Here is a 57671-nt window from a genome sequence, read left to right on the forward strand (position 1 = left end):
TTGTCGGCGGAACCATCATCGCGGCCTGCCTTGCGGCGGCAATGTCGTCGCAGTCCAGCTCGATCAACGCGATTTCGACGATCTGCACGGTGGACTTCGTGAAGCGGTTCGGCCGGGTGCGTTCCGACCGCGATTGTCTGGTGATCGCCAAACTGATCGCCGGAGCGGCAAGCGTGCTGATGATCGGCGGGGCGATCGCGATCTGTTATATCCCCAAGGAGAGCATGAATGACTTCGGGCTGATCATCGGCTCGCTGTTCGGTGGCGGCGTGCTGAGCATCTTCCTGCTCGGCTTCTTCACCACCCGCGTCGGAAACTGCGCCGTGATCACCGGGACCGCTGTCGCGCTCGCATGCAACTTCTATCTGATGCTGAACACGTTCGGCTGGCTGCCGCCGGTTCTGGCGCTGCCGGTGCACTCCTACTGGACCACGATCATCGTGAACGCGGTATCGTTTCCGGTCGCCTATGGCGTCGCCCTTTTCCGGCCGAACCGCCGGAATCTGGAACGGCTGACGGTGTGGACGCTGCCGCCCGGCAGCTTCGGCGGCAACCCGAAGCCCGGCCTTCCGGCAATGACGGAATAGAGGAAAATCGGGGAAAACGCTCCCGGGGCGCCTTGAAAATGGCGGTACGGCGGATATATTGCAGAAGTTCCTTGATTCATTCAACTTAAAACAGGGAGAAGCGATGAAGGTGTTTCGATGGATGATGACGGCGGCGCTTCTGGGAGGCGTCGCGGCGCAGGCGGAGGTTCCCGAACTTACGGCGCTGGTGCCGGAGGCGAAGGAGTATGAGTTGATCGGCAAACTCAATCCGAAGGAATGGGGAGCGAGGGGATATGCCGTCGACCGTTCCGAAGCACTCTCCGGCGACCTGAAGCGGATCGGCTATCTGCTTAAATTGACCGACAAGGCCGACAAGGTGAGCTGGGTGTTCACTTCGATGGACGCTTTCACGCAGGTTCCCGGGCTGGCCGGAGTTCCCTCTCCTGAATCCGAGGTTTTCCAGACCTATGTGAGCAACCTTGAGGTGTTCAGCAACGTCGACGGCGTCAAAACCGGCAAATTCGAGAAGGGCAATATTGAAATCTGGGGCCGCAACTACGGCGGTAAAAATATAAAGGGCATTCCCGGCGCGACCGACAAGTTCGATTTCGGCGACCAGGTGATGCCCGGCGGCAACTACGGCTCCTTCCAGGTCCATAACTATCTGGAAAAACAGACCGTGTTTGCCTTCAACAAATTCACCGCCAACGACTCCTGCGACCTCGGCATCGGCAACAGTCCCGCCGGAAACCCGGACTGGACCTTCACCAGTTCTGCCCGGAATTACAAAAACGCCGAGCTTTTCATCGTCGGGAAGTTCGACAACCTGAAGGTCAGCGAAGTGGTCGCGCTGAACCCGGCCAATGTGCTGCTGACCGGCGTGACCGACAAGGACCCGCTCGCCTACAGGCTCGGCGAAACCATGACCTTCACGCTGACGGCCGATCTCAAGGGGCAAAAGCCGACCGGAGACTACTTCATCAAGTGGACCCGGACCGGCGACGACGGCAGGAAAGAGAGCGGGCAGGGGAAGGTTTCCGATCAGCCCGTGGTGGTCAGGACCAGCCTCGACCGTCCCGGTTTCGTGCGCATCTACGCGACGCTGGCGGATAAGTCCGGGCGCACCGTCCGCAAGCTGAATGCGCGCAAGCAGATGGAGCCGGTCTTTTTCGACGGCGGCGCGGCGGTCGAGCCGGAAAAGCTGACCGGAACCCCGGAGCCGGAGGATTTCGACGCCTTCTGGGACAAGCAGAAGGTGAAGCTCGCCGCGATGCCGCTCAAATTCACGATGGACAAAAAGTCCGCTCCCGATGCGAAGGTCGAAGTCTATGCGGTCACGATCGACTGCCCCGGACCGCGCCCGGTGACCGGCTATCTGACCATTCCGGCCGGAGCCGGGGATAAATCGCTGCCGGCGACGGTCCGTTTCGACGGCTACGGAATGCGCAGCGGCAGAGATTTCGCGCCGAAGGGCGGGCCGGGCAACCGGATCGATTTCCATATCAACGCCCATGGCTATGAACTCGGCCGGGATGCCGACTATTACAGGGAATTCGGCGAGTCCATCAAATCCAACGGGCAGGGCTATGCGTTCGATCCCAAGCAGAACGCCGACCCGGAAACCGCCTACTTCAACGGCATGGCGCTGCGCGTGATGCGGGCCTTGCAGTTCGTGAAGCAGCTGCCGCAGTGGAACGGCAAAGAGCTGGTGGCCGCCGGCGGCAGCCAGGGCGGGCTCCAGACCATCTGGGCGGCGGGACTCGACCCGGACGTCACCCGCGCGTTGCCGGGCATTCCGTGGTGCTGCGACCTCGGCGGCGCGAAGAACTTCCAGCGGCTCTCCGCCGGCTGGCGGATCGGCTATCAGAAGTCGATGGATTATTACGACCCGATCAACTTCGCGAAGCGGATCAGGTGCATGGTTGAAGTGCCGCGTGCCGGTCTGGGCGACTACACCTGCCCGCCCTCCGGCGTGGCCGTCTTCTACAACAACCTGAAGTGTCCGAAAAAGATCACCTGGTATCAGGGTTCCACCCACGGCTACGTGCCGCCGAACCCGCAGAAGATCGTGCGCGAGAGCAAGTAGCCGCAAAAGGATCTTTGTAATAAGCGCGCAGGGCCGCCGGAGACTTTACCTTCGGCGGCCTTGTGCGTTTCATTTCAAGTCCGGTGCGGAAATTTTCATCAATGCTCCAACTCGCACCATTCCCTGAAGAAGCGGAAAGGAGCGGCATAATTGGCGAAGCGCCCCGCTTGCCGCGATCAGCAGCGAAATCCCCGTTATGACCGGTTTTATACCCTCAAAATTTATTTTTTTACGAAAATAAATAAAAACAGACTTGCTTTTTGATGCCGTTTGTGTCATAATTAATTTACGAAAATAAATCAAAGGGCATTGGGAATGGCACGACATAAAAAAGACATCAATATCCGGCTGGTGGCGGAACAGGCGGGTGTTTCGGTTGCGACGGTTTCGCGGGTGGTGAACAACCGCACCGACGTCAGCGAAACGGTGCGGCGCAAGGTTTCGGAGGTGATCGAGCGGTTCAACTTCGCTCCGACCAAGAGCGTCGAACGGCGGGTGAACATCGGCATCGTGGTCGCGCTGGACGGGCCTTTGATCAACGACTACATCACCCAGATCCTCGACGGGGTCGCCGGCTACAGCGACGGCGGCAACCTCGATGTGACCGTGGTGCTGTACCGGGTCTGCCCGGAAGCCAAGACACTGCTGCAGACCATCCGGGAGCGCCGCTGCGATGCGGTGGTGATCGTGCCGGCCGAACCGGTCGCGGACCAGCTGGACGACCTGCGCGACGCCGAAATCCCGACCATGCTGATCAACAGCGACCTGACCGGCCCGAAGATGGGCTATATCGGCAACGAATCCTATTCCGGTGCGGTCAAGGCGATGGAATACCTGATCGCCTGCGGCCACCGCCGGATCGGCTTCCTGTGCAACTCGCTTGTCAACAGCAACAATCACACCCAGCGGCTTCAAGCCTACAAGGACGTACTCGCCCGGAACGGCATCGCCGGCGATCCGGCGTGGATCGTGCCGCACCATCCGACCGAACAGACGGCGGACGCGGGGTTCGATCAGTGCCGTTCGCTGCTGAAACACGCGCCCGGCGTGACCGCGGTTTTCTGCACCAACGACGAGATGGCGATGGGGGCGATCAAGGCGTGCTGGGAGGCGGGGCTGCGGGTGCCGGACGATATTTCGGTGATCGGCTTCGACGGCCTGCCCTACGGCAAGTACCTGCATCCGGCTCTGACCACGGTGCGCCAGCCGCTGACCGAACTCGGGGCCGGAGCGGTCCGCTATCTCGATGAGTTCCTGAAGGGGCAGCGTACCGTGCTGCCGGAAGAGACGCTCGGGACCGAGCTGGTGATCCGCGACTCTGTAACCACCGTCAAATAGGGGGAATCTTCATGTCGAACATTTATGGTTGTATCGCCGCGGTGCTGCTGACCGCAACCGTTGCCGGAGCTGACGATCTTCTGCTCTCGGACAATCCGGCCGGAAACGCATTCGATTCCGGCGTGAAACGGATCGCGACCGGCGCGGCGCTGACGTGGATCACCGACGGCGAATTCGCGACCGGATCCGCCGAACTGCTGAAAACCGGCAGCCGCCCGGACGGAACGAACCGGGTGCTGCTCGACGGGCGGCGCGGTTCCGACGGCAACTGTCAGGCGTTCGGCAACTGGGGCGGCCAGTATTACGGCACATTCGTGATCGACCTCAAGGCCGACTACCTGGTCACCCGCGCCTCGGTCTGGTCGCAGCAGACCAGAACGCAGGGAATCGAATCGCTGGAACTCCTGCTCAGCTCCGACGGCAAGAAATTCGTCGCGGTCGGCAGCGTGAAACCGGCGGACGACCTGCTGAACCGGACCGAGAAGCTGGGCGAGCGGATCGATCTCGTGCTGGAGAAACCGGCAATGGCCCGTTATGTGCAGTTCCGGGTCAAAAAGCATCCGGCCCGGATGCAGATGATTCTGGCCGAAGCGGCGGTCTGGGGCGCCCGGCTGCCGCAGGGGGCCGACCGGACCGTCTGGCTGCCGGAAAACCAGCGTCCCGAAGTCGCCGTGACCGGGCGCGGCATCGGCTCCGGCGCGCTGGCGCTCGACTGGAGCGGTTTCGGTTCGGCTTCACAGGTGAAAAACTACCGGCTCTACCGTTCGGCCAAGCCGTTTTCAAATGCGGCTTCCGGCCAAGCCGAGCGGATCGGTGAGTTTCCGGCCCGCATCACGAAAACGACCGTCTATCCGCTGACGCCCGGCGACACCCTCCACTACGGCGTCACGGCGGTTTACGAGGACGGCGAATCCCCGGCGGTGAAGCCTTTCACCTACACCGTGCCGCAACCGCTGGAGTTGAAGACCTTCGGCGATATGCTTGCGATCAACCATTTCTGGGGCGGCGGAGGAGCGCGCCATACGCCGCGTACCCGTGAATGGGAGACCGTCGCGCTGGACCTGCTGGCCGAATCGCCGTTCAGGACGATCCGCTGGTGGGAGAGCTATCCCGAAATCGTCGGGAAATTCTACGACCGGGGCATCGCCGTGACGACCTTTTCCGGGGAGCGCAACTACAGAAACGGCAAACAGCTCGGCATCCACCTTTTCGGCTCCGGCAACGAACCGCACCTGCACGGCATCCGGGGCGGCGAACACGCCAAACGGGTGGCGCAAATCAACCGCGACCTGAAAAAGGAGATTCCGCAGGCGCTGCTTTATGCTCCGACCGTCTGCCTCGACGGCCGCTCGCTGGAGTTTCTCGAAGCGTTCTACGCTGCCGGAGCGAAAGAACACTTTGACGTACTGGATGTTCACAACTACCTCGGCAATACCGCCGACTTCAGCTATCCGCCGGGCTATCCCTCCGGCAGCCCGGAGGGACTGTTCGAGCGGATCGCGAAGGTCAAGGCGATCATGGCGAAATACGGCGATGCGGACAAGCCGATGATCACCACCGAATTCGGCTACACCGACTGCAACGTCGCCAATCCGGTCGGGGAGATGACGCCGGAGCGCAAGGCCGCGTTTCTGGTGCGCGGGCTGGTGATCCAGCACGTGCTCGGCTTTCGGCGGGTGTTCGTGTACAGCTTCTGGGACGAGGGGGAGGACCCCAATTATACCGAGCACGCATTCGGCCTCGTCGATTACAAACTCCAGAAAAAGCCCGTTTATTTCGCCAGCCAGGTGCTGGGCCGCGAACTTGGCGACTGCGTGTACGATTCCAAAATGAAGGGAGCCGACGAAGTGAACTACGGCTACGTCTACCGCAAAGCGGCGGGAAAACGGTACGTGACCGTCGTCTGGAACGGCGCTTCCGGGATGGCCGGAACTTTCCGCACCCAACCGGGAACCGTCATCGTCACCGCGATGACAGGCGGTAAAAAGGAGGTCAAAACCGCTCCGGACGGCAGCTTCCGGGCCCTCTACGGCCCCGCCCCGGTCTATCTTGAAAGCGCCGCCCCGGCCGAGCTGGTCAAAACCGCCAAGGTGGAGAAACAGCTTGCCGCCGACCGGGTCATCCTGAAGCCGGACGCTTCAGTCGTGGTCACCGGAGCCGGGCATCGTGCCGGGATCGGCGCAACGCTCTCCAATCCGACCTCCGAAACACTCGACGTGCAATTGTCGCTCGAATCGCCGGAAGGCAAAACGCTTGCGGCGCGGACGGTCAGGCTCGCGCCGGGCAAGAGCGAACACGCAGTTCTCGCGGCGCCGTCCGGAACCGGGCTGATCCTCGACCGGTACGAGCTGGCGATCCATTATGAGGGACGCTACGAGAGCCGTTCCGACAGGACTACGGTTTTCGTGCGCCGCCTTGCGGAAAAGCCGGGCGTTTCGACCGCGAAGCTGTACGGCTACGGCAGCGAAGTCTATGTGCTGGCCGACGATGCGCTGGAGGTCACCGTTGATCCCCTCCGGGGCGGGCGCATCCTTGAAATCTACGACCGCCGCACCGGGTGCAACCAGATCACCGTCCCGTATGACCGGCTGGGCGGACTGCACAACATCGCCTTTGCCTACTGCATCTGGGACGAGGTCAAAGCGCCGCACGGCTTCGGCATCGGGCGCAACGCGCCGTATCAGGTCAAAGTGCTGCCGGACGGCCTCACGCTTTCCGCCGGCGCTCCGGGCAAGCTCGCCGTGACCAAGACCCTGACCCTCGGCGGCGGCGGCGTGCTGAATTTGAATGTGAAACTTGACAATCGCGGCGACCGCGAGCTTGCCTGTTCGTGGTATATGCACCCGGAGTACACGGTCGGCGGCGAGGCGGTCAGCCACTCTGATCTGCTGACGCTGCCGATCGGCGGCAAGAATCTGGACATCCCGTACTGGACCGGGCTGGGCGACCGCTCCACGCCGGAATTTTCAGACGGCTTCTGGATGCTGACCAGCCCGTCGAAGCAATACCGCATCCGTCAGGACTTCCCGCCGGAGAAGTTCCGCAAGCCCCGGCTCTGGTTCGGTATCGGCTGCTGCAACCTCGAAATGGAGAGCAGCCGCGGCCTGAAGCTCCGTCCCGGCGAAAGCTGGACCGGCGATCTGAAATGGACATTTTCACAGATCCGATAAACAGGAGGGAACACCATGAAACGAATTTTTACCTTGATTGAGCTGCTCGTTGTGATAGCGATCATCGCCATACTTTCTTTTCCCGGTGAAAAGAAAGTAGGCAAAGAAAAGCCGTATAACGGCATGTGCGTCACTTCGTTCCTACTTATGCCGCTGGTGGGCTTCGCCCCCCCGGCCCCCCGGAAAAAATCGGGAAGTGCTCCGCGCGCCCCCCGCAGGGGCATTGGCGTGCGTTATCTGGCGGCGGCACCTTGCCGCACGCTGGTGGGCTTCGCCCCCCCGGCCCCCCGGAAAAAATCGGGAAGTGCTCCGCGCGCCCCCCGCAGGGGCATTGGCGTGCGTTATCTGGCGGCGGCACCTTGCCGCACGCTGGTGGGCTTCGCCCCCCCGGCCCCCCGGAAAAAATCGGGAAGTGCTCCGCGCGCCCCCCGCAGGGGCATTGGCGTGCGTTATCTGGCGGCGGTACCTTGCCGCACGCTGGTGGGCTTCGCCTCCCCCGCCCTCCGGAAAAAAACGCCATTTACCCTCATTGAGCTGCTCGTTGTGATAGCGATCATCGCGATTCTGGCGTCCATGCTGCTTCCGGCGCTGAACCAGGCGCGGGAGCGGGCCAAGAACATCAGCTGCGCCAGCCAGCTGAAACAACTCGGACAGTTTACGGTCCAATACACCAACGATTTCAAAGACTATTTTCCGCCGTCCCGCTGCGGCAACTGGTCCCGGAATTTCGGCTACGCCCTGATCGACCGGGCGCAGTACAATATCGACCGCAAATTGTTCCGCTGTCCTTCGATGAATTATACCGCCAATCTCGGTGAGGATCCGCTGTGGCTGCGTGGCAGTTACGGTTTCAACGCCTGTAACCAGACGGCGGTAAACGGCGAAACATTCGCCGGGCTGATGGTTAACCTGACCATGCTGCCGGATAAAACATATCCCTCCCGGAAAACCACGCAGGTGAAAAGCGCTTCTTCCGTATTGATGATTCTGGAACTTGCCCCTGATGCCATCGACTATAACTCCAGCGGCAATCTCAAAAAAATTCACACCGCCTCCGGGCAAAGCGGCATCCGGCACAATGAAACGGCCAATTACACCTTTGTGGACGGGCACGTCAAAAATTACACCCTGCCCGTCATTTACGCCAATATCGCATACGACGCCGGGAACTACGACGGACCGTTGTGGTACAAATACACCGGCAGCATGCAGGTTAACCGTTAAAAGGAACTTATTGCAATGTCTCTTATGATTCCGGGGGCGGCGCTGCCGAACATCCCGTGGCAGAAGCGGCCCGCCGGCTCCAGCGAACTTGTCTGGCGCTACAGCGGCAATCCGGTGATCGGGCGCGATGCGACGCCGACCTCCAACAGCGTATTCAACAGCGCGGTCGTACCGTTCCGGGACGGCTTCGCGGGCGTGTTCCGCATCGACGACCGCCGCCGCTTCATGCAGCTTCACACCGGCTTCAGCCCGGACGGCATCCGGTGGGAACTGACGCCGGAGCCGATCAGCTTCACCCCGGAGTGTCCGTCGGCAGGCAGTTTCACGCAGGGATACGACCCGCGCGTGCTGTGGCTTGAAGACCGCTGGTACGTGATCTGGTGCAACTGCGTGAACGGCCCGACCATCGGACTCGGCTACACCTTCGATTTCAGGGAATTCCACCAGCTTCCCTGTGCATTTCCGCCCTTCAACCGCAACGGCGTGCTGTTTCCGCGCAAGATCGGCGGCAAATACGCGATGCTGAACCGCCCGAGCGACAACGGCCATACTCCGTTCGGCGACATCTTCTACTGCGAAAGCCCCGATCTGCGACACTGGGGCTATCACCGTCATGTGATGGGAGCCTCCAACGGCTGGCAGGCGACCAAAATCGGCGCCGGCCCGATTCCGATCGAGACCTCCGAAGGGTGGCTGCTCTTCTATCACGGCGTGCTGACCAGCTGCAACGGCTTCGTATACAGCTTCGGCGCGGCGCTGCTCGACCTTGATGAACCGTGGAAGGTGATCGCCCGCTCCGGCAGCTACCTGATCGCGCCGCGCGAACTTTACGAATGTGTCGGCGACGTGCCGAATGTGACCTTCCCCTGCGCCGCGCTGTGCGACGCCCCCACCGGCCGCATCGCACTGTATTACGGCTGTGCGGATTCGGTGACCGGGCTGGCCTTCTGCAACGCTTCCGAAATCATCGGCGCCCTGAAACAGGGATATTGACGCCGGAGGATTGGCGGAAGTTGAAGACGGGGGTGCTCCACGCGTGACAATGACTGTTGATCATCGGGTCGCGATAGGGGGAGCGCAGGGGCTCGGAGGGGACGAAAACTTCCCAGAAGGTGTCCGCGCCGAATTCAACCATTTTTCCCCAATATCGACGGGTCAGGGCGCGGGCGGCTTCGTGCCGGCCGAATTGTTCCAGCGCCAACACCATCTGATTGTGCAGGAAGGGACCGCCGGGGCCTGTCGCCGCCGGTTCGGCGATCACCCGTAACAGCAGGTCGGCGGCCTGATCGCGGGGAACTGCTCCGGCCAGCGCCATCCAGAGCTGTGACGCCCAGGAGATCTGCCCGTCGGGACCGCAACGGAAAAAGCCGCTTTCCCGGTCCATCCAGAGCTCCACCGCCATCCGGCGGAGGCGTTCGGCGACTACCGGATATTCGAGGACTTCGGCTTCGATCCCCAGTTCGCGGGCCAGCTCGAAAGTGCGCTCCAGAGCGTAGATCATCACGCCGTGGGCGGCGCACTCCTTTTCCAGATTCTCCTGCCAGTCGATGAAGATCCAGCGGTCTTCCCGCTCGACCAGACGGTCGTCCTCGAACTCCTCGAAACCGAGTTCGCACTGCCGTTTGGCGACCGGCCACAGGTCGCGCACAAACTCCCGGTCGCCGGAGGCGCGCAGGTAATCCAGCAGCATATCGCCGTACAGCACCTGATAATCGTAGAGCAGATTCCCGGCCACCGGCAGCGGATGCTTCAAATAGAGGCAGCCGGGCACGCGCCCTTCGTCCCCGGTCGCCGCCGCGAACAGCAGCAGGCAACGCTTTACCAGGTCGAGGTTGCCGAAACTCGGATAGTTCGCGAGCGCCTGAAGCCGGAGGTCGCCCAGCCAGAGCCGTCGGTCCCGCTTGGGGCCGTCTTCGAAACACTCCTGCATGCAGGCGGCCAGCGTGGCCATGCCGATGCGGTCGATCTCACGGTCCAGCCCGTCGCAACTTGGGGCGGGCGGCGGCAGTTTGCTCCAGTCGGCGGAAGTGGTGGTGTCACAGCAGATATTCTTCAGGCGGAAGCGGTACGCGTCGGAACCGGCTTCCACCCGGAATTTCAGGTAGCGGAACGCATAGCGGCGCGGCAGGCGGATCACGCCGCTCGGATCGTCGTACACGAACTCCTGCTCCTGCAGCCAGCCGCGGCCGAGCGTGCCGTGGTACGACGCGAAATCGCTCGCCAGTTCGAACGGGGTTTCCGCGAATTTGGCCCGGAAGCAGAACGGCGCATCGACCGGGCGGGTGAATTCAAATTCCAGCTCCAGATGGCCGACGCAGTATTCACCGAAGTCGAAGGTGAATTCGCAACTGCACGGCAGCTCCGCGCCGACGGCCTCCGTGAGTTCGCCGGCCTGGACGGTTTTCCACCCCTGCCAGGCGGCGGAATCGGCTTCGGGACGGACCAGCGCGACGGGGGCGACCCGGCGATGCCGGAGTTCGGGCAGCAGCCGGTCCGCTTCGGCGGCCCAGCGGTGAACCTCTTTGAAGTACATGGAAGTTTCCTGTGCCGGATTATTTCTGGTCGTCGAATTTACCGGTCATGGCGACGCCGCGGTTGTAGGCCCATACGCCGGTGAGCATCGCGAAGAACGCCGCCAGCAAGTAGGCGTGGTGCAGCTCCATTCCGAAACCGACCGCGCCATTACCCCTCGCCGGTGAGATCCACAGGATGTAGGTGCACACGATGAAAGTCATGAACAATCCCGGCACCATCGGCACCCAGCCCGGCTTTTTCTGCGAAACCAGCCAGACCGTCGCACCGGTCAGCGTACAGGCGGAAAGCACCTGATTGCCCCACGCGAAGTAGTTCCAGAGCTGGTTGAAAGTTTTGGAACTCTGATTCGACCACAACAACAGGAGCGCAACCGCCGCGATCAGCGGCAGGCAGAGCAGGACCCGGTTGAGGATGTGTTTCTGGTCGATGTGGAACATTTCCGCCAGGCTGAGCCGCAGACTGCGCATCGCGGTATCCCCGGAGGTGATCGCGAGGATGATCACGCTGATCACGGTCACGGCGCCCACCCAGGAACCGAGGAAGTACTTGGTGATTTCGCTGAGCACGTTGGTCGGGTTGTCCGCCATCATTTGCGGGAAGAGGTTGTAGATCGCCAGCCCCGCCGCCGCCCAGACCATCGCGATGACCCCCTCAACCACCATCATGCCGTAGAAGCTGGAGCGCGCCTGTTTTTCATGGGCCATCGTGCGGGCGATGATCGGCGACTGGGTCGCGTGAAAGCCGGAGAGGATGCCGCACGCGATCGTCACGAACAGCATCGGCAGGATCGGGTTGTCGTTTTCCGGCGTGAACATGCCCGCCTTGAAACCGGCGGTTTCGGTCAGCAGTTCGGGCATGGAAACGCTCTTCCACATCAGCGCGCCGAAAATCGCGAACGTGCCGAGCAGCAGCAGCCCGCCGAACACCGGGTAGAGCGAACCGATGATCTTATCCACCGGAAACAGCGTCGCCGCGATATAGTAGAGGAAGATCGCCGCCACCGCCGTCCAGAACAGCGCGGTCGACGGCCAGAAACCGTCGATCAGCCGGGCCGGGACGTTGATGAACACCGCCACCACCAGCAGCAGCAGGAAAATCATGAAAACCGAAAAGATGCAGTAGAAGGTTTTGCCGGTGGTCATTTTTATCAGGGCGGGCAGGTTCGCGCCGTTGTTCCGCACCGACATCATTCCGGCGATGAAGTCGTGCACCGAGCCGCCGATGATATTGCCGATCGGGATGATCAGGAACGCGATCACGCCGAATTTGATGCCGAGAATCACGCCGATCACCGGACCGATTCCGGCGATGTTCAGCAGCTGGATCAGCATATTCTTCCAGTGCGGCAGTTCCAGATAGTCGACGCCGTCGTAGTTCTTTTGGGCGGGAGTCGGGCGGTCGTCCGGGGCGAGTATCCGCTCCACGAATTTCCCGTAAGTGAAGTAACCGATGACCAGAATCAGCAGACCGACCACAAAAAGCAACATGATTATTCGACCCCCCATGCAACATTCTGAACCGGCGGATATTAGCCGGTTGATTTTCTGAAACGGATTAATATAATTCGTTCACCTCCGATTTGCAACCGTCCGCGGTGAAAAATTCTACCGGAAACACTGGTGCAGCAGCGCGGCGAAACGCGCCGGAACCGTCAGGCGCCGCAGCCACTTCTGCGTGATTCCCAACCGGAAAAACGGCGAGCGGCCGAAGGTGAAATCGAGCAGGCGGACAGCCCGGTGCATGTGGGAGAATTCGATCCGATCCGCGTCCTCGGCGAATGCGAATCCCGCCGCAAACACCCGCGCCGCCGGAGCCGCCAGCAGCAAATGGCGCAGCCCGGTGTTGTAGGGCATCTGCTGGATCTGCGTGCCGCAGAACTCCATCGTGTCGAGTTTCGAGAACCAGAACTCCCCGAACATCGCGGCGGCTTCGGGGGACGGTTCAAACCGCCGGCCGACCGCCGGGCAGTTCAGCATCGAAATCCGGGGGGCCCGCGGGTTCAGCACCGTCAGCGGCGCGGCGCCGGTGTGCAGCCTGATATGGTCGAGCGAACGTTTCAGCCGCCTGGCGACGCTCATATCCTCCGGGCGGTCGTCGCGCAGGTAACCGGCCAGAATATTGCGGAATTCCGAACGGACCAGCGCGTCGCAGCGGATTGAGGAGGCCAGTTCCCGCTCCAGCTCCGGCCGGGCCTTGGCGACGAATGCGGTCAGTTCCGGCGCGAAAGAGTCGTCCGCCTGCCGGATTGCATCGGCCATGCTCTTCTGATCGTGGAAGTCGAGGATGCGGGCCGCCGTGTAAAGTCGCAGCGGCCACGGCAGCTCCGGATCGCGCAGCAATTGCCGGAACCCGGCGTGGACCTTGCGCACCGTCGCCAGCGGGGCGGGGTTGGATTTCGAGTAGACCGCGTCATTCGCCATCCGGCGGCTGCCGAGCTGGCGCGCCAGAATCGCGATTTCGTCGAGCCGGTCGCCGAGCCGCCTGCCGCCGGGATGGACTCCGGGGCAGATGTAACGCAGCTCCGCCGAGATTCCTCCGTCCGCCCAGTGCTGGATGTGCAGCGGGAAGATCCGGCAGCTCAGCGGTTTGGCCGCATAGCCGTGAAGCCGGTGAATCTTGCAGAGCTTCCCGTCGGAAAAGACGCACCGGCCGTCGGCGCGCTTGCGCAGCGCGAATTCATCCGGTCGCTCCGACGGAGCGAAACAGCCGTCGAAATCCGGCACGTCCGGGAGCCGCAGCGCCATCAGGTCCGCCGCCTCCTGCCGGGTGACCAGCACCTCAAAGAGATTGCAGCAGCCGACCTCGCAGCAGAGGCAGCGCCCCGCCTGATCCGGATTCAGTGCGCAGTGGAAATTTCCCATCGGCAACGGTCAGGGCTTGACCTGCCAGTCGCCGCCGGCGGTCTGAATCCAGACGCCGGAAGGGGCGCGCTCCGCCATCCGGGCCGCCCAGCGCTGGGCGACGAATTCCGGCGTGCTGTTCTGCTTCTGGGCGACGACCTCGAAAACCAGCTGGCGGTCGCTGTTTTCGGCTTCCATCACCTTGCGGACCTGATCGGTGACCTTGCCGTTTTCGGTACGGACCTCCAGCAGTCCCTTGTTGTTTTCGCCGAGCAGCTGGGCGCTCTTGAAGGCCTTGATCTGGTCGCGGCGGGCCCGGCGGCGTTCCCGCACGTCGGAGCTGTTCGGGTCCGCCTTGAGGTCGGGCTTGCTGTCGGGACTCAGGGCCTGCGTCAGCTCCTTGTCCACTTTCAGGTTCACATTCAGGTCGATCTGCACCGGCTTGATCGTGACTTCGCTTTCGGTTTTGATGGTCGGCGTGCAGCCGCAGACGGCGGCTCCGACCGCCGCCGCCAGAAACAGTGGAACATATCTCATTTTTTACCCTCCGTGAGTGTTTTTACCTTTTCATTGAGCTTCAACAGATAGTTGAGCGGAATCGTGGTGTTGATATTGAGCTGGATCCCCTGGAAACGGGCCCGGGCCGCCGGATCGCGCCGGAGCTGGCCCGACTCCTCGTCATAGGCGAACGGCAGCGCCTGATTCGGCTGGCCGTCGAACTGGAGCTTGACCGCCAGCGCGTCCTTCTGCATCTCCAGATGGATTTTCGCCCAGCTGTAGGTGAAATCCTTCAACGCCTCCAGCGCGAAGTCGAACTGCGACTGCTGTGCGACCGCTCCCGCCATGCCGTTGACCATTTTTTCCGGGTCGGAGAGCCGGATCGTGTTGGAAACGCCAGGCCGTGTGTACAAATAACTCTGCCCGATCTGAAGCCCGCCGCGGGTCAGCCGCAGCGGAATCTTGCCGTACAGCGCGCCGGTTCCGGCGGCGGAGGCCAGATTGAGCTGGCTGACCAGTTCGGCCAGCTCTAGCCCCTCGCAGTAGAGCGAAGTCTCCCAGAACTGCCGGTCGGTCCGCAGCTGCAGCGAGTTGAGCATCACGTTGCCGCCGCACCAGTCGGCGCGCAAACTTTCGACGATGGTCTGGTTGCGCGACTCGATATCGAACCGCAGTTCGATGTTGTCGAGCTTCAGGCTGCCCGCATTCAGCTTCCCGATCGAAATGCGCTGTCCGGCCGGAGTATCGCAATTGAGCAGGTCGGTGAAACGGACGTCCAGCTTGATCCCTTCGGCATGGAGGCCGCTCTCCGGCATATCGAATTGCCCGTCATACACATAGCAGTGCACGCCGGTGGTGAATTTGCCGTTTTCCAGCCGGGCCGCGCCGCCGAGCGACACGGTCCCGGTTGCGGTCGCATCGCCGAGCGCCGGCACGAACTCACCCAGCTTCAGCGGCTGCTTCGGCGTATAGGGCGGCACGGTCACTTCAAAGAGACAGTCCGGCAGTTCTCCGGCGCGCGGTGAAACCCGCCCGCGGAACTCCGCGTAAACGCCATCGACCAGTTTCGTGTCGAACCGGCCGGTCAGCGACAACCCGTGGTCCTTCACATACAGCGAAGCGGAGGTGTCGCCGATTTCCCTGCCGTCATACAGGATTTTGCCGACTTTCAACTCGGCGGGCAGTTTCGGGGTCGGGCGCAGCGGCATCGACAGCGAAATGCCGGAGACCGCCAGCTTCCGTTCCGGATTCACCACGCCGATCCCGCTGCCGGAGATCAGGAAAGAGCGATCCGCTCCGGTCAGCCGCAGCAGCGGTACGGTGGCGGTGAAACCGTGTGCGACGGCCTTTATGTTTCCGATCAGCAGCGAGGCGTCTTCGATCCGCCCACCGTCGGCGGTCTGTGAAAACAGGAATTTCCAACTGACCGGGTCGAAGGACTCCACCCGGACCGCCCCCTTGTCGAACGAAAACGGACTCAGCGGGCTGGAGCCTTCCAGCCGCAGATGCAGCTCCCGGTTCTCCATGCCGTACCGCACATTGAATTTCTGCTGAATCCGTACCGGCCGGGCGAAGTTGACCGGTAATGCCCCTGCCGGAAAGTTGAGCGTCGCCTCTACATCGCCTGCGGCCTGCATATCGCCGCCCGCCAGCGTCAGCGCGGTATCGAATTTCAGGTCGGCGCTCCCGGAAGCCCGGAAGCCCAGCAGATCGGAGACCGCCTCAAGCTGCAATCGCGAATTTCCTTTCACATTCACCAGTTTCCGGTCGAGGTCGATTGCGGCGGAAATCTGCATATCCTGTCCGCGCGGAATCAGGTGCAGCTCCGCGCTGATCCGCTTCCAAGCGTTGTTCTCGCTGGTCAGGGTCGCATCGACCGGCAGCAGGACCCGGCGGCCGCCGATCTCGGCCAGCACCCGCACCGATTTTAATGTGATCTTTTCCAACACGACCATCGGGCCGGTCGCGTTTCCTTTCAGCGGCAGTGAAATCATAGTCCCCTCGCCCGATTCCCGTTTGCCGAACGCGGCGGCTCCCTGCCGCAGCTGCTCCAGATCAAGGCCGTCAACCGTCAGCCCGCTCTTGTCATGCCGGATCGCGAGCTGGGCGCCGCTTATGATTATATTTCTGATGTCCAGCACCCTGGGATCGGTCCACGGGAAGTGGGGGACGTAATCGACCCGCACCGAATCCACCGACAGCTTCCGGCCCTTGGCGTCGGTCAGAATCAGGCCTTCAAGGTCCGTGCCGGTCACGCCGATCCGGCGGATCGTCATTTCGGTGCGCTCCAGGCCCAGCTGTTTGAGATAGGGCGGCAGATAGCGGGCGGTCAATTCACCGGGCAGATACCAGTTCCAATAGATCAGTGCCCAGACCGCCCCGGCGCCGGTCGCGACGACCAGCAGCACGAGCAACGCCGCCAGGATTTTGGCGGTCACTTTCAGGATTTTACCGACTGTTTTCCACTTCGACATTTTATTTTCCTATGCAGAACCGGCTGAAAATATTGTCCAGAATATCCGGCTCGACCGTTTTTCCGATGATTTCGCCGACCGTGTGCAGCGCGTCGCGCAGCATCAGCCCGGCCAGCTCGAATTCCCCGCATTCAAAATGGGCGGCCGCGTCCGGCAGCAGCCCGGCGGCCTCCTCCAGCAGCCGGGCATGGCGGGCGTTGACCGCGACCTCCGGCAGTTCCGGCCGGGGCGTATCCACTGCTTCGCGCGCAAAGGCGTCCAGCAGTTTCTCAATCCCTTCGCCGGTTTTCGCCGAAATGCGCACCGTCGGGCCGTCCAGTTCCGGCAGAGCGCGTTGCGGCGCGAGGTCAAGCTTGTTCCAGACCGCGATCCGGCCGGGCGCTGGATGACGCGCCATTTCCGCGAGTTCAAGGTCGAGCTCGTCACCGGAGGCGTCCAGCAGCCAGAAGGTTACCTGCGCGCCCTCGATCGAACGGCGGCTGCGTTCGACTCCGAGCTGTTCGATCGGGTCGCTGCTGGACCGGATGCCCGCCGTGTCGGTCAGGCGCACCGGCAGGCCGCGCAGCACCGTCGAAGCCTCGATGGTGTCGCGGGTGGTTCCCGGGATCGAGGTCACGATCGCGCGTTCCATGCCCAGCAGCCGGTTCAGCAAACTGGATTTGCCCGCGTTGGGCCGCCCGGCGATCACCAGATTCACCCCGTCGCGCAGCGTCGCGCCGATGCCGCGGGTGGCGAGCAGCCGCTTCAACTCGTTCGCCACGGCGCGGATCCGCTCCGGGACCCCTTCCTCCCACGCCAGCTCCTCATCCGGGAAATCGAGGTGGGATTCGGCTTCGGCGCGCAGATTGTTCAGCTCCTCGTAAAGCGTTTCCAGCCGGGAGCTCAAAGCGCCCGCCAGCTGTTTTTCCGCGAGCTTGAACGCCATGTCGCTTCCGGCGGAAATCACGTCGCCGACCGCTTCGGCCTGCACCAGGTCAAGTTTGCCGTTCACAAAGGCGCGGAAGGTGAATTCTCCCGGCTCCGCCATCCGGCAGCCGGAGGCCAGCACCAGCTTCAGCGCCTGTTCCGCCGCCGCCGCGCCGCCGTGGCAGTGCAGTTCGACCACATCGTCGCCGGTGTAGCTGGCCGGGGCCTTCATATAGACCGCCAGCGCCGGATCCGGCCCGACCTTGCCGAGCAGCATGGTTCGCGGCGGGGCCTCCGCGAGCGAAGTGCGGCTCCGCCAGACCCGGCCGCCGATCGCCAGCGCGTCGGGGCCGGAGAGCCGGAGAATCGTGATCGCTCCGCCGATTCCGGTCGCCGGAGCCGCGATGTTGTCAAAAGTATTCATATCAATAACATAGCACGGCAGTCAAGGCTTTGCCAGTCGTGGGGCCGCTTTTCAGCGTTCTCCGGGCACCAGCTGCGGCGTCGCGATCACCGCGACGTGGTCGGCCCGCCCCGGAGCGCCGGAGATGCGGCGCAGCAGTTCGTCCAGCGCCAGTTCCGCGAGCATCCGGTTGCCGAGGTCGATCGACGCGGGGCGCGGGTAGAGCCCCGCCAGATATTCCGGAGTATGGTTGCAGGAGACCACCGGAATCGTCACGCCGCCGCCGCGCCGGGTCAGCACCCGGTAGAACAGCGCGGTCAGCCGTTCCTCCGGCGAGAACAGCCCGTCGCAGCCGGAATAGTCGGCACCGTTGAGCGCCGCTTCGAGCACTTCCGCCGGAGCCGTCTCAAATCCGGCGGTTCCGCCGGGCAGGGTCACGGCGATCCGGCCGCATTCGCGTTCCTGTGCGAAAAATTCAAAGCGGAAACCGTCCACCCGGGCCGGAAAGCCCGGATTCACGCTGGCGACATCCAGCACCGCCGGCCGTCGGCAGCCGCGTTCGATCAGGTAGCGCGCCGCCAGCCGTCCGGCGAACTCGTTGCCCATCAGCACGGTCTGCCCCTCGTCGGCCAACCGGTGCGAATTGAGCCACACATGCGGAATCCGCGCGAACACCCGGCCCAGCTCCGGCGCACAGCCGCCGTGCCCGGCGATGATCAGCCCGGCCAGTTCGCCGCGCAGGTGGCGCGCCTCCAGCTCCAACGGCAGGATTTCGGAAGAGAGCAGTTGCAGACTCCATTTGCGCGGCAGTTTTTCCGTGATCGCGGAAAGTTTGTTCACGATCACGCGCGGATCGGATTCCGAACCGGGCAGCATCAGCACGCCGAGCGTTTTTCCCGCCGCGTTTGCGGAACGCCTGCGGCGCGGAGCGGCCTGCTGTTCGCCCAACACCGCCAGCACCTGTTCGCGCTTCTCCGGCGCGACCGCCCCGGTGCCGTTCACCACTCGCGAAACCGTTGCCGCCGACACTCCCGCCCGGGCGGCAATCTCCCTGATCGTCAGACCCATATCGAACTCTCCATATTGTTGTTTATCATTGAATATACTGGTTGTTTCTGAATGTTTCAATGATTTGTTTCGGCGGTTTTGATTGAAAATCATTGCGGAGTCGCCGATTGTGGATCATACTATACGGCAGACGGATACAATCAACCAGGATGGACCATGTCATGAAACGGAAACTTCAGGGAATTATCGTACCGCTGCTTACGGCGCTGGAAACGCCGGAAACTTTCGACCGCAAAGGCTGCGCCGGATTGATCGAACATGTGATTTCAGGAGGCGTCGACGGCATCTTCATTCTCGGCTCCACCGGGGAGGGGCCCGCCCTCTCCCGGAGTGTGCAGCGTGAGCTGATCGAACTTGCCGTGGAACAAGTGGCGGGACGGGTGCCGCTGCTGGCCGGGATTTCCGGCGCATCCGGTGCGGATTCGCTGGAGCTGGGGAAATTCGCCGCCAATTCCGGCGTTGATGCGCTGGTCGCGGCTCCTCCCTGCTACCTGCCGCCGGATCAGGAGGAGCAGGTCGAATACTTCAGGCGGCTGGCCGGAGAGTGCGGCTCGCCTCTTTTCCTGTACAACATGCCTGCCCTGACCAGAGTGATGCTTACGCCGGAAACGGTGATCCGGCTCGCTTCGGTGGAGAATATCGTCGGCTGCAAGGACAGTTCCGGCGACCTGACGTTTTTCGGAACGCTGGTCCGCGAACTGGGAAGCCGCGATGATTTCACACTGCTGACCGGCCCGGAGGAGCTGCTGGCGGAATCAGTCCGCATGGGCGGCGACGGCGGCGTGAACGGCGGAGCCAATCTGTGCCCGGAACTGTTCGCCTCTCTCTACCGCGCCCTCCGGGACAGCGATTCGGAACAGGTTCGGCGGCTTCAGGCGGAGGTGCTTGAACTCGGCAAACTGTACCGGAGCCGTCCCGGCGCGGCCGGAGTGATCCGCGGCCTGAAATACGAGCTTTCCCGGCGCGGCCTGCTTAAAAACGTCCTCGCCTTCCCCGCGCTTCCGCTGCGGGGCTAAATATGATGTGAAGAGTCTATGGGCGATTCACCGCACCGGCACGTTGCCGGTCGTGATCCAACGGCGAAAGCGTTGGCCGCCGGAGGCAACCTGTGCGCGTAGCGCACAAGGTCTGCTGCCCGAAAGGGCAAGCAGACCCGCCTGCCTTTAAAACGGCAGGCTTCCCCACGACGTGCCTGAATCGATAATTGACCATCCGTTTCGTACAGTTTTCATGCTTTCCGAGCGACAGGCTTCTCCCCCTGCGCCCGTCTTTACGCTTTGCGGGATCTCCGCATCACTCCAGAATGATCATTTTCCACATTAAATTGATGATTTTCCGCATTTTAAACCGCGCAAACCGTAATATATTTACTGTGCAATCGAATTTTATTGATCTGATCCGGTATAAAAGTGAGGTAAATCAAGATGAGCGACTCATTGTTGTCGAATGTCCGCTATCCGTCGGTTCCGTTGATCGTACATGATCCCTATTTCAGCATCTGGTCGGCCCATGACCATTTGAACGACGGCTGGGAAAGCCATTGGACCGGTTCCGGCGTGGGGCTTTGCGGGCTGCTGCGGGTGGACGGCTCCTGCTGCACGTTCGCGGGGGAGCCGGGGGTTGCCCCGGCGATTCCGCAGACCGGTGTGGAAGTACTGCCGACCCGCACGGTTTACCGGTTTGAAAACGAACTCGTAAAACTGGCCGTGACTTTCCTGACTCCGGCGCTGCCGCACCGGCCCGATATCCTGTCGCGCCCGGTCACCTACATCATCTTTGAGGTGGAATCCGCCGACGGCAGGCCGCACCGGGCGCAGGTGTATTTCGATATGGGCGGCGAATCCTGCGTCGACCAGCCGGGAGATTCAGTCGTCTGGAGCCGCTACCGTCATGGGGATTTCGAGCTGATGAGCTTTGCTTCGGCTGTCCAGAATCCTTTGAACCGCTCCGGCGACAATCTGAGGATCGACTGGGGGCGCAGCTATCTCGGTGTGCCGAAGAAATTCAACGCCTGTACCGCGATGCGTCCGAACCGGGAGCTGCGCGGCGCATTCGCCGCTTCGGGAACCATTCCGGAAGACGATCTGCTCGACATGCCCCGCGCGGTCAGGCAGGGATGGGTCAGCGCCGCCGTCGCCATTGAACTGGAGGTGGCGGCGCAGGGGGCCGCTTCCGCCTGGATCGTCGCCGGTTATGACGACGTGTGGGCGATCGAATACCTCCACCGCAAACTGGCCGCCTACTGGAAGAGCTTTTTCAGGGATTTCGGCGGACTGCTGACCGCCGTTTATGCCGAATACGAAACGCTGAAATCCGAATGCGAAGCCTACGATGCCGAGCTGACGGCCGATGCGGTCAAGGTTGGCGGCGAACGGTATGCGGTGCTGCTCGGCGGGGCATTCCGGCAGGCGATCGCGGCTCACAAGCTGGTCGCGGATCTGGACGGGACTTTGCTGTTCTTCTCAAAGGAGAATTTCTCCAACGGCTGTATTGCGACGGTCGACGTGACCTATCCCTCCGCGCCGCTTTTTCTGCTGACCCAGCCGGCGCTGCTGAAGGGGATGCTGATTCCGATCCTCGAATATGCCGGAACCTCCCGCTGGAAGTTTCCGTTCGCGCCGCACGACATCGGCACTTACCCGCTGGCCAACGGTCAGGTGTACGGCGGCGGCGAAGAGACCGAGGATGACCAGATGCCGGTCGAGGAGTGCGGCAATATGCTGATCCTCGCCGGGGCGCTGCTTAAGTTCTCCGGTGACAAAGCCTTTATCGACCGGTATCTCTCCACCTGGAAGAAGTGGGCGTATTATCTGCTCGACAAAGGGTACGATCCCGAAAACCAGCTCTGCACCGACGATTTCGCCGGACATCTCGCGCACAACACCAATTTGTCGCTGAAAGCGATTCTCGCGCTGGAATGCTACGCGCTGATCGCCCGCGAAAACGGCGAGGCCGCCGAAGCCGGCAAATTCCACAGCGCCGCGCAGGACGCCGCGAACCGCTGGTGCGTCGACGCGCTCGACGGCGACCACTACCGGCTGGCATTCGACCAGCCCGGCACCTGGAGCCAGAAGTACAACCTGATCTGGGACCGGCTGCTCGGCTTCGGCCTTTTCCCGGAGGAGGTCGCGAAGCGCGAGCTGGCGTTCTACCGCACGAAGCAGGAACGCTACGGCCTGCCGCTCGACAACCGCCGCACCTATACCAAGCTGGACTGGATCGTATGGAGTGCGACGCTGACCGGAGATGACGCCGATTTCCGCGCGTTGGTCGATCCGCTGTACGATTGGCTGAATGAAACTCCGAGCCGCGTGCCGATGAATGACTGGTATGAGGCCACCGACGGCAGGCAGGTCTGTTTTCAGGCCCGTTCCGTGGTAGGGGGGCTTTTCATCAAACTGCTGGCCGATCCTGGGGTGCGCGCGAAGTATCTCGCCAAACTCAAGATTCACTCCTGAAAAGCAAGGATCGGGGATTTTGCCGCTGTCCGCTGCGGTCAGCGGCGAAATCCCGGCGGGGGAAAGAGGGCGGTGAAGTCGAACTCCGGTTCCAGCCCGGCCAGCACTTCGCGTTCCCGGCGGCGCATCCGGCGGCGCGGAGCGGGCGAAAGGTCGTCCTCTCCCGCCGAATGCAGCAGCCCGTGCACGATGTAAAGCACGACTTCGCGCGAATAGCTGGAATCGGCGCGCTTCTCCCCTTCACGTCTGGCGGCGTCGAGACAGATCAGCAGTTCCACGGCGGCTTCGCCCGGAAACAGCGAGCCGGGATCGTCGAAGTAACTGAATGTGATCACATCGGTGGTGCCTTCGTGGCCGACGAATTCCGCGTTGGCCTGCGCCATCGTCCGGTCGCCGACGAACCGGATGTCCAGATCCCAGTCGAAATCGGCCGGCAGGCCGGCCAGCTCGGCGGCGCGGCGGGCGAGCCGAGCAAGTTCACTTCGTTTCGGCCGGGGGTACCGTCTGGTCTCCCACGAGCTGTTCAGATGCTTCATTGGCGGCGGGTTCTCCCTGGGCCGGCTCGCGCTGGTAGGCGATCCGGCCGTGTTTCATGCTGATCAAGGTATTGATGAAGCTCTGCCGGACTTTGTCCAGCTCGGCGAGCGTGATGTCGGCGCGGTTGAGCTGCCCGTCCTGATAACGTTTCAGGAAGATGTCGTCCACGACCTGTTCGATCTTGGCGGCGGAGGGCTTGTCCAGCGAGCGGCAGGCGGCTTCGCAGGCGTCGGCGAGGCTGATGATCGCCATCTCCTTGTCGCGCGGCGGCTGGCCTCCGTAGCGGAACTGGGACTCCAGCACCGGGGCGGTGCTGCTTTCGCGCCGCTTGTCCGCGAGCGCCTTCGCGTAGAAGTAGTGGACCAGATCGTTGCCGTGGTGCTGGCTGATCGCGTCGCGGACGGTGCGGCACATCCGGTACTGGCGGGCCAGCGCCAGCCCCTCCTTGACGTGGTCGCGGATGATGATGCTGCTCATCTGCGGATTCAAGTTCAGATGCTGGTTGGCGCTGTCGAGGTTGTTTTCGGTGAAATACTGCGGCATCGAGAGCTTGCCGATGTCGTGGAACAGCGCCCCCGCCTTCGCCTTGAGCGGATTCGCGCCGATTTCCCGGGCGGCGTCCTCGACCAGGGTTGCGACCATCAGGCTGTGGAAGAAGGTGCCGGGGGCCTCCCGCTTCAGCCGCTCCAGCAGCGGATGATTGTAGTCGCAGAGCACCATCAGCGCCATATTGGTGCTGACGTTGAAGACGATTTCAAACAGGAAAATCAGCAGCAGCGCCAGAATGCCGGTCACGAAAGCGTTGGTGAAAGCCAAAGACAGCGCGACGAGCACCTCCTGCAGATGCGGGATCGAACGCTCCCAGAAGAGCAGGTTCAAATTCAGCACGAAGGTCAGCGGGAATACGGAAACGACGATGCGGAAGAAGTAGGAGCGGTAGTTGGTGGAGCTGCGCACCGCCAGCGCCGCCAGCGACGAGATCACCATCCCCTTGAGCGCGAGGTCGAACGTGCGCTCCGGCGTGACCATCATCGCGGTGATCGAAGCCACGAAGAACCCGGCGCACAGCGCGACCCGGTAACCGAAGATCACCGACAGCAGCACCGCGACCAGCGCCGCCGGAACCGCGATCACGGCCAGCGAGTTGTTGATGAAATTATTCTCGCTGACCAGATAACTGAAAAGTCCGAGGCTGTAGTAGTTGATCAGCAGCGACAGGATCACCACCAGCGCTACCAGCGTGATGCGCTTGTTGACCCGGACCACATCGGGATGGAGATGGTGCAAATAAAAAGCCGCGAAAATCACCAGCACCAGACTCCAGACCATGTTCTGGAACAGCACCGGCAGTTCGGCGTCGATGTTCGCCGCGTCGTCCTCCGCGCGGCTGTAGTCCTGAAACATCTGCAGCATCTGCGGCGTGACCCGGTCGCCTTTGGTGACCAGCAGGTCGCCGCGCGATTTGGCGCGCAGACTTTCGGTGATCGCCGCCTGTGCGGCGCTGCGTCCGGCCTCGGTTCTGGCCGCGTCGAAGTCCAGATTGCCTTCGGGGCCGATCAGCTGCGTGAACAGCGCCGCCAGCTGCCGGCGCACCGGCGGCAGGTCCTCGTTGGTGCTGTGCGACACGCTGCGGGCCAGACGGCGCCCGGCGGCGTCCGGGGCGGGCAGCTCCAGGACGGTCCGCTCGACCAGGCTGATCCGGTTGTTCTGGTCGACGGTGCGGATTTTCCGGCCGACGTTGCGGCCGGACTTGTCGGACGCGCCGATCACCCCCTGGGCGAGCATGGTGGCGAGGGTGCGTTTGAAGTCGCCGCTTTCGCGTTCCAGCGCGTTGATTTTCTCCAACTGGTCCAAAAGTTCCGGAGAGGCTTCCGCCGCCAGTCTGGCCGGGAGATTATCCGCTTCCGGCGTGAATTTTCCGCCGTCACGCTCCATGCGGAGCCGTTGTTCGGCTGCCTGCAGCAGCTCCTGAATCCGGTTCAATATCTGTTTGCTGCGCTCCGTGTTGATCCGGAAAAATTCCGGCTGCTCCTCCGCCGCTTCGCGCCGTTTCGCCGCCAGTTCTTCGAGATCGTTGTACTGGAAGTCCCGGCTGGCGTGGATGGTGCGGGTCGCCTTCTGGCCGACCACCCAGTCGCCCGGGTCTTTCAACTGTTTCTGTGCCGCCATCGACAGCAGAACCGAGGAGACCGCCCAGACCATCACCAGCATCACCACGGCGGGGGCGCTGGAACGGTCGAGGGCGTTGCCGAACTGTTCCAGATCGAACCACGGCTTGGAGTTGATCACCCCTTTGCGCCGCAGTTCGCGGCGGGCGCGGTAACGGGTCAGAAATTGTTTCAGCGAGGAAAACACGGCGGTTACTGCTCCTTTTCAGGCTGGGACGCAGGTTTGTCCTGATAGGCGAGGATGATTTTTTCCAGCAGCGCATGGCGCACCACATCGCGGGTTTCAAAGAAGATGAAAGCGATCTCCTGAATGTTCCGCAGATGGGAGATCGCGTGGCGCAGCCCGGAGCCTTCCCGGCTGCCGAGGTCGGACTGGGACGGGTCGCCGGTGATCACGCACTTCGAGTTGAACCCCATCCGGGTCAGGAACATCAGCATCTGCTCGGTGGTGGTGTTCTGCGCCTCGTCGAGGATGATGAAAGCGTTGTTCAGCGTCCGTCCCCGCATGAAAGCCAGCGGTGCGACTTCGATCACGTTGCGCTCGATCAGCGCCGAAACCTCGTCGAAGCTCATCATATCGTAGAGCGCGTCGTAGAGGGGGCGCAAATAGGGCATGATCTTCTCTTCGAGGCTGCCGGGCAGGAAGCCGAGGTTTTCGCCGGACTCCCGGGCCGGGCGGGTCAGGATGATCCGGCTCACATTCCCTTTCAGGAATTCGGAGACCGCCATCGCCATCGCCAGATAGGTCTTGCCGGTCCCGGCCGGACCGATCCCGAACACCATATCCCTGCCGCGCATGGCCCGCACGTATTCCATCTGGCGGCGGGAACGGGGCATCACCTCGCGTTTTTTGGGGCTGACGGAGATTCGCTCGTTCCACAGATCGCGCAGGTCGTTTTCCCGGCGGTCGCGGAAGCTGCGGCACAGGAATTCGAAATCGCGGGTTTCAAGCTGATGTTTACGCAGTTCGTAGAAACGGGAAAGCTCTTCGAGAAACGCCTTGACGCGGGCGGTTTCCGCGTCGCCGCCCCTGATTTCGACCCAGTTGTCGCGCGCGACCAGTTTTACGTCGAAGACACTCTCCAGATAACGCAGGTTCTTCACCTCATCACCGGCACAGGCGGTGTGAATGGTCAAGCCTTTTTCAAAATAAAAACGGTTGTCAGCAGCCATGATTCATTACAGATTCTCCGGCCGCGGGCCGGAAGTTGAAAAAGGCGGCGGGAAAATAGTTTCGCGCCGCCCGCTGGTTTGCCGATCCGCCGGATCAGAGCTGCGGAATCTGCAGCTTCATGCCCGGCTTCAGGAAATTCGGATTCTTCAGGAGAACCGGATTCGCCTTGATGATCGCCTCATATTTGCGGCCGTCCTTGTAGACCTTCTGGGCGATGTACGACAGCGTGTCGCCGGGCTTCACGATATAGACCGTGGTTTTGCCGGCGGGAGCGGACGTTTCCGTTTTGGCGGCGTCCGGAGCCGGTTGTTCCGGCTTGGCCGGAGCGTCTTTCGGCTCCGCGCTCTTGTCGGCGGCAGCGTCGACATCGTCGGCCGGCGGGGTGTCGGTCACGACCTCCTCGACCACCTCGGTTTCAGTAACGACGGTTTCCTCTGCGGGAGGCGGCGTCACGGCTTCGCCGGCAAGCGGGGTCTCCGTCGCCTTGGGCGAAAACTTGTCCACGATCGCGGGGGGAGCGGTGCGCGGCGGTTTGAATCCGGAGTAGCTGCGGTCGACATACTGCTCCCACTGCTGCTCTTCTTCGCCGTATTTGACCCCCGCCAACTCCGGCTGGCAGCCGGCAGCCAGCACGACCAGACCCAATCCTCCGAGTCCCAAAGCCAACGCTTTCATTGTGTGCTCCCCTATGCTGTAATTTCTGGATTTTTACGAAAAAACATTCCATGCGGAAATGCCTGTAATAAAATATAATCCAAAACCGCTCAAAAACAACCGCTTAACTCAAGATTTTTTCATAGTTGGCATTTTCGCGCCGGCGGAAGGCTGAAAAACGGCTTGCAAAATATAAAAAAAGCCCGGCAAATGAATGCCGGGCCGGGGGAAAATGCCGGAATGTACACTGTACATCCCGGCGGGGTTGGGGGAATCCATGTCGTCAGAAAAGCAGCTTCACCTCGTAGACCGGGTTGCGGCCGATCGCGGCCCGCCAACTGCCGGAAAGGCCGGGCGCCGTCAGCGCATCGGAGCCTTCCGGCCTGAGGGCGGTTCCGTTGAGGGCGGCGGAGACCTTTCCGCCGGCGAAGCTCAGCTCCACATTCTGCCACAGATCGCGCGCCGGCGAACCGAGATGGAAGGTGACGCTCTCTTTGCCATTGGCGGCCACGAGGCGGCCGGCGCCTACCCGGATCGAGAAGGAGCCGTTGCGCAGCAAAGTTTCGGCGGCGTTCTTTTCCGTCAGGCGGAAGACGAGCTGTACGCCGCGCGGAGCCGCCGCCGGACGGGGCAGGTCGAGCGTGACGGTTTCAGCGTCGGACCAGACGCCCCAGCGCCCCGGCTTCGGCCCCGCGGTGCGGATCAGCGTGGGCTGGTAGAACACCTTGCGGGCGAACGGCGACAGCGTGTCCAGATCGACGGCGGTGCCGGGGCCGGCCACGACCTGAAATTCGGTCCCGGCCGGAACCGCGCCGAGATCGACGGAGGCGTCCGGCTCCTCGAAGTCGAGGATTCCCCTGCCGCGGGCGGCGCTGTCGGAGGCGAGCCGGAAGTCCGGCTGTACTCCGGCCTGTTTCAGCGAATCGGCCCGCAGGCCGCCTTCGCCGGAGATGATGCCGGAGTGCGGATTGGCCGGATCGTTGCCGACTTCCAGATTCGCGTAGAATTCAAAGAGGCTGCCTCTCCAGTCCGGGCGCTTGTGCATCCGGTCGACCGCGAAGATATTGTTGAAATACCGGAAGTTCACATAGTCGCGAGCCGCCCGTCCATAGACCGGCTGCGGCGTGGTGAAAAGGTTGCCGTATGGCCACACGATCGTGTTGTTGAACACGAGAAAACCCGGATCGGGGGGCATCACGAACCGCTTGGAAACCCGCGCCGCGAGCTGTTCCACTCCGATTGCTCCCATTGCGGCGTGTTCCCAGTTGCGTCCCGCCACGCCGAGCTTGAATACGCCCGGCCGGAACTCTCTGGGATTCAGGGCGTCGGCCAGTTTTTTGAATTCCGGCGTACAGGTCACGATGTTGCGGTAGACGTAGATCGGCCCAGGCCACGGCTTGCCGCCCAGCGGCTGCCAGGAGACCGGCTCGAAAACGTCTTCAAAGCGGTTGTTGAAAATCCGCATGTCGCTGGCGTGATTTTCGGTTTCGACCGCGTTGTCGACGATCCGGCGGAACGAGTTGCCGTACACCTGAAAGTGTTTGGCCCAGTCCACGCACCAGCAGGACATCCCTTCAAATGCGTCGTCGACCACATTGTTGCGCACGTGCCAGTTGCTTGCGACGCCGCCGATGATGCCGGTTTCGTAGTTTTTCATCTTGTCCCGGTCGACGTTGACCCCCTTGCGGGCCCAGAAATAGTAGAAATGCTTCTTCTGGATATCGGTCCTGCCCCACTTTTCAACCGTGTCGAGCACATCGTTGTAGGTATAGGCGTGGTCATAGAGGCAGTTTTCCACGAAAACGGCGTTGGCGCCGCCGAATCCCCAGACTCCGCCGCGGCAGCCCTTGAAAATGCTGTCGCGCACCGCGATGTTGCTGCCGCCGGTGACCACGCCCGCCGAAACGGGGGTTTCAAAGGTGAAGCCGGAAAGGATCACATGGGCCGGCTTCCGCAGCGAGATGAAGAAATTCGCATCTTTTTTCTGGTAGATGTGCGTGCCGTTGGAACCGGGAGCGAACGGCGGCGAAACCGCGATCACATGGTCGTTCGGATCGGTCGAACCGTAGCGCCCGGAGGGATGGAGCCGCACGTAAAGTTTCTTTGCGGTTTCGTCGTAATAGAAACCGTTTTCGGGAGCCGGATAGCCGTCTTTGACCAGAAAGGTTTTCAACCCCTCCATCGTGGTGTAGGGATAGAGGTCGACCCCGGAATAGAGCACCCGCGACGGCGCCCGGCCGCACGGGGCGCTGTAGATGCCGAGCGCCTTGTCTTCCGGCTGCCAGCGGACCTTCTTCTCGCGGATCGCCCGGTCGGCGGCGGTCAGGACCACGCTGCCGGGCTTGCCGTCGGCGCGGAACGTGACCGGCTGTTCGGCGTTGCCGCCGCGCGCCAGCTCGACGGTTTCAAAGTAGATGCCCGGGGCGATCCACACGGTGTCGCCGGGATTCACCAGGTCTGCGGCCCGCTGGATGGTGCGGAACGGCTTCTCTCTGGACAACCCGTCGTTCGCGTCGTCGCCGGTCGCGGCATTCACGTACCGGTTCACCGGCGCGGCGTTGCGCACCGTGCCGCGCCCTTCTCCGGTCAGGCCCAGCTCCTCGTCGGACAGGGCGTCCTTCCAGACGGTGACGCCGCCGATCAGGGTGCCGGCCGGGGCGAGCATGGTGCAGTTTTTGCTGTTGTTCCGGCGGCCTCCGATTCCGATGAGCCCATCTCCGGCCGCCGGGATCACGGCTGTGACATCGGGGCATTCGACCATGCCGCGATAGAGCAGCTTCCCGGTGGCGTGATCGGTCACGGCCAGCGTCAACGCGTCGCCGGGGGAGAAGCGCAGCACGCATTCATACCATTGATCCGGCTTGAGGTCGGGGGCGTTTTTGCCGAAGACTGCCCGGATCGAGTCGCGTTTCCCCGAGGAAATCTGGCCCGCCGGCTTGCCGCCGTCGAGTTCATAGGCGTTCTGTGAGCCGAATCCCATTTCGAAGCCGCGCATGCCGTCCTGCGGCCGGTGGCGGGAGATGACCGCACCTGCCGGTTCCCCCGGATACTTGACCAGCACCCGGACCGTCTGGGCGTCGTCATGGCGGAGGGGAACCGCCAGCATGGTGTTGCCGTCGAGCCGGATCACCTGTTTTTTAAGCTGTTCGTCCACCGTGGTCGGCAAAGGGCGCTTCACCATCGTGCCGTCCGCCAGAATCTGGCGCAGGCCGGAGTCGCTTCTGGAACCGGCTCCCTGCCAGTCGAACGCGGCGGGCGTCGCCGCTCCCGCTGCGAGGAGACCGGCGGTGAACATTGCAATCAGGAATTTCATTTTCATAGGGGCATTTCTCCTTACCAGCTGTCCGCATCGTGCCAGAAAGGAGTCGGCAGATTTTTGGCGCCGGTGCTTCCCGATTTGATTGCCAGCAGATCCGCATGGTTCCGCCACGCGATATGGCCGTCCACGAAGCCGACATTCGCGCCGTCGTTGTGGCGGCGGGCGATGAAATTGCCGTTGTAGAGGTTCAGCGGCCGGGAGATTTTATAATCCTTGGCTCCATCGACGCCGGTGCTGGAACTCTCGGTGATCAACATGCGTTCGCTCGGCTTTTTGACTCTGGCGATTTTGCCGTAGCGGGCGTTCGTGACAGTCGATGAATAATTCAAATAGGTGTTGAACGAATAACTGTTGTTGGGCAGTCCTTCGTCATTCGGTGAAGTCAGTCCCATGCCGTCCCGCCTCCCGGAGGGGCAGAGCGCCACCTTGATGATTTCGGAACTGGAAAGTGAAGCACTGTCTTTGGCCAGGCTGCCGCCGAGGTACGGCAGGATCGTATGTCGATCCCGGGGGGCGTAGATCGGTCCGAAGAAGTACCGAGTGTAATATTCGTCCTCGGTCGAACCGATGATTCTTCCCCAGCCGTCAAACTCATTGGAATAAAATACCATCGCCATATTCAGCTGCTTCAGGTTGGAAGTGCAGCTGATGGCCTGCGCCCGTTCGCGCGCTTTGTTCAGCGCCGGCAACAGCATACCCGCCAGAATGGCGATGATCGCTATCACGACGAGCAGCTCAATGAGAGTAAAATTTTTCCTTTTCATGATTCGTGCTCCTTTGCCTTAACTGTCACATAATCACTGATATGTGAAGTTTCTTCGGTTGGACTGTTTTCAATTTTCCATAACATTTTCGAGGCTTCCTTTTTTATTTTTGCTCACGTCGCCGTATTCTGTCTTAACATATCAGTGATTATACGTCCCTTCGCCGGAAAGAGCGGGCGGGCCGGGCGGCAGCAGGATGCGCCTCCGCCCGGTTTCGTGATAATCGGAGGCGGTGGATTCCCCGACCTGAAGCAGCGCTTCAGGAGGGAACTCCTCCAGTTCAAACCGGTAATGCAGCCGTTCCGGTGCGGGATTGATCCCGAGATAATGCTCGAAAATCCGGCTGATCAGCGGCATCAGGTCGGGAGTATTCACCACGGTGATCGAAGGAGTGTTGGACCGGGCAAGTTCGGGATTGCCGAAAGAGGTGACCGCGATGTCCTCCGGCACCCGGATGCCGTGGTCCGCGAGGCTGCGGATTACGCCGCGCGCGGCTTCCACCGAAGTGCAGAAAATCGCATCGGCGCCCTCGAGTTTTCCTTCGCGCACCAGCCGGTCGGTCAGGCTGAGCGCATGGGCGATGGAGGTTTCCGGGGGGACGGCGCGGTCGTCCCAGACTTCGCCGGTGCAGCCGTATTGCTTCAGGGCGCGTTCCCAGACCGCCTGCCGGGGATTGGGATAGCTGAATCCCGGCTCCACGCTCAGGAAATCGATCCGGCGGCAGCCGCGCCGGTGCAGGAAGTTCATCAGGTGGCTGATCGCTTCGATGTTGATGCCGTCGAAACAGCGGATGCCGAACCGGGTCAGGTCGGTGAAGAGTGAAACGACCTGTTCCTTGCGCCGCCGCAGCTTGTCCAGCAGCAGTTGGTTGAGGGCGCTGATCTGGAAGAAGATCACGTCGAATTCCTTGTCCAGCGTTTCGTAGACCACGGCATCGTCACAGTAGCAGAAAGGGACATCCTGATAGCTGCAGCCGTATTTGCGGGCGGCTGCGGCGATGGCGCTGCGCCATTTGTCATTCAGCGCGATGGCGGAATGATGAATATAAGCAACCTGCAGCCTCGGAGTCCCTCCGGGGACGCCGGGAACCCCGAGGCGGCCATTGGCGGCCCGAACCACATCACCGTCATCGATCAACTTCTGCATGGCCTGGCGGATGGTCATATAGCTGATTCCGAATTCCTGCATCAGTTTCGGGGCCCCGGGGAGAGCGCCTGCGAAATAATCGCCGTGCTCAATCCGGCGCCGGAGCACCTCTGCGATCTGAACGTACTTGGGTATGGCCACGGTTTTACCTTTTTTGAAATCCAGTTTTCTATCTAGATATATTTCTGTCTATATTATGGCAAATTCCAATGAAATTGTCAAGAGTGGAATGTTGAAAAAAGTGATTTTTTTCCAGACAGCTGGTCGGGCCGGGCGGTATCGGCTGTTTTTATTTATTTTTTATTCGGACTCTTCTTGAAATCCCTGAAATGGGATGTATATTCTGTATCACATTCAACGGCAGGTTGAATTGCGTGCACCCATAGCTCAATTGGATAGAGCGTCTGGCTACGGACCAGAAGGTTAGGGGTTCAAATCCCTTTGGGTGTACCATTTTTTTGTAAAAAAAGGGACGCCGAAAGGATTTGAAGGAGCGTGAAACGCTCCGGGGAGCGAAGCATCCCCTCCCGTTCGGCGGGGTTCACGGCGAAGCCGAGCCGAGCAATTGCGAGGCCAATCCCTTTGGGTGTACCATTTTTTTTGTAAAAAAAGGGACGCCGAAAGGATTTGAAGGAGCGTGAAACGCTCCGGGGAGCGAAGCATCCCCTCCCGTTCGGCGGGGTTCACGGCGAAGCCGAGCCGGGCAATTGCGAGGCCAATCCCTTTGGGTGTACCATTTTTTATCTTTTTTGAGGAACTTGTCCTGAAGTCGCTGTCATATCCGTTGTATTAATGAGTATGACACGGGATGTAACACATCCTCACGAAAGACAACATCATGCAAATCATCGAAATAGAAAATAGAAACGCTCCCCTGCTCGGCAAGCTGCTGAACATCTGGGAGCAGTCGGTCCGGGCTACTCACCAATTTCTCTCCGGGCCGGAAATCCGGCGGATTGCGGAGTATGTTCCCGCCGCTCTCCGCGAAGTTCCGGTTCTGGCAGCTGCGGAAAACGCCGAAGGCGAACCCGTCGCCTTCATGGGAATCGCCGGAAACAAACTTGAGATGCTTTTCGTCTCGCCGGAGAGCAGGGGCAAAGGCGTCGGGAAGCGGCTGATTCTCCACGCCATCAACCGCTGCGGCATCCGCGAAGTCGACGTGAACGAGCAGAATCCACAGGCCCGGGGCTTCTACGAACATATCGGCTTTCGGATTTGTGGACGGAGCGAAACGGACGATCAGGGCAATCCATACCCGATCCTCCATATGCGTCTGCCCGATGCTTCCTGTCTTGCTTCCGCCGGAGCCGGCGAGGAGGCGCGCCCGGACAATCCGGAATTGTGACGAAATTCCGGCAAGCGGGAAGAACGGCGGATTTACCGGTGTTCAGATCAGCAGCATGCAGTCGCCGTAGCTGAAAAAGCGCATTCGCTCCCGAATCGCGACCTGATAGGCGGCCAGCACCTTCTCCCGGTCGCAGAAGCAGGAGACCAGCATCAGCAGTGTGCTTTTCGGCAGGTGGAAGTTGGTCAGCAGCATATCTTCGGCCAGCACCGGTTTGGGCGGGTAGAGGAAAATCCGCGTCTTGCCGTGCCCGGCGTGAACCGTGCCGTCGGGAGTGACGCAGCTCTCCAGCACCCGGACCGTGGTGGTGCCGACCGCCAGCACCTTATGCCCGGTGCGACGGGTGGAGTTGACCAGCTCCGCGGTTTCCGGCGTCAGGAAGTACTCCTCGGAATGCATCTGATGCTCCTCTGCGTTTTCGACGGATACCGGCTTGAAAGTGCCGGGACCGACGTGCAACGTCACCGCGGCTTCGCCCACTCCTCTGGCTTTCAGTTCGGCCAGGATTTCCGGCGTGAAGTGCAGCCCCGCGGTCGGAGCGGCCACCGCGCCCTCCTTTTGGGCATAGACGGTCTGGTAACGCTCGGCGTCGGCGTTTTCATCGCCCCGAGAAATATACGGGGGCAGCGGAATATGTCCGTAACGCTGCTGGAGCCGGTCGGAGTCCGTTGTGGAAAATTCGATTTCAAAGGTGCCGTCCCCGTTGCGCCCGATCACGCAGAAACTGTCCCCGTCGGAGTTGATCGAGCCGTCATTGTCCAGCAATCCGGCCGTCACACCCGGAAGCGCGCGCTTGCCCGGCTTGAGCATCGCATTCCAGCGTCGGCGTTCGGAGTCGAGCGCTTCCACCAGCAGCAGCTCGAATTTCGCACCGGCCGGATCGGAATTTTTACGCGCGTACATGCGTCCCCGCAATACACGCGTGTCGTTGTAAATCAGCGCGTCTCCCGGTTCCAGATAGTCGACGATCGCGGAAAAGGGACGGATCACGCATTCGCCGGATTTCCGGTTCAGTACCATCATCCGGGAACCGTCGCGCCGGGCGGCCGGGTGCTGGGCGATCAACTCCTCCGGGAGTTCGTAGTCGAACAAAGCGGTGCTCAACATGATAACCGGCTTATCTCCACTGATTGCCGCGCATCTCTTCACGCGCCCGCCGCAGCCGGGCCAGTTCGTGCGCCGTCAGGCTGTTGATGCCGTTGCGGGAAATCTTGTCGAGCAGCGCATCAAGTTCATGCGAGGAAACCGGGCCTTCTCCCGGAGCCGGTTCCGGCCGGGAGTTGCTTTCGCCTCCCCATGACGGCGGCTGTTTCCAGTCGCCCGGACGCACCCGCCGCCGGAACGGGTCCCACGGCAGCCGGGCGCCGAACAGAATCTTCAAATAGAGGTAGCCGCCGAGGAATCCGCCCAGGTGCGCCAGGTGCGCCACTCCGGACTGGGAGCCGGAGAGCTGGAGCAGAATCTCCAGCACCGTATAGCTGACCACCAGCGTCGGGGTGCGCAGCGGGAAGAACGGCATGAAAATCAGCACGAACTGCCGCCGGGGTTCCAGCATCGCCGCCGCCGCCATGATCGCGCAGACCGCGCCGGACGCGCCGAAGAGATAGGTCGGCACCGTGGAATTCCAGTTGAACAGCAAAAACAGCAGATTCCCGGAAACCACGCCGATCAGGTACAAAATCAGGAAGCGGGCGCTGCCCAGATGCGGCGCCACCAGCTTGCCGAACAGATAAAGCCCCCACATATTAAAGAAGATATGGGAAAAATCCTGATGGAAGAATCCGGCTGTCACCAGTTGGTAAACCTTGAAGCCGCGCAATCCGCCCCAGCTCAGGGCCAGAGTGGCGACTTCGGAACTGAACAGCAGATAGACCAGCACATTGGCCAGCAGCAGCGACCAGATCATCGAACTGCCGTCGTCCGGCTTGCCGCCGCGGGGCTGTTCGGGACGCATATAAGATCGATCGAATAAGCTCATTTGTGAAACCTCCTCATTATAACAATCAATAATATAACCCGCTACAACCGATTATTCCAGTTGAATTTATCCGTCTCCGGCGTTAAATTGGGTAAGAACCCTTCGACAGAGGAGATTTGCCCTGAAATGAAGATTGTCGCCGATGATAAAATCCCTTTCCTGAAAGGGGTATTGGAACCGTTTTTTGAAATGGTCTATTTGCCCGGCGGAAAAATCGGCCCCGCGGACGTCCGGGATGCCGATGCGCTGATCACCCGCACCCGCACCCGCTGCGACCGCGCCCTTCTGGCCGGAAGCAAGGTCGGATTCATCGCGACCGCCACCATCGGTTTCGACCATATCGACACCGCCGCGTTGCGCGAACTTGGCATCGACTGGACCAACGCCCCCGGCTGCAATGCGGCCAGCGTCGCGCAATATCTCGCCTGCGTTCTGGCCGATTTCCGGATCCCGCTCGCCGGGAAAACCCTCGGAGTGGTCGGAGTCGGCAATGTCGGGAGCCGGGTGGTCAGGGTTGGGGAAGCATTTGGGATGCGGGTGCTGCAATGCGATCCGCCGCGCGCCGAACGGGAGGGCGGCTCCCGGTTCCGTCCGCTGGACGAGCTTGTCGCCGAAGCGGATTTCCTGACCTTCCACGTGCCGCTTGAGCGCGGCGGCGGCCATCCGACCTTTCATCTCGCCGACGCGGCGCTGCTGGCGGCGATGAAGCCCGGCGCCGTGCTGATCAACACCTCCCGCGGCGAAGTTGTCGACGGAAGCGCCCTGAAAGCCGCGCTGCAGGCCGGTTCGATCGGAGGCGCCGTCCTCGATGTGTGGGAGCACGAGCCGGAGATCGATCTCGAACTGCTGGAACTCGTCCGCCTCGGCACTCCTCATATCGCTGGATATTCCACCGACGGCAAAGCCAACGGCACCGCGATGTCCGTGCAGGCGGTCGGCCGGCACTTCGGCGTGATCGAATACACCGGCTGGACGCCCTATTCGCTGCCTGTTCCCGAACAGCCGCTGATCCGGCTTGACGCGGCGCTCCCGGAATCCGAACAGTTGAGCGCCGCCTGTCGCGCTTCCTATGACATCCGGTTCGACGACGCGCAGCTTCGCGCCGATCCCGCCGGCTTCGAACGCCAGCGCGGCAACTACCGGATCCGCCGCGAACCGCCCGCCTATCGGATCGAAGGCGGCGCTCCCGTTGTTCGCACTGCCCTCGCCAAGCTCGGCTTCCAACTCGCGTGACGGGGGGGAATGCCTCCGGCGGCGGGTGCACTTCGTCCCCCGGTTCCCACGATCGGCAAGGTGCCGGCGTCAGGGGGGGGCGAACTTTTTGCTGCGCAAAAATCTCGAAACCGGGGTTGTTCTCTATCAGTTTATCAGGTCTATCGGCGGTATACGCCACCGGGTGCTACCCGGTCGTGATCCAACGGCGAAACCGTTGGCCGCCGGAGGCCATTTGTGCGCTACAGCGCCCAGCTACCGGAGCCTGATTGAAAATCAGGCCGCGTAGCGCACAAGGTCTGCCGCCCGACAGGGCAGGCAGACCCGCCTGCCGCGAATGCGGCACGGCTTCCCGGGGGGACTTCGCCTCCGGCGGTCGGCTGCTACCCGGTCAGGATCAAGGGACGCCTTGATCGCCGAAGGCGAAAATCCCCGATGCCGGCCGGGCTTGTTCATTGTAACATTTCGCGTAAGAGGCGGGCGATTGCGGTGTTGTCGTAGCGGCCGGTGAACTTTTCAGAGTTGATGCCGATGGCGGCGGTGAGTACCGGGAGCGCGGTGTGCGCATAGGTGCTCCAGCCGAGACCGGCTTTGGCGGCGAAAATGCGGTTGGCGGCGACGGTGATCGGTTCATGGCCGCCGTAAAGCTCGTCAGCTTCCGCTTCCGGAAGCGTGCGCTTTTGCGTGGAGACTTCCCAGGCCTGCTTCAGCGCCGCCTGTTCCGCGGTGGTGAGCTTGCCGTAATCCAGCCCGTAGTTCGTTTCGACCAGTTTGCAGGCTTCGGCGAAGGAGAGGCCGGAGCGTTTCCGCTTCTTCACCTCGGCCGAAAACTTCTGGAAAGAGAGTTTCTGCCGGTCCAGCAGCGAATAGTCGTTCAGGTAGGGGGTCTGGCCGTGGCCGAGGGTCAGGCCGCCGGTTTCGTGGTCGGCGGTGATCACGATCAAGGTTTCGCCGGGATGCCGTTCGGCAAATTTGACCGCCACCTCGACCGCCCGGTCGAAGGCAATGGTTTCCTGAACCGCGGCGGCCGCGTCGTTCGCATGACAGGCCCAGTCGATCATGCCGCCTTCGACCATCATGAAGAAACCGTTCGGATTCTGCAGCAGTTCGATCCCTTTCCGGGTGAAATCGGCGAGGGTGAGCGGGTTCGGCGCGACGGCCCGGTCGATCTCGTATTGGAGGCTTGCCTGCCTGGTCGGATTCGGCGCGACCGCGATCGCTTTGATGCCCGGCTTCAACGCCTCGAACTCTTTGACGGTACGGGCCACGGTGTAGCCGTTCTTCCGGGCGAGTTCATAAGCGTCCGGCCGCCTGCCGTCTTTGCCTTTCGGCTGAAGCAGCCCGCCGCCCGCCAGATAATCGATGTCGCTCTGCGCCATCTGGCAGGCGATGTCGTAGTAGCTGCTGCGGCTCGGCACGTGGGCATAGAACGCCGCCGGAGTCGCATGGTCGAGGCTGACGCTGGTCACCACGCCGATCTTTTTGCCGCGCCGGACGGCTTCGGCGGCGTAGGATTCGATCCGCCTGCCGTCGGGTGATTGGCCGATCATGCCGGAATTGGTTTTTTCCCCCGCGGCCAGCGCGGTTCCGGCGGCGGCGGAGTCGGTGATGAAGCGGTTCAGCGACCGGGTTGCGGTTACGCCGACGGTCGGCAGGCTGCCGAGGGTGAGCTTCTCTCTGGCGTACTCCGTGGCCAGCGCGACCTGGGGAGCGCCCATGCCGTCGCCGATGAAGAGAAAGATGTATTTCGGGTTTGCCGCCGCCAGCGGCAGCACGGCGGCCAATGCGGTGGCCGCGAACAGTTTTTTCATGATTTTCATTTCCTCTTATTTGATTTCCAGTTCGGCCAGTTTGAGGCCGTCGATTTCGCATCCGGCGGCGGTGAAGCGCAGGCCGTTCACATTTTCCGGGATCAGGGTGACCTCCCTGAACTCCTTCTTCGTTCCGGCCGGGACAAAGAAAGTCAGCAAACTGCGGTTGATCCAGCCGCGTTCCGGGTCGTGAAATTCGACCGTCACTTTTCCGCCGTTTTCTCCGCCCTGCGCGGCAAAGGCGATCACCTGATAGCTGTCGCTTTTGACGGCGAGGTCGCCGGAATTCCGGCCGGGCTGGAATGGAGCCGGACGCAGGGAATCCAGATATGCTTTGCCGTCGGCCGGATCGAGTTTTTCCAGCATGATATCTTTCAGCTCCACGGTGCCGGCGGAGTCGAGCCGGAAATCGATCCGGGCCAGATTCACATCCGGCGGCACCTGAAAGACCAGCTTCCCGGCGGTCCACTCGCCGTTGACCAGCGGCGTCACGTCGGTCAGGCGGCTCTTTTCCCGCCATTTGCCGTCGGCGCCGCGGAAGATCACCAGCAGCTTGTCGAGCGCGCCGTGTTCGGTGCGCTGCGCGTAGGTCAGCGAATAGTACGCGCTGCGTTCGAGTTCCACATCCTGATAGAGCCGGGCGAACTCCGCTCCGGCGAATCGCCGGAACCGCACCGTGCCGTCCCCGGCGATTTTTACCGTCGACAGTTTCCTTTCGGGGCGGCACTCGTGCTTCCACTGTTCCGGGGAGAGCAGTTCACCGGCCTGCGAGAGCGCCGCGAGTGCGAAAAGCGTTGACAACAGCAAAAATTTCTTCATCATTACTTCACCTCATTGTTCGGGGCATGGAGATTCTTCAGGGTCAGGATCACCGGATAGTGGTCGGAAAGGGTCTGGAAAAACTCCCGGCGGGTGGTGTCCACATACGCTTCGACCACCTGATCCTCCAGATTTCTGCTCAGCATCGCCATGTCGATCCGCACGCCGACATCGGGCCTGTAATTGTGTTTTTTCATCCAGAAAAAGCAGACATCCTCCAGCCCCGCTTCAAGCAGGTTGTCCATACACTGGAAGTCGAAGAAGCCGTTGCGGAGATTTTCGATGTGGGGCCGGGTCTCATAGCGGCGCGCTTCCAGCGCGGCGGCGTTGGAGTTGACCCGCGCCGCGTCGTAGGGTGACGGATTGTTGAAATCGCCCATCATGATGACCTTTTCTCCCGCCGCCAGCAGCGGTTTCAGCCGTTTCGCGTAGATTTCGGTCTCCCTGATCCGCACCGCGTACCTGAAGGGGGAGAGGTGGATCGACATATAGTAGACGCCGTCGATTCTGGCGAGGATATAACCGTGATGCAGCCCGTCGATCCGCATTTCGAGCATCTCGAAGGGGCGCTTGCTGGTCATGCCGATCGAATAATCCTGCCACGGTTTGCAGACGGCGGCGTAGGAGTGATCCCACAGCTTCGCCTGCCGGGCGAAGGATTCGCTGCTCTGCCGGGCGATTTCCTGAAACAGGATCACATCGGGTTTTCGGCTGCGCAGCCAGTTCGCGGTCTCCTCAATCCGCTCGGCGCGGTTGAAGCCGATCAATACATTGTAACCGATCACTCTGGTGAGTTCGTCCGCGGCGGGGGCCGCGAGTGCGATACCGGCGCCCAGCGCCACCAACAGTCGTTTGAACTTCATAAAATCACATCACTCCTGTTCTGTTGTTGTGATGAGGTAACATACCCCCGCCGTGTTAGGGGACGGTTACGAAAGGATTCGTTTTCAAAGAGGAGTGAAAAAAGCGCCAGTGAATTTTCCTTTGATGGCTTGCAACTTGTACAAGCGATGGTATTGTTCTGCAAAACGGGAATGCAGGACATGAACCGATCAGGAAAAAGAGTGGTATGGCTGGCCGCCGCCGGAGTGCTGCTGGCGCTGGCCGCCTGGATTCAGCCTTATGAGCTGATCCGAGTCACCGGAGGTTCGATGATGCCGACCTACCGCGACGGGCAATTGCTGGTCGGAGTGAAGGCGTTCTGGCTGCGCGGCGAACCGTTCCGGCGCGGCGAGGTGGTGATGTGCCGGGTCGGAGGAGAAAAGCTGCTCAAGCGGATCTATGCGCTGCCCGGAGACGAGGTGGTGATCTTCTCGCTGGATGACGGCTTTCACGTGATGGTGCAGGCCGAAAATTATCTGCGCTACTACCAGTTGGCCGAAGGCATCGGCCATGCGCGGATCCGCCGCTTCGAGGTGCCGGAGCACGGGCTTTTCCTGCTCGGCGACGCTCCGAATGTGTCGCTGGACAGCCGCGACTTCGGGCCGGTTCCGGAGGCCGACGTGATCGCCCGCATCCGCTGAATTTCTAGGAGTGTTTGACCGTCACGTCGAGCTGGTTGAACGGGATTTCGATGCCGTTTTCGCGGAAAATTTCCAGTACCCGGCAGCGAAGCCGGGCCTGCGTCTGCCACCAGCGCGGCTCTGCCGCCCAGAAGAACACCGCGAACCGGATCGAACTCGCCTCCAGCCCCCGGCACAGGATTTCCGGCACCGGGAAGCTCTGCACTCCCTCGGTGTTCGCGACCACCTTGCGCAGCAGTTCGGTCACCTTGGCCAGGTCGCTGTTGTAGGCGACGTCGACCAGCAGCTCCACCCGCCGCAGCGGATTGGAACGGGTCCAGTTCAGGAACTTCGAGTCGACCAGCTGGGTGTTCGGGATGGTCAGCACCGCGCCTTCCTCGGTCTCCATCACAGTGGAGCGGAAGCCGATTTTGCGCACGCAGCCGTAGATGCCGTCCACCTCGATATAGTCGCCGTTGCGCACCAGCTGGCCGGCCAGAATGGTCAGCGCGGCGAGGCAGTTTTCCAGCGAACTTTTCAGGGCGAGGCCGACACCCATGCTCAAACCGCCGAGCATCACCAGCAGACTGGAATACTTCGCCTCCATCAGCATCAGGCCGGTCAGGGCGAACAGCACCCAGGCCAGATAGGCTCCCAGCGTCAGCACCGAGGCCAGAAAGCCGGAACCGATCCGCCGGTCATATTTGCGATGAACCAGTTCCCGCAGCGATTTCAGCACGAAACGCAGCACCAGCGCCGCGATCAGCAGCCCGGCCAGCCGGGCGGGCGTGATACTCAGCAGGTCCTGCGGCAGGCTGATCCGGCTTCCCATCCAGTTGAAGGTGGATTCCTGCACATAGTAGGTCGCGGTCACCCACAGGAAAATCTGGACCGCGCTCCAGATCCACAGCAGCGGCAGCAGCAGGTTGTTGATCAGGATCTTTTTCTGCGGCCCCGGTTTTTTCCTTTCATGATTCAGCAATGCGCGGGTCAGCACCAGCGTGACCTGAATCCGGGCGATCACCAGCAGCCAGCCGAGCGTGACGGTGAAGCCGAGGTAAGGCTGGCCGGCGGCGGCGAACACAACCGCCAGCAGTGCCGCCGCGATGGTGGCGACACCGAAGAGCAGGTCGATCCAGTCGAGTTTCCGGCGGCAAACGATCATCGCGACCGAGAGTGCCACCAGCAGATTGACCGGAATCACCACCAGCTGCAATACGTCAAAGGGCGCCAGCGCCAGATAGAGCCCGGCTCCGATCAGGTGCTGGATCACCACCGGCACGTACAGCTCCATGCTGCGCCGGGCGTTTTCCACTTTGAGCCGGAAGGCGATGGAGAAGACCAGCATTGTGAAAGCGCTGAACGAAGTGGTCAGCGTTTCGATGAAACTGCTGTCGCTGCCGTTCAGCCAGCCGGGGGCGCACCACAGCGCCGCCGTCGCCGAACCGAGCAGCAGCCCGGCGGAGAACCAGCCCCGGCTTACCTCATCCTCGTGAATCACCGCGAGCCGGTTGAACCACGGGTAGATCAGCCGCCGTCCCAGCGGCACGACCGGAATCGCGATCGCCAGAAAGACGGTCAGCAGCCTGGCCCAGAAGCTGCCGGTGGTCGGGATGCGCAGTTCAAGCCAGTTGGTCAGGTTCAGCCGCCAGAGAGTGAAGATTTCCCGGATGCCGGTCCGGAAGCCGCTCCAACTGCCCCAGTTGCGAACGCGTTCCCACAACGAGGTCCCCCGTTTCATGAAAATGCCGTCCACGATTTGCCGTCGTTTCTGTTCGGCCAACGTATTCAGGGCATCGACCTTCCGGTCGGTCTCGGTGAATTTCTTCAGATAGGCCTGACTTTCCTTCAGCAGGGAGGCAAATTCGTTTTCGAGGCGTTCGGCGGCGGTCAGACACTGCCGCAGCTGGGCTTGAAAGGGAGCGGCGGAAGCGGTGTTGAAATCCTCTTCCAGATCTGCTTTCAGCCGTTTCAGCCGTTCAAGTGCATCGGAAAGGATTTCGCAGTTGCGTTCGAGCTGGAGAAGGTAATCGTCGAACTGCTGTTTGAGATCGCTGATCTGCCGGCAGCGCATCAGCGCTTCAAAGCCGCCGGTGTCGCCGTAGGAATCAAGCAGAAAATCGAATTTGGCGCTCTGGTTCTCAGTGAACGTCAGGATCCGGTCGTACTCGCCGAACTGCTTCAGGATGGAGCCGCGCCGGTCGCGGATCATCGCGTTGTAGTTGTCCGCGAGCAGTTGGAAATGCTTCAGCATCACATCCCAGTCGGGAGCGCGCTCGTCGAGCGCCGCCGAACGGCCGGGAACCGACAGTGCGCCAAGCGTCAGAATCAGCAGCAGCCAGCGATACATTTTTCTCTCCCGCAAGGTCAGGCCCGTTTTGCGGCGGCAAGCGCCAGGTATTCCGCTTCAAGGATATCGGCCATGCGGCGCCAGTCGAAACGCTCGCGCACCAGTTCACGGCCGTTGCGGCCCATGGTTTCGCGCAGCGCGTCGTCCCGCCAGATTTTCCGGGTCGCTTCGACGACCTGTTCGACCTTTTCCGGTTCGATGCAGAAGCCGGTTTGGCCGTCGAGGATCACTTCCGGCGTGCCGTCCAGCCGGTAGCCGATCGCCGGAATCCCGGTTGCGAGCGCCTGCACCACCGAACGCGGCAGCCCCTCGCGCAGCGACAGATGCCACAGCAGATCCGCCTGCGCCAGATGGCGGGCCACCTGGTCCGGTGCAATCAGCCCGGCGAAGTGGAAGTGCCCGGTCAGGCCGAGCCCCGCGATCCGCCGCCGGAGCTCATCGTACATCGGGCCGTCGCCGATGATCAGCAAATGGGTGTCGGGGAACTCCCGGATCAGCTCCGCCGCCGCCGGGATCACATATTCGTAGCCTTTCAGCGGAAAGAGCCGGGCGACCGTCGCGATCACCCGCGCCCGCTCCGGAATCCCCAGCTCCCGGCGCAGCTCCGGTTCCCGCGATGCGTTCGCAAAGCGGGAGGTATCCATGCCGCTGTAGACGACCATATACTTTTCGCGCGGCGCGATGCGGGCGGCGACGCACTGGTCGATCATCGCCTGCGCGACCGCGTAAATCTTGTCGCACTGTTTCGCGGCCAGCCGTTCGGAGAGCTTGTAGAGGGAGTTCCTCCACCCCTTTTCATACGGGTGGAACGCCTGTCCGTGCACGGTGTGCACCACCACCGGGATTCCGGCGGCGCGCGCCGCGAAGCGGCCGACCACCCCGGCCTTGGAGCTGTGGGTATGCACCACGTCGAAGTTCCGCTCCCGGAAGAACCGCTTGAGTCTGCCGTATGCTTCCAGATCGCGCACCGGATTCAGCTCCCGGACCAGTTCGGGCATCTCGACGATCTCGAACTCCGGGAAATCGACGTGGGCCAGCAGCCTGCCCTCCCGTCCCGGCGACGGCCCGGTGACCAGCACGACCTCGTGCCCCTTCCGCAGGTGGCCGAGACAGGTCAGCAACGTATTCTCCTGCGCGCCGCCGACGATCATGCGGGTGATCACGTGGCATATTTTCAATTTTCGCGGTTCAGAACTCATGTTCCCAAATCTCCAGCACGCTGCCGTAGGCGATGACCCGGACGGTGTCCGGGGCTTCCGGGCGGCGCAGCGTGAACCGCCAGCCCGAATCGCATTGATCGACCGATATCTTCACTTTAAAAGTAGACCCGGGATTGAAATATTCAACCTCGAAATGTGTTTTTTGATCGAGAATCCGGCAGAATCCGCCGCCGCTCCGGTCCGACGGCAGCAGCGGCGTCTCCGGCGCGTACCGTTCCAGAGAATCGGTGAACCGCCAGCCGTGGCGGTCGAGTTCCGGCAGAACGATCCGCCTGACCGGCAGTGTGCGCAGCAGCGCCGGAAGCCCCGCCACCGCATCCCGGCGCGGCCGGGTCAGGTAAGCCGCCTCCAGTTCCGTGACGCCGCGGCGGCGCAGCAGTTCGGCCAGCATCGCGCCGCTGTCGCCGCCCGGCAGGTTCACCGCCACCGCGAGATTGCGGGTAGGCTCGGCGACGGCGACCAGCGGGATATCGCTGCGGCCGCCCGCCATCGCGATCACCGCCGGCGGTTCGCAATTCGCCCGGAATATCCATGAAACGGCAAGCAGCAGCATCACGGCGCCGCCGGAGAACGCAATCCTGCGGGATCTCACCCCGAGCAGCAGGAAAAGCCCCAGATAGAAGAGCCAGACTTCGAACAGCGAGGGGCGGACCGCCGGAATCCGGTCGAACAGTTCCGCCGTCGCCGAGGTGATCGCTCCGAGCAGATCGAATACCGCGGTCAGCAGCCACGCTCCCGCCGCATTCAGCGCACCGCCGCAGAAGCTCAGCGTCAGCTTCAGGAACAGGATCGGGAAAAGCACCGCTACCACCGGCAGCAGCAGCAAATTCGCCGCGATCGACCCCGGCAGCAGCAGCCCCTGCATCCGCAGCGAAATCGCCGCTCCGCCCAGAAAGGCGACGGTGCAGCCGGCGACCGCGAACAGCAGATGGTTCAGCCGGTAGAGCCGGGCGGCGGCGCCGCCCCGTCCCGCGCCGAGCATATAGTTGAGCTGCTCGCCGGCCAGCTCCTTATAATCGTGGAACCGCTGCGATGCGAGGATCAGCACACCGGTGATCACGAACGAATACTGGAAACCGACATCGAACACCAGCGGCGGGTTGGCCAGCACCAGCAGCGCCGCCGCCAGGCAGAGGGTGTTGAACGTGGGGGTGTACAGCAGCAGCGTCCGCAGCAGGCACATCAGGGCGATCATATAGAACGCCCGCATCGCCGGGGCGTTGGCTCCGGTGGAGATCACATAGAGCAGCACCAGCCCCGCCAGCAGCGGATAGCGGACCCGAAACGGGAATAACCGCAATTCCCACAGCAGCAGCCCGGCCAGAATCGCCACATGCATGCCGCTGACCGAAAAAAGGTGCACGGTCCCGGAGTCGATGAACGCGCGCCGCGAACCGGAGTCCAGCCCGCCGGAAACGCCGAAAAAGAGCGCGGCGGCGAGGCGGCGCACCGAATCGGAGGAAACTTGCGACAGCACCCGCTCCAGCACCGCGTCGCGGATGCGGCACAACCCGGCGTCGAAGCCGGAGGGCGGTTCCTTCATCTGTATTTGTTCCGCCCGCAGGCTCCGACTCGCGCCGCGTCCGGCGAGATAGGAGGCGAAATCCATGCCGCCGGTTTCGATCTGCAACTTGCCGTCTACGCGGCGGACCGCCTGATGGGTGGGGAGTTCCAGCGTCCCTTCCACTTCGGCGACGCTGCCGACCGGCGGGGCAGCCTGTTCGGGATCGGGCAGCCGCAGCAGCACGGTGCCGGAGAGCGGCCGGAATTCCGGCTCGCCGGTCAGCCGCCGCGAGAGCAATTCGGCTGAAAAGAGCCGGGGAGGCGGGATACCCGGCACCGCCGTGATCCGCCGGTCTGTGACCTTGACCCGGAACGTGCCGTAGACATTGCGTTCCGGCAGTCCGTCCAATTTCAGCGACCGGTGATCATGGACGGCGGCGGCTCCGGCCAGAACCGCGCCGGCTGCCGCCGCCAGCGCGATCCGGGGCGGCAGCAGCAAACCCGCCGCGGCGAGGAATACGGCGGCGGTCACGGTTCCCGCCGCGGAAAAGCCGGAGGCAAAGCAGCAGGCTCCCGCGATGATTCCGGCGGCGAACGCGAGTTCCGCCCGTACCGGCAGCTCCGGCTTTTTCCATTGTCGCATCATGCAATCCTCATGTTCAGGCAGATAATCCTAGCACCGATTCGGGGATTTGCAATCCGTTTCGGCGCAAATCGGCTGGAAAAAGCGGGCGTGGAATGATAAATTATCAAAAATCGTCCCGATTTATAACCTGCAACCGTGTGGTCTATGAAAACTGTGTTCTGGAAGCAACTGTACGCCTCGTTTGAAGCCTTTCTTGATGCGGACGGCTCCCGTCCCGACGAGGGCAGGCTCGAAAAAATCTTTTACATCCTTGCCGCGGGGTGGCTGGTGCTGTGGACGCTGCTTCCGTCGCTCTGCGTCGGCAACGCCTTCATCGACGTTTCGGAGAACGTCGCGTGGGGGCAGCATTTCCAGTTCGGCTACGACAAGAATCCCTACTTCGGCGCCTGGCTCACCTATTGGAGTTACCGGCTGATCCCCTCCGAGTGCGTCAGCTACTTCCTGAGCCAATGCTCGGTGCTGCTGGCGGTGGTTTCGATGTGGAAGCTGGGGCTGGACATCTTCCGGAGCCGCTTTCACGCGCTGGCGGCGGTGCTGCTGATGCTGCTGATCCCGTACCATTCGCACTCCGCGTGCGAGTTCAACGACGACGTGATCGAAATCGGTTTGTGGGCGCTGTTCATCCTCTTTTTCCACCGCGCGGTGGAAAAGCAGCGCATCGGCGACTGGCTGATGGTCGGGCTGGCCGCCGGACTCGCTTTCATGACCAAATATCTCGGCGCGGCGCTGTTCCTGTCGCTCGGAGTGCTGCTGGTGTTCACCGCCAGAGGGCGGCAGTCGTGGAAGCGGTGGGGAATCTATCTGGCCGGCGCGGTGTTTCTGGTGCTGGTGCTGCCGAACATCGTGTGGCTGTTCCGGAACGACTTCATCGCGTTCCGCTATGCGGCGCAGCGGGCGGAGCTGGATCAGGAGATCACCCTCCTCAGCCACCTGACCCGGCCGCTGGAGCTGCTGCTCGGTTTCGCGTCGCGGCTGATCCTGCCGTTTGCGGCGGTGCTGTTCTTTTTCCGACGCGGGCGCGAAAGGATCGCTTCCAAGTATGATGTGTGGTTTCTGTCGCTGGCGGCGTTCGGCCCCGCCGCGCTGTCGGCGCTGTTCGCGGCGGTGACCGGGGGCGAGGTGCTCTCGTCGTGGACCACGCCGTACTACGTCGCCTCCGGCGTGTTCCTGGTGATGCTGATGCGCCCGGAGCCGGGGCGGTTCCGGCTGAAGCTCTTTTTGATCTTCTTCACGGTCCTCTCCGTCATTTTTGCAATCGTGTTCGGTTATGAATATCTGTTGAAACGGCCCTACCTGAAAAAGCGGATCGCCTACGACACCTATCCGGGCCGGGAGTCCGCCGAATACCTGACCGCCGAGTGGCGCAGGCGTTACAACCGGCCGCTCAAATACGCGGTCGGCATGCGGCGCGAGGCGTGCAACCTGACCTTCTATTCGCCGGATATGCCGGTCTCGTACTTCGACGCAGACGTGGCGCTGAGCCAGTGGATCGACCCGGCGGAGGTCGACCGGGAGGGGGCGGTCTTTTTATGGCCGGCGGATGCGGCGCCCGGCTGGCTGGAGCCGTATCAGGGGAGGCTGGTGCATCTTCCCGAGCTGGAATTCGGCCGCGCCGTCGCGCCGTGGTTCCGGGCCGTCGCGGGAAAAACGCCGCCTTTCCGGCTGAAAGCCGCCTTTCTGCCGCCGCAAAAACCGTAATTTCCGGCAAATCCCCTTGATATTGCCGGAAAAACGGTTATAGTCAGTTTTGAAATCTGAACTATCAGGAGGCTCAAAATGAAATATCCGGCCGGAATCGTTGCACTCATGGCGGCGGCCGCTGCGCTGTTCGCGTATGAATGGGCGCCGATGGAGATCAGGACCAGGGACGGACAGGTGTTTCCCGAAGCCTCGGTGGAACAACTGACGCCGTCGATGATCGACATCAGCTATGTGAAAGACGGGCATGTGGCCCTGAAAGGCCTCAACCTGTCCGAGTTGACGCCGGAGCTTCAGGAGAAGTTCCACTATGACCCGAAAGCGGCGGCGGAGTATCAGGCCAGAATTGAAAAATATAAGAACATCGATCTTGCGCGCGGCACTTCCGAGGACCTTGCAGCGCTGCCGCCGCGGGAGGAGACGGAGGAGGAAAAACTCGCCCGGATCCGCCGCAGCATCGAAAGCCGGCTGGCCGGAAAGGACATCGAAATCAATCCGGACGATCTCGATTACGTGCTCACCGCCGGCCGCCGCGCGGTGACCGTCAGCACCGTCGAACCGGCCCGGAACGGCACGGTGGTCCGGGTGCTGGAGGACCAGAGCACCCGCGAGAAGCTGCCCGGTATGATCATGATCCACGATGTGAAGCTGGCCGAAGGGCGGCCGTGGACCGGTTTCATCTACCCGACCGGGCTGAAAGCGCGGCTGCGCGGGGAAAACCAGCTGCCGGTTTTCTGCGATTCGCTGGAGGCGGCGCGGGAGCTGCTCGATATCTATCTGGATATCTACAGCGAATTCGCGCTGAACAACACTCCCGCCTCCCCGGACGCGCAGCAGGCCGCCCAGCCTCCCGACCAGAGCGTCGCCGATGCGCAGCAGCAGACTTCGGCGGCCGACAACTCCAGCGGAATCGATTACAAAGGGTACGGCTACTCCTATTATCTGGGCGGCAGTTACTGGCCGGTATACTGGTATCGGAATTACCATCCGTGGCGGCCCCGCCCGCCGAGACCGCCACGGCCGCCGTGGCCGGGACCTCCTCCGCCGCGTCCGCCTCATCCGGGCCATCGGCCGGACAGGCCGGATCAGCCCGACAGACCGCACCGGCCGGACAGACCCGACAGGCCCGACAGACCAGACCGGCCCAATCCTCCGCCGCGTCCGCAGCCGCAGCCTCAGCCCAGGCCGGTTTCGCCGCTGCAGCAGTTCCAGCAGCAGCTGAAGCCGCGGCCGGTCTCCCCGCCGCCCCGGACAGGATACCGTGAAATCCCGGTGCGTTCGACCATCTCCGGCCACGAGCTGGAGCGCAGCGGCCGGTTCCGGCGGTAAACAGTACGGGCTTTTCCGATATGCCGGAAAAGCCCGTGTTTTCAATCAGTCTGCGACCACCGAGTAGCACGCCTCCGCCGCCTGGCGGGCGGCGCTGGAGCTGTTGGGCGTCAGCAACTGCCTGACCTCAGCCATGCCCCGCTCCACCTCCTCCCGGCGTTCGCCGCCGGGCAGTATGCGTTCGACGGCGGGAATCAGTTTTCCGGGCGCGAAACGGTGCTGCAGGAACTCCTCGAACACCGCCCGGTTCGCGATGATGTTCACCATCGTGAAAAAGCCGCGGTAGAGCTTCACCACCAGCGACGCCATCAGGATCGTAATCCAGTTGAGCTTGTAGCCGACTACCAGCGGCAGCCCTGCGATCGCGGATTCGACGGTCACGGTGCCGCTGGCGGCAAGACCGGTTCCGGCGCGCTGCTGCCAGAAGCTGGTGTCGCCGCAGGTGATTTCGACTTCGGGGACATCAGGATGCTTCCGGCGGTATGCCGCGAACTTTTCCCGGCAGAGCCGGGCGATCTTCTCACGCGGCGCGGAGAGGTGGAATTTCAGCTCCGGATGGCGTTTCGCCAGTTCCGTTACGGTATCGAGCATCGGATACAGCAGGAAGTTGATCTCCATGGTGCGGCTTCCCGGCAGCAGCAGGAAATCCTCCGGGTTGCGTTCGACGCCGGGAATGCGCCGGTCGGCGACGATGTCGATCAGCGGATGCCCGACGAATTCGGTGCGCAGCTTCGTATGGGCGAACACTTCCGTTTCAAACGGGAAGATCACCAGCATTTTCGTGCAGATTTTCGCCAGCACCGGCAGCCGCCATTTGCCCCATACCCACAGATGCGGGCAGACGTACCAGATCACCGGAATCCGGTGGCGGTACATCATCAGCGCGAACAGCAGATTGAAGCCCGGATAATCGATCAGCACCACCGCTCCGGGCCGTTCCCGCTTCGCCTGTCCGACCAGCCGGAAAAAGATCCCGATGAAGGTGAAGATGTGTTTCAGCACTTCGATCACCCCGACCACGCCCAGCTCGGTCGAATCCACCCGGATATCGATGTCCGCCTTGCGCATTTCGGGGCCGCCCATTCCGGCGATTTCGATGGTTTCGCCGCGTTCGGCGGCGATCAGGCGCAGTTCGCGCGCAAGCTTCGCGCCGTAGACGTCGCCGGAGGCTTCGCCGGAGAGAATCCAGATCTTTTTCGCAGTTCCCATTGCAGACTCAGTTCTTTTCTTCCGGCTGGAACGTGTCGACCGCCAGCTGGGCGGTTTCGCGCAGGAAAGCGGCGTCGCCGCCGCCGATTTCGTCCGGCACGAACTTCACCTCGGAGACGGGCCGGTTGTACAGAAACGCGAACCACACGCACGCCTGAAGATATTCGCCGCGCAAATTCAGGTGGATCAGGTCGCGGCAGATTTTCAGCTCGCCGGTCGCCGGATTCTTGTCCCACCAGCTTTTGCCGACTACGTCGCCCGCCTGCGGAGGCAGGTCCGGCCAGTTCAGGGTGTCGATCAGCGCCGGATCGTAATTCTGAAACTTCACTTTGCCGTTCCGGCGGGTCAGCTCCACCGCGAAGCCGGTCGGGATGATCCGCAGCCGGCACTCCGCGCCGAGTTTGCGGTAGTTGGCGGTGAGTTGGTCGTACATCTGCTGTTGGCTGATTCCCCACGGGCTGCCGGGCAGGAACTGCGGATGGTCGGCGCGGTAGGCCCAGGTCTGCTGGATCACCACCTCCGCCTGCGGCGCATGATTCCCGACGTAGCCGATCAGGTTGTCCGCATAGGGCTGAAAGGTCTCCGGCCGCCAGCTGTCATGGCTGGCCTGCTGGATGGTCACGATGTCCCACGGTTCCCGCTCAAGAATGTCGCACAGCCGCTTGCCGCCCTGATACACGCGGCAGAGCGGATTGTTCTTTTCCGCTTCGACGTAGCTCCAGTGGCGGGCCAGCTCGCAGCCGCCGAAGTTGGCGCGGTCGAAGGTCAGGCCGCAGCCGGCCGATTCGACCACCTGTTTGAAATAACGGGTCAGGCTGTCGGTGAAGCTGTTGCCGATGGTGAGAATTTTCAGCGCGTCCATCAGAACTCCTCCTGTTATTTGAGACCGAGCACGTCCTGCATGTCGTACAGTCCGGGCTGGGCGTTGTGCAGGAACTCCACCGCCCGCAGCGCGCCCTTCACGAAAGTGTCGCGGCTGGAAGCCTTGTGGGTCAGCTCGACCCGTTCGCCGTCGATTGCGAAGATCACAGTGTGGTCGCCGACCACGTCGCCGCCGCGCAGCGAGTGCATGCCGATCTCATGTCTGGTGCGGGCGCCGACCAGCCCTTCGCGGCCGTGGCGGACGTCGGTGCCGTAATTCCAGCCCCGCGCCTCGCAGACGACTTCGGCGAGCCGGACGGCGGTGCCGGAGGGGGCGTCCTTTTTCTGGTTGTGGTGCATTTCGATGATTTCGCAGTCGTAGTCGAGGCCGAGGGTGCGGGCGGCTTCGCCGACCAGCTTGAAAAGCAGATTCACGCCGACGCTCATATTGTAGGAGGAGACGATCCGGCCGCCGTTGTCGGCCAGTTCGGCCAGCTGTCCTTTCTCGGCCTGGGAAAGCGCGGTGGTGCCGATCACGACGGCGCAGCCGTTCGCGACGGCGAGTTTGGTGCTTTCCACCACACCGGCGGTTGCGAAGTTGATCACGGCGTCGGCGTTTTTCACAAGTTCTTCGAGGTTGGCGGTGATCTTGACGCCGGCGGGGCCGCAGCCGGCGACAAGACCGGCATCTTCGCCGAGCAGCGGGGATTCGACGAATTCGGTCGCTCCCGCGAGGGTGAGGGTTTCGCTGGCCATGATGTTGGCGACGAGGCGGCGGCCCATGCGGCCGGCAGCGCCGATGACGATGGTACGAATCATAAACTCTTTCTCCTGAAAATAAAAAATAAAAAAAATCTAAAATAACAGCCGCTTCAGCGGCGTCGCCCCCGGCAGCTTGCCGGACGCGGTCCAGCTCTCCCAAAAATAAAAAATTTAAAATAACAGCCGCTTCAGCGGCGTCGCCCCCGGCAGCTTGCCGGACGCGGTCCAGCGGCGGAACGCTGGTCGGCTGCTGTCGGGCTGCGCAGGCGCAGCTCAGAAGCAGACGAAATGTAAGGTCGGCAAGAGCCGACCGCCCCGCGCCAATACCACCCGCGCAAAAGCGCTTGCCGGAATCAAAAATAAGCAACGCGAATTTTTGTTTCCGGCGGTAAGCGCGTTGCCGCCGCCATCACCTTTACGGCCACCGAAAACCACAGCAAAGCCGCATCCGCCTTGCCTGTTTTTCCCTGCTCTCCGGCATCACACCAGAATATCGCCCGGCCAAAGACGCTTCGCGCCACTCTCCAACAAGTATCTCTCCGTCCGTTCTTCATTGTTACAGATCGCCGCCGGAAGCTCGCGTTCCCGCATGGCCGCGTCTGCAATTACCATCCGTTGTCGCCGCCCCTCGCAGCGGCTCCGCGCTCTGAACCGCTGCTCAAAAATTGCTTCGCGCTTTTTGAGCAACGCGCGCTCCTCCGGGCGGTACTGTTCCGGTTGCGGTCCGCATTCGCGGACCTTGCATTTCGGCTGCTTCTGAGCTGCGCCTGCGCAGCTCGACAGCAGCCGACCAGCGCTTCTCCGCTGGACCGAGCCCGGCAAGCTGCCGGTGGCGACGCCGCTAAAGCGGCTTTTTTAATTTTTAATTTTTTAAAGGCCCGGAACCTGTTTCTGCTCCGCCTTCGGCGTCCAGAACGTCTCCGTACTGATCCCCATCGGCATCACCCGCACATCCCGGTATCGGCCCGAAACCGCCACCAGAGCGTACTGCGCGAACAAAAAGGTGTACGGCTGGTCCTCGTGCAGGATCGCCGCGATCCGGTGCGCCAGCTCAACCCGCTGCTTCATATCGAACGTTCCGCGCAATTCCACGATCAATTTGTCCAGTTCCGGATTCTTATAACTGATGTGATTGCTGCCCGTCGGCGCATCCGCCTGGCTCGAATGCCACACCTGATACGGATCGGGATCGAACGGACTCGTCCACGCCAGACAGCACGCATCGTAAGTGCGCTCGTTGAGCCGCTGCAGATAGACCGACCACTCCACATTCTGGATTTTCATATCGATCCCCGCCGCCGCGAACGACTCTTTCAAAAGCGGCATCATCCGCACCTGTGTGGAACTGGTCGCGATCTGAAGCATCGTAAATGAAAACTTCCTTCCGTCCTTTTCCAGAATGCCGTCGCCGTCGGCATCCTTCCAGCCCGCTTCGGCCAGCAGCTTTTTCGCGGCGGCGGGGTCGTAAGGCCACGGCCTGATCGACGGGTCCGCATACCGGCTTTTCGGATGGAACGGCCCGGTGACGATCTCCGCCAGATCGCGGTAGATGTCCTTTCTGATCTTTTCCCGGTCGGTCAGCATGGTCAGCGCCTGCCGCACCCGCCTGTCCTGAAAGAGCGGATTGCGCTCGTTGTAGCCGATGTAGGAGTACATCTGCTCAAGATATTTGTACTTTTTCAGCCGCCCGTCCCGGAACTCCGGGATATCGGTGCGGGTCACCCACTGGTCCGGGGTCAGGTTCAACAGATCCACATCGCCGGCCGTCAGCGCCTGAAAACGGGTGTTCGGATGCTTGATCACATCGTACACCAGATATTCCAGCGCCGGACCGGTGCCGTACCGGATGCCCCAGTAGTTCTCGTTGCGCCGGAACACGAACCGGCGGTCCCGGTCCCAGCGGATGAAGCGGTAGGGGCCGCAGCCGACGATAAAGGAGTTGCGCACATGGTCGTCGTTGAACTTCTTCCCGTCGAACGGCCCCGGATAATCGTGGTAGTAGTGGCGCGGCAGCGGATACAGCCCGAGCGTGATCGCCAGCGAGCCGTAGTACGCCTTGCTCCACTTCACGACGAATTCGTAGTCATTGACGATTTCAACCGATTCGAGGTCCTGATAGTATCCTCGCAGCGGCTCGCAGTTCACGTCGGGATTCTTCACCACATCGACCGCGAACTTGAAATCCGCCGCCTTCACTTCGACGTTGCGGAACTCCCTGCCGGTGACCGGGTCGGTGAAGTCCTGCCACATCACCCCCTTGCGCAGCTTGATGCGGTAGGTCTTGTGATCGGGCGAAATCGTCCAGGATTCGGCCAGCATCGGCTGGAACTCCTCCGGCGCGGCCCAGTTGCGCTCGGCCAGCGTGCTGGTGCATAGCCCGTAAAGCGACATCGCGGTATTTTCTCCCGAAATATAGGGATTCAGGTTCGGCGGGTCCGCCTGCAGCGTCTGGATCAGCCGCCCGCCGCGCACCGCGGCGGGGTCGAAGAACTCCCGGTTGGCCACTTCGGCGTTTCCGGCTGCGGGGGAGGCGGAAACGCGCGGTGCTGCCGCTGTCATCGCCCCCGAAGCGATCTTCTCATTCAGCGCGTCGAGCTTCTCCGCCACTTTCAGGTTGCTGGTCCGCAGCCGGTCCACCGACTGAATCGCGAGATAGCCGAACCAGGCGATCAGGACTGCGATCAGCGTCAGGATGAATTTGATGTAACCGCCGCTGTTCATATCTTCTCCGTCACCGTTGTGAAATCCGGTAGGTCATCACCGCCCCGAGTATCTGGAAGATGATATTCGGCAGCCACAGCAGATATTGCGGATACAGGTGCGGGAACGAACTCAGCGACTCGCACAGGATGATCGACAAAAAGAACACCCCCGCCAGAATCACGCTCAGGAACAGTCCGACCGAGGTTTCCCGGCGGCTGGTGCGGATCGCCAGCGGCAGCCCGAGCAGCAGAAACGCGATCGGCGACAGCGCGAAGGCGATCCGCTGGTTCAATTCCACTTCCAGCTCGGTGGTGTCGCGTTCCAGCTGCTTCGTCAGCCGGATCTTGCCCATCAGGTCGGTCAGCTTCATATATTTGGCCTTGGTCGAAATCCGGCGTTCATTGGCCTGCTTGCCGTAGTTGAAGCTGAATTCCAGCTGCTGCGTGAAGAAGCGGGTCGGCATTCCGGCGTCGCCGTCCTGCTGCTGCTCCGCGGCTCCCTTCTTGTCCACGACCAGACAGTCGAACAGACGCACGATCAGAAGTTGCTTCTCCTTGTCGACCAGCAGCTTGCCCCGCTCCGCGGAGATGTCCTGCGCGACCGTCTGCGGGTCGGAAAGCGTGTAAATCTGCACGCCCTTGATTCCGTCCTCGCCCTCTTTGTCGTCGATATAGATGATCGTGTTTTCAAATTCGATCTGCTTGCCCGGCTCGAAGATCGCGAGCGGCTGGTTGATCGCGGCGGTCTGCATCAGCGTCCGGGATTTACCCAGCAGGGGCGGCCCGACTTCCACTTGCAGATAGAGGCAGAAGAGCATCAGGAAGAAGGTGATGATCAGGATCGGCGACACGATCTGCAGGATCGACACCCCGCACGCCCGCATCGCGGTGATTTCGGAATCCGCCGAAAGCCGGCCGAACACCAGCATCACCGCCACCATCACCGCCCACGGCACCGTGAAGGTCAGGATGATCGGCAGGATGTAAAGGGTGAATTCAAAGAAGGTGAAGAAGCTGATCCCCTGCGACACATAGTCGAGCACCTTGACCAGGTTCGCGCCGGTCATGCCGAAGGTCAGGATGCCGATCGCCATAAAGAACGCGAGCAGAAAGCCGCGGGTCACATACCAGTTTAAAATTTTCATTGCGTTGTCTTTGCCCGTAAAACGGTTGAAATCCGGAATATTCCCGGTTAAGATACATTCAAAAACCGGATTTGGCAAATACGATGCCTCTTTTTCAGCCGTTTTTCACCGTTCGGCCGCCGGGACCGGAGGCGGCAGGGCGCGGAATGAAGAAAAAATTTCCGTTTTTTCTTCCGCCCCTCTTGACAAACGGCCGCTTCTGATTCATAATATATACGTATAAGCAAAGCGGGAAGGCAATCATGACGCAAAAAGACATCGCACTGAAATTGAACGTGTCGCAGGCGACGGTTTCGATGGCGCTGAAAGGCTCGCCCCGGATCTCGCAGGCGCTGCGCGACAGCGTGCGCAAGCTGGTCAATGATTGCGGTTACCGTCCGAACCTCGCCGGACAGCTGCTGCGGCGGGGGCGGAGCAACATCATCGGGGCGGTGTTCCCGTCATTGCGGCACGGGTTCCACGCCGAACTGTTTCAGGAGCTGCAAAGGCAACTGCTGCCGCAGGGATATCTGCTCTATTTGTGCTGCGCGGAATCCCGGGAGGAGCTGGTTTCGGTCGCCGGTTACCTGAAGCAGCTGCAGGTGGCCGGGGTGGTGGCGATCGGTTCGGCGGCGGAGGTGCTGCTGCCGCTGCGCGAAGCCGGAATCGCGCTGGTCTTTTACGGTGGAGACGCTCCGCTCGAAGCCGAAGTCAGCCAGGTGCTGCCGGACCGGCGCAGCGCGGGCATGGAGATGACCCGCTACCTGATCGGCAGGGGGAGGCGGCGGATCGCTTTCATCGGGGCCTCGAACCCGGATGAACCGCGTTTCTGCGGCTATCGCGCCGCGCTGGAGGAAGCCGGAATCGGGGTGGACCCGGCGCTGGTGCTCTTCGCCGCCGACGCGATGGGGGACGGGCACCGGATGATGCGGCTGCTGCTGGCGGAACAGCCGCGGGCGGACGCGGTGTTCTGCCATAACGACGAAACGGCCATCGGTGCGTTGCGCGCCGCCTCCGAGGCCGGAATCCGGGTGCCGGAGCAACTGGCGGTGGCCGGATTCGACAACATCGAGGCGGGGCGCTATTTCACGCCCGCGCTGACCACGGTGGAGCAGCCGCGCCGCGAAATCACCGATGCGCTGGTCGGTGAACTGCTGGCGGCCCTTGCCGACCCGGATCATCACCGTTTCGTTTCGATCGCCTGCCGTCAGGTGGTTCGCGAATCGGCGTAAAATTTTTTGCTCCCGTGTTTATACGAATTAACAACCTAATAACCGGAACGGAGAATCA

At 61.9% G+C, this 57671-nt stretch carries 42 protein-coding genes and 1 tRNA gene (1 of these 43 only partly in view); 15 read left to right on the plus strand and 28 right to left on the minus strand.

Annotated features, from left to right (window positions below; translation table 11 throughout):
* From C8D82_RS10775 to C8D82_RS10800, 6 genes are all read left to right on the plus strand, one after another.
* On the plus strand, window positions 1–587 hold the final stretch of the coding sequence (locus C8D82_RS10775; protein WP_116884297.1) for a sodium:solute symporter family transporter. The gene continues 964 nt to the left of window position 1, outside the view; only the last 587 of its 1551 coding nucleotides appear in the window; the start codon falls outside the window, past its left edge; it ends in the stop codon at window positions 585–587.
* Window positions 588–690: 103 nt separating this feature from the next.
* Window positions 691–2634, plus strand: a complete 1944-nt coding sequence (locus C8D82_RS10780; RefSeq protein WP_116884298.1) for an acetylxylan esterase — start codon at window positions 691–693, stop codon at window positions 2632–2634.
* 315 nt (window positions 2635–2949) lie between these two features.
* The gene (locus tag C8D82_RS10785) at window positions 2950–3972 is read left to right on the plus strand and encodes a LacI family DNA-binding transcriptional regulator (RefSeq protein ID WP_116884299.1); all 1023 of its coding nucleotides are present in this window, start codon (window positions 2950–2952) and stop codon (window positions 3970–3972) included.
* An 11-nt stretch (window positions 3973–3983) separates the two neighbouring features.
* A complete protein-coding gene (locus C8D82_RS10790) occupies window positions 3984–7142 on the plus strand; it encodes a discoidin domain-containing protein (RefSeq protein WP_116884300.1) in 3159 nt (1052 codons plus the stop codon).
* A gap of 15 nt (window positions 7143–7157) precedes the next feature.
* Window positions 7158–8366, plus strand: a complete 1209-nt coding sequence (locus C8D82_RS10795) for a prepilin-type N-terminal cleavage/methylation domain-containing protein (RefSeq protein ID WP_116884301.1) — start codon at window positions 7158–7160, stop codon at window positions 8364–8366.
* 15 nt (window positions 8367–8381) lie between these two features.
* Window positions 8382–9359, plus strand: a complete 978-nt coding sequence (locus C8D82_RS10800; protein ID WP_116884302.1) for a glycoside hydrolase family 130 protein — start codon at window positions 8382–8384, stop codon at window positions 9357–9359.
* Here the strand turns inward: C8D82_RS10800 and C8D82_RS10805 are convergent.
* The 7 genes from C8D82_RS10805 to C8D82_RS10835 all read right to left on the minus strand — a co-directional run bounded on the left by C8D82_RS10805 (window position 9331) and on the right by C8D82_RS10835 (window position 19090).
* Window positions 9331–10899, minus strand: a complete 1569-nt coding sequence (locus C8D82_RS10805; RefSeq protein WP_116884303.1) for an alpha-L-rhamnosidase-related protein — start codon at window positions 10897–10899, stop codon at window positions 9331–9333. The genes C8D82_RS10800 and C8D82_RS10805 overlap by 29 nt on opposite strands.
* A gap of 19 nt (window positions 10900–10918) precedes the next feature.
* Complete coding sequence (locus C8D82_RS10810; RefSeq protein ID WP_165833013.1) at window positions 10919–12388, minus strand: carbon starvation CstA family protein; 1470 nt, start codon at window positions 12386–12388, stop codon at window positions 10919–10921.
* Between the two features lie 117 nt (window positions 12389–12505).
* A complete protein-coding gene (locus C8D82_RS10815) occupies window positions 12506–13762 on the minus strand; it encodes a YkgJ family cysteine cluster protein (protein WP_116884305.1) in 1257 nt (418 codons plus the stop codon).
* A gap of 9 nt (window positions 13763–13771) precedes the next feature.
* Window positions 13772–14278, minus strand: coding sequence for a DUF1318 domain-containing protein (locus tag C8D82_RS10820; RefSeq protein ID WP_116884306.1), 507 nt, complete (start codon window positions 14276–14278; stop codon window positions 13772–13774).
* Window positions 14275–16713, minus strand: a complete 2439-nt coding sequence (locus tag C8D82_RS10825) for an intermembrane phospholipid transport protein YdbH family protein (RefSeq protein WP_116884307.1) — start codon at window positions 16711–16713, stop codon at window positions 14275–14277. Before C8D82_RS10825 ends, C8D82_RS10820 begins: the two co-directional genes overlap by 4 nt.
* A 1-nt stretch (window position 16714) precedes the next feature.
* Entirely contained in the window at window positions 16715–18043 is a 1329-nt protein-coding gene (gene mnmE / locus C8D82_RS10830) for a tRNA uridine-5-carboxymethylaminomethyl(34) synthesis GTPase MnmE (protein WP_116884308.1), read from the minus strand.
* A gap of 51 nt (window positions 18044–18094) precedes the next feature.
* Complete coding sequence (locus tag C8D82_RS10835; protein ID WP_165833014.1) at window positions 18095–19090, minus strand: LacI family DNA-binding transcriptional regulator; 996 nt, start codon at window positions 19088–19090, stop codon at window positions 18095–18097.
* A gap of 161 nt (window positions 19091–19251) precedes the next feature.
* Between C8D82_RS10835 and C8D82_RS10840 the strand changes: the two genes are divergently transcribed.
* Both C8D82_RS10840 and C8D82_RS10845 read left to right on the plus strand, forming a co-directional pair.
* Window positions 19252–20106 carry a dihydrodipicolinate synthase family protein gene (locus C8D82_RS10840; protein WP_165833015.1) on the plus strand — a complete coding sequence of 285 codons (855 nt, stop codon included), beginning with the start codon at window positions 19252–19254 and terminating at the stop codon, window positions 20104–20106.
* 408 nt (window positions 20107–20514) lie between these two features.
* Window positions 20515–22548: a glutaminase family protein gene (locus C8D82_RS10845; protein ID WP_116884311.1), complete on the plus strand. Its 2034-nt coding sequence runs from the start codon at window positions 20515–20517 to the stop codon at window positions 22546–22548.
* A 38-nt stretch (window positions 22549–22586) separates the two neighbouring features.
* Here the strand turns inward: C8D82_RS10845 and ybeY are convergent, their stop codons facing one another.
* The 7 genes from ybeY to C8D82_RS10880 all read right to left on the minus strand — a co-directional run bounded on the left by ybeY (window position 22587) and on the right by C8D82_RS10880 (window position 32451).
* Window positions 22587–23084 carry an rRNA maturation RNase YbeY gene (gene ybeY / locus C8D82_RS10850; RefSeq protein WP_116884312.1) on the minus strand — a complete coding sequence of 166 codons (498 nt, stop codon included), beginning with the start codon at window positions 23082–23084 and terminating at the stop codon, window positions 22587–22589.
* Window positions 23026–25440 carry an HD family phosphohydrolase gene (locus C8D82_RS10855; protein ID WP_116884313.1) on the minus strand — a complete coding sequence of 805 codons (2415 nt, stop codon included), beginning with the start codon at window positions 25438–25440 and terminating at the stop codon, window positions 23026–23028. Before C8D82_RS10855 ends, ybeY begins: the two co-directional genes overlap by 59 nt.
* Window positions 25441–25445: 5 nt before the next feature.
* Window positions 25446–26426, minus strand: coding sequence for a PhoH family protein (locus C8D82_RS10860; protein WP_116884314.1), 981 nt, complete (start codon window positions 26424–26426; stop codon window positions 25446–25448).
* A 94-nt stretch (window positions 26427–26520) separates the two neighbouring features.
* A complete protein-coding gene (locus C8D82_RS10865; protein ID WP_116884315.1) occupies window positions 26521–27102 on the minus strand; it encodes a LysM peptidoglycan-binding domain-containing protein in 582 nt (193 codons plus the stop codon).
* Window positions 27103–27364: 262 nt separating this feature from the next.
* Window positions 27365–30400: a right-handed parallel beta-helix repeat-containing protein gene (locus tag C8D82_RS10870; protein ID WP_116884316.1), complete on the minus strand. Its 3036-nt coding sequence runs from the start codon at window positions 30398–30400 to the stop codon at window positions 27365–27367.
* 14 nt (window positions 30401–30414) lie between these two features.
* Window positions 30415–31164 carry a prepilin-type N-terminal cleavage/methylation domain-containing protein gene (locus tag C8D82_RS10875; protein WP_116884317.1) on the minus strand — a complete coding sequence of 250 codons (750 nt, stop codon included), beginning with the start codon at window positions 31162–31164 and terminating at the stop codon, window positions 30415–30417.
* A 141-nt stretch (window positions 31165–31305) separates the two neighbouring features.
* Entirely contained in the window at window positions 31306–32451 is a 1146-nt protein-coding gene (locus C8D82_RS10880) for a substrate-binding domain-containing protein (RefSeq protein ID WP_116884318.1), read from the minus strand.
* Between the two features lie 235 nt (window positions 32452–32686).
* Here C8D82_RS10880 and C8D82_RS10885 point away from each other — a divergent pair.
* Both C8D82_RS10885 and C8D82_RS10890 read left to right on the plus strand, forming a co-directional pair.
* Window positions 32687–32763: transfer RNA gene (locus C8D82_RS10885), tRNA-Arg, on the plus strand.
* Window positions 32764–33148: 385 nt separating this feature from the next.
* Window positions 33149–33655 carry an acetyltransferase gene (locus C8D82_RS10890; protein ID WP_116884319.1) on the plus strand — a complete coding sequence of 169 codons (507 nt, stop codon included), beginning with the start codon at window positions 33149–33151 and terminating at the stop codon, window positions 33653–33655.
* Between the two features lie 42 nt (window positions 33656–33697).
* On the opposite strand, the gene queA is transcribed toward C8D82_RS10890, so the two are convergent.
* Window positions 33698–34762, minus strand: a complete 1065-nt coding sequence (queA, locus tag C8D82_RS10895) for a tRNA preQ1(34) S-adenosylmethionine ribosyltransferase-isomerase QueA (protein WP_206212539.1) — start codon at window positions 34760–34762, stop codon at window positions 33698–33700.
* Window positions 34763–34772: 10 nt separating this feature from the next.
* Window positions 34773–35633: a rhomboid family intramembrane serine protease gene (locus tag C8D82_RS10900; protein WP_116884320.1), complete on the minus strand. Its 861-nt coding sequence runs from the start codon at window positions 35631–35633 to the stop codon at window positions 34773–34775.
* A 126-nt stretch (window positions 35634–35759) separates the two neighbouring features.
* On the opposite strand from C8D82_RS10900, the gene pdxB reads away from it, so the two are divergent.
* Window positions 35760–36866: a 4-phosphoerythronate dehydrogenase PdxB gene (gene pdxB, locus C8D82_RS10905; protein ID WP_116884321.1), complete on the plus strand. Its 1107-nt coding sequence runs from the start codon at window positions 35760–35762 to the stop codon at window positions 36864–36866.
* 431 nt (window positions 36867–37297) lie between these two features.
* Here pdxB and C8D82_RS10910 read toward each other — a convergent pair whose 3' ends face one another.
* Genes C8D82_RS10910 through C8D82_RS10920 form a run of 3 tightly spaced genes read right to left on the minus strand, consistent with a single transcriptional unit; the run spans window position 37298 to window position 40338 of the window.
* Window positions 37298–38656: an alkaline phosphatase gene (locus C8D82_RS10910; RefSeq protein ID WP_165833016.1), complete on the minus strand. Its 1359-nt coding sequence runs from the start codon at window positions 38654–38656 to the stop codon at window positions 37298–37300.
* A 15-nt stretch (window positions 38657–38671) separates the two neighbouring features.
* A complete protein-coding gene (locus C8D82_RS10915; RefSeq protein ID WP_116884323.1) occupies window positions 38672–39478 on the minus strand; it encodes a hypothetical protein in 807 nt (268 codons plus the stop codon).
* Window positions 39478–40338, minus strand: a complete 861-nt coding sequence (locus C8D82_RS10920; RefSeq protein WP_116884324.1) for an endonuclease/exonuclease/phosphatase family protein — start codon at window positions 40336–40338, stop codon at window positions 39478–39480. Before C8D82_RS10920 ends, C8D82_RS10915 begins: the two co-directional genes overlap by 1 nt.
* 180 nt (window positions 40339–40518) lie before the next feature.
* On the opposite strand from C8D82_RS10920, the gene lepB reads away from it, so the two are divergent.
* Complete coding sequence (gene lepB, locus C8D82_RS10925; RefSeq protein ID WP_165833017.1) at window positions 40519–40998, plus strand: signal peptidase I; 480 nt, start codon at window positions 40519–40521, stop codon at window positions 40996–40998.
* 4 nt (window positions 40999–41002) lie between these two features.
* Here the strand turns inward: lepB and C8D82_RS10930 are convergent, their stop codons facing one another.
* The 3 genes from C8D82_RS10930 to C8D82_RS10940 are packed head-to-tail and all read right to left on the minus strand — an operon-like array spanning window position 41003 to window position 46696.
* Window positions 41003–43327 carry a mechanosensitive ion channel family protein gene (locus tag C8D82_RS10930; RefSeq protein WP_116884326.1) on the minus strand — a complete coding sequence of 775 codons (2325 nt, stop codon included), beginning with the start codon at window positions 43325–43327 and terminating at the stop codon, window positions 41003–41005.
* 17 nt (window positions 43328–43344) lie between these two features.
* The gene (locus tag C8D82_RS10935; RefSeq protein ID WP_116884327.1) at window positions 43345–44526 is read right to left on the minus strand and encodes a glycosyltransferase family 4 protein; all 1182 of its coding nucleotides are present in this window, start codon (window positions 44524–44526) and stop codon (window positions 43345–43347) included.
* Window positions 44516–46696, minus strand: coding sequence for a ComEC/Rec2 family competence protein (locus C8D82_RS10940; protein WP_116884328.1), 2181 nt, complete (start codon window positions 46694–46696; stop codon window positions 44516–44518). The genes C8D82_RS10935 and C8D82_RS10940 overlap by 11 nt, the downstream gene beginning before the upstream one ends.
* Window positions 46697–46840: 144 nt before the next feature.
* On the opposite strand from C8D82_RS10940, the gene C8D82_RS10945 reads away from it, so the two are divergent.
* Together C8D82_RS10945 and C8D82_RS10950 are read left to right on the plus strand one after the other, a co-directional pair.
* On the plus strand, window positions 46841–48394 hold the full coding sequence (locus C8D82_RS10945; protein WP_116884329.1) for a glycosyltransferase family 39 protein: 1554 nt from the start codon (window positions 46841–46843) through the stop codon (window positions 48392–48394).
* A gap of 78 nt (window positions 48395–48472) precedes the next feature.
* Window positions 48473–49723 carry a hypothetical protein gene (locus C8D82_RS10950; protein ID WP_116884330.1) on the plus strand — a complete coding sequence of 417 codons (1251 nt, stop codon included), beginning with the start codon at window positions 48473–48475 and terminating at the stop codon, window positions 49721–49723.
* A gap of 45 nt (window positions 49724–49768) precedes the next feature.
* Here C8D82_RS10950 and lpxB read toward each other — a convergent pair whose 3' ends face one another.
* From lpxB to C8D82_RS10980, 6 genes are all read right to left on the minus strand, one after another.
* Window positions 49769–50932: a lipid-A-disaccharide synthase gene (gene lpxB, locus C8D82_RS10955; protein WP_116884331.1), complete on the minus strand. Its 1164-nt coding sequence runs from the start codon at window positions 50930–50932 to the stop codon at window positions 49769–49771.
* A 7-nt stretch (window positions 50933–50939) separates the two neighbouring features.
* Window positions 50940–51794, minus strand: a complete 855-nt coding sequence (locus C8D82_RS10960) for a DUF4886 domain-containing protein (RefSeq protein WP_116884332.1) — start codon at window positions 51792–51794, stop codon at window positions 50940–50942.
* Window positions 51795–51808: 14 nt separating this feature from the next.
* Window positions 51809–52612, minus strand: a complete 804-nt coding sequence (gene dapB, locus C8D82_RS10965; protein ID WP_207776115.1) for a 4-hydroxy-tetrahydrodipicolinate reductase — start codon at window positions 52610–52612, stop codon at window positions 51809–51811.
* Window positions 52613–52908: 296 nt separating this feature from the next.
* Window positions 52909–53109 (minus strand): hypothetical protein, encoded by a 201-nt coding sequence (locus tag C8D82_RS20665; RefSeq protein WP_133245155.1) that lies wholly within the window; start codon window positions 53107–53109, stop codon window positions 52909–52911.
* Between the two features lie 316 nt (window positions 53110–53425).
* Entirely contained in the window at window positions 53426–55276 is a 1851-nt protein-coding gene (locus C8D82_RS10975) for an ABC transporter substrate-binding protein (RefSeq protein ID WP_116884334.1), read from the minus strand.
* Window positions 55277–55286: 10 nt separating this feature from the next.
* Entirely contained in the window at window positions 55287–56402 is a 1116-nt protein-coding gene (locus tag C8D82_RS10980; RefSeq protein ID WP_133245156.1) for an LptF/LptG family permease, read from the minus strand.
* A gap of 242 nt (window positions 56403–56644) precedes the next feature.
* Here C8D82_RS10980 and C8D82_RS10985 point away from each other — a divergent pair, with 242 nt between their 5' ends.
* Window positions 56645–57613 (plus strand): LacI family DNA-binding transcriptional regulator, encoded by a 969-nt coding sequence (locus tag C8D82_RS10985; protein WP_116884336.1) that lies wholly within the window; start codon window positions 56645–56647, stop codon window positions 57611–57613.
* The last annotated feature ends 58 nt before the right edge of the window (window positions 57614–57671 follow it).

Origin of the sequence: Victivallis vadensis (assembly GCF_003096415.1) — a bacterium.
In the GTDB taxonomy this organism is placed as follows: domain Bacteria; phylum Verrucomicrobiota; class Lentisphaeria; order Victivallales; family Victivallaceae; genus Victivallis; species Victivallis vadensis.

Coding starts and splice junctions, on each gene's coding strand:
- C8D82_RS10780 (WP_116884298.1), top strand. CDS start 691: ATGAAGGTGTTTCGATGGATGATGACGGCGGCGCTTCTGGGAGGCGTC.
- C8D82_RS10785 (WP_116884299.1), top strand. CDS start 2,950: ATGGCACGACATAAAAAAGACATCAATATCCGGCTGGTGGCGGAACAG.
- C8D82_RS10790 (WP_116884300.1), top strand. CDS start 3,984: ATGTCGAACATTTATGGTTGTATCGCCGCGGTGCTGCTGACCGCAACC.
- C8D82_RS10795 (WP_116884301.1), top strand. CDS start 7,158: ATGAAACGAATTTTTACCTTGATTGAGCTGCTCGTTGTGATAGCGATC.
- C8D82_RS10800 (WP_116884302.1), top strand. CDS start 8,382: ATGTCTCTTATGATTCCGGGGGCGGCGCTGCCGAACATCCCGTGGCAG.
- C8D82_RS10805 (WP_116884303.1), bottom strand. CDS start 10,899: ATGTACTTCAAAGAGGTTCACCGCTGGGCCGCCGAAGCGGACCGGCTG.
- C8D82_RS10810 (WP_165833013.1), bottom strand. CDS start 12,388: ATGTTGCTTTTTGTGGTCGGTCTGCTGATTCTGGTCATCGGTTACTTC.
- C8D82_RS10815 (WP_116884305.1), bottom strand. CDS start 13,762: ATGGGAAATTTCCACTGCGCACTGAATCCGGATCAGGCGGGGCGCTGC.
- C8D82_RS10820 (WP_116884306.1), bottom strand. CDS start 14,278: ATGAGATATGTTCCACTGTTTCTGGCGGCGGCGGTCGGAGCCGCCGTC.
- C8D82_RS10825 (WP_116884307.1), bottom strand. CDS start 16,713: ATGTCGAAGTGGAAAACAGTCGGTAAAATCCTGAAAGTGACCGCCAAA.
- mnmE (WP_116884308.1), bottom strand. CDS start 18,043: ATGAATACTTTTGACAACATCGCGGCTCCGGCGACCGGAATCGGCGGA.
- C8D82_RS10835 (WP_165833014.1), bottom strand. CDS start 19,090: ATGGGTCTGACGATCAGGGAGATTGCCGCCCGGGCGGGAGTGTCGGCG.
- C8D82_RS10840 (WP_165833015.1), top strand. CDS start 19,252: ATGAAACGGAAACTTCAGGGAATTATCGTACCGCTGCTTACGGCGCTG.
- C8D82_RS10845 (WP_116884311.1), top strand. CDS start 20,515: ATGAGCGACTCATTGTTGTCGAATGTCCGCTATCCGTCGGTTCCGTTG.
- ybeY (WP_116884312.1), bottom strand. CDS start 23,084: ATGAAGCATCTGAACAGCTCGTGGGAGACCAGACGGTACCCCCGGCCG.
- C8D82_RS10860 (WP_116884314.1), bottom strand. CDS start 26,426: ATGGCTGCTGACAACCGTTTTTATTTTGAAAAAGGCTTGACCATTCAC.
- C8D82_RS10865 (WP_116884315.1), bottom strand. CDS start 27,102: ATGAAAGCGTTGGCTTTGGGACTCGGAGGATTGGGTCTGGTCGTGCTG.
- C8D82_RS10870 (WP_116884316.1), bottom strand. CDS start 30,400: ATGAAAATGAAATTCCTGATTGCAATGTTCACCGCCGGTCTCCTCGCA.
- C8D82_RS10875 (WP_116884317.1), bottom strand. CDS start 31,164: ATGAAAAGGAAAAATTTTACTCTCATTGAGCTGCTCGTCGTGATAGCG.
- C8D82_RS10890 (WP_116884319.1), top strand. CDS start 33,149: ATGCAAATCATCGAAATAGAAAATAGAAACGCTCCCCTGCTCGGCAAG.
- queA (WP_206212539.1), bottom strand. CDS start 34,762: ATGTTGAGCACCGCTTTGTTCGACTACGAACTCCCGGAGGAGTTGATC.
- C8D82_RS10900 (WP_116884320.1), bottom strand. CDS start 35,633: ATGAGCTTATTCGATCGATCTTATATGCGTCCCGAACAGCCCCGCGGC.
- pdxB (WP_116884321.1), top strand. CDS start 35,760: ATGAAGATTGTCGCCGATGATAAAATCCCTTTCCTGAAAGGGGTATTG.
- C8D82_RS10910 (WP_165833016.1), bottom strand. CDS start 38,656: ATGAAAAAACTGTTCGCGGCCACCGCATTGGCCGCCGTGCTGCCGCTG.
- C8D82_RS10915 (WP_116884323.1), bottom strand. CDS start 39,478: ATGATGAAGAAATTTTTGCTGTTGTCAACGCTTTTCGCACTCGCGGCG.
- C8D82_RS10920 (WP_116884324.1), bottom strand. CDS start 40,338: ATGAAGTTCAAACGACTGTTGGTGGCGCTGGGCGCCGGTATCGCACTC.
- lepB (WP_165833017.1), top strand. CDS start 40,519: ATGAACCGATCAGGAAAAAGAGTGGTATGGCTGGCCGCCGCCGGAGTG.
- C8D82_RS10930 (WP_116884326.1), bottom strand. CDS start 43,327: ATGTATCGCTGGCTGCTGCTGATTCTGACGCTTGGCGCACTGTCGGTT.
- C8D82_RS10935 (WP_116884327.1), bottom strand. CDS start 44,526: ATGAGTTCTGAACCGCGAAAATTGAAAATATGCCACGTGATCACCCGC.
- C8D82_RS10940 (WP_116884328.1), bottom strand. CDS start 46,696: ATGATGCGACAATGGAAAAAGCCGGAGCTGCCGGTACGGGCGGAACTC.
- C8D82_RS10945 (WP_116884329.1), top strand. CDS start 46,841: ATGAAAACTGTGTTCTGGAAGCAACTGTACGCCTCGTTTGAAGCCTTT.
- C8D82_RS10950 (WP_116884330.1), top strand. CDS start 48,473: ATGAAATATCCGGCCGGAATCGTTGCACTCATGGCGGCGGCCGCTGCG.
- lpxB (WP_116884331.1), bottom strand. CDS start 50,932: ATGGGAACTGCGAAAAAGATCTGGATTCTCTCCGGCGAAGCCTCCGGC.
- C8D82_RS10960 (WP_116884332.1), bottom strand. CDS start 51,794: ATGGACGCGCTGAAAATTCTCACCATCGGCAACAGCTTCACCGACAGC.
- dapB (WP_207776115.1), bottom strand. CDS start 52,612: ATGATTCGTACCATCGTCATCGGCGCTGCCGGCCGCATGGGCCGCCGC.
- C8D82_RS20665 (WP_133245155.1), bottom strand. CDS start 53,109: ATGAAGAACGGACGGAGAGATACTTGTTGGAGAGTGGCGCGAAGCGTC.
- C8D82_RS10975 (WP_116884334.1), bottom strand. CDS start 55,276: ATGAACAGCGGCGGTTACATCAAATTCATCCTGACGCTGATCGCAGTC.
- C8D82_RS10980 (WP_133245156.1), bottom strand. CDS start 56,402: ATGAAAATTTTAAACTGGTATGTGACCCGCGGCTTTCTGCTCGCGTTC.
- C8D82_RS10985 (WP_116884336.1), top strand. CDS start 56,645: ATGACGCAAAAAGACATCGCACTGAAATTGAACGTGTCGCAGGCGACG.